Origin of the sequence: Marinomonas phycocola (assembly GCF_047525455.1) — a bacterium.
Classification (GTDB): domain Bacteria; phylum Pseudomonadota; class Gammaproteobacteria; order Pseudomonadales; family Marinomonadaceae; genus Marinomonas.
Genome location: NZ_JBLIXL010000019.1, coordinates 1 through 57,671, shown reverse-complemented (window position 1 = coordinate 57,671; position 57,671 = coordinate 1). Strand labels below are relative to the sequence as shown.

General features: G+C 40.8%; 54 protein-coding genes, 1 tRNA gene, 1 pseudogene and 1 CRISPR repeat array (1 of these 57 running past the window's edge). Of the genes and pseudogenes, 33 read left to right on the top strand and 23 right to left on the bottom strand.

What is annotated here, in order from left to right; genetic code table 11:
• From ACMUMJ_RS13090 to ACMUMJ_RS13075, 4 genes are all read right to left on the bottom strand, one after another.
• Positions 1-439: the 5' portion of an ABC transporter permease gene (locus ACMUMJ_RS13090; RefSeq protein WP_414679301.1), read on the bottom strand. Its footprint begins 251 nt before the window's first position; only the first 439 of its 690 coding nucleotides appear in the window; its start codon is at positions 437-439; the stop codon falls past the left edge of the window.
• A 103-nt stretch (positions 440-542) separates the two neighbouring features.
• The gene (locus ACMUMJ_RS13085) at positions 543-1,298 is read right to left on the bottom strand and encodes a transporter substrate-binding domain-containing protein (RefSeq protein ID WP_414679300.1); all 756 of its coding nucleotides are present in this window, start codon (positions 1,296-1,298) and stop codon (positions 543-545) included.
• A gap of 138 nt (positions 1,299-1,436) precedes the next feature.
• Positions 1,437-2,204, bottom strand: a complete 768-nt coding sequence (locus ACMUMJ_RS13080; RefSeq protein WP_414679299.1) for an ABC transporter ATP-binding protein — start codon at positions 2,202-2,204, stop codon at positions 1,437-1,439.
• 145 nt (positions 2,205-2,349) lie between these two features.
• Positions 2,350-3,402 carry a GlxA family transcriptional regulator gene (locus ACMUMJ_RS13075; protein ID WP_414679298.1) on the bottom strand — a complete coding sequence of 351 codons (1,053 nt, stop codon included), beginning with the start codon at positions 3,400-3,402 and terminating at the stop codon, positions 2,350-2,352.
• Between the two features lie 259 nt (positions 3,403-3,661).
• Here ACMUMJ_RS13075 and ACMUMJ_RS13070 point away from each other — a divergent pair, with 259 nt between their 5' ends.
• Entirely contained in the window at positions 3,662-8,467 is a 4,806-nt protein-coding gene (locus ACMUMJ_RS13070) for an NAD-glutamate dehydrogenase (protein ID WP_414679297.1), read from the top strand.
• A 54-nt stretch (positions 8,468-8,521) separates the two neighbouring features.
• Positions 8,522-9,736: an aspartate aminotransferase family protein gene (locus ACMUMJ_RS13065; RefSeq protein WP_414679296.1), complete on the top strand. Its 1,215-nt coding sequence runs from the start codon at positions 8,522-8,524 to the stop codon at positions 9,734-9,736.
• 128 nt (positions 9,737-9,864) lie between these two features.
• Here ACMUMJ_RS13065 and ACMUMJ_RS13060 read toward each other — a convergent pair whose 3' ends face one another.
• A complete protein-coding gene (locus ACMUMJ_RS13060) occupies positions 9,865-10,506 on the bottom strand; it encodes a YitT family protein (protein WP_414679295.1) in 642 nt (213 codons plus the stop codon).
• 301 nt (positions 10,507-10,807) lie between these two features.
• Here ACMUMJ_RS13060 and ACMUMJ_RS13055 point away from each other — a divergent pair, with 301 nt between their 5' ends.
• Both ACMUMJ_RS13055 and ACMUMJ_RS13050 read left to right on the top strand, forming a co-directional pair.
• Positions 10,808-11,095 (top strand): HlyU family transcriptional regulator, encoded by a 288-nt coding sequence (locus ACMUMJ_RS13055; RefSeq protein WP_414679294.1) that lies wholly within the window; start codon positions 10,808-10,810, stop codon positions 11,093-11,095.
• A gap of 27 nt (positions 11,096-11,122) precedes the next feature.
• Positions 11,123-12,136, top strand: coding sequence for an alpha/beta hydrolase (locus tag ACMUMJ_RS13050; RefSeq protein ID WP_414679293.1), 1,014 nt, complete (start codon positions 11,123-11,125; stop codon positions 12,134-12,136).
• 76 nt (positions 12,137-12,212) lie between these two features.
• On the opposite strand, the gene fghA is transcribed toward ACMUMJ_RS13050, so the two are convergent.
• Positions 12,213-13,058 carry an S-formylglutathione hydrolase gene (gene fghA, locus ACMUMJ_RS13045; protein WP_414679292.1) on the bottom strand — a complete coding sequence of 282 codons (846 nt, stop codon included), beginning with the start codon at positions 13,056-13,058 and terminating at the stop codon, positions 12,213-12,215.
• 87 nt (positions 13,059-13,145) lie between these two features.
• Positions 13,146-14,261 (bottom strand): S-(hydroxymethyl)glutathione dehydrogenase/class III alcohol dehydrogenase, encoded by a 1,116-nt coding sequence (locus ACMUMJ_RS13040; protein ID WP_414679291.1) that lies wholly within the window; start codon positions 14,259-14,261, stop codon positions 13,146-13,148.
• A gap of 195 nt (positions 14,262-14,456) precedes the next feature.
• On the opposite strand from ACMUMJ_RS13040, the gene ACMUMJ_RS13035 reads away from it, so the two are divergent.
• Together ACMUMJ_RS13035 and ACMUMJ_RS13030 are read left to right on the top strand one after the other, a co-directional pair.
• Positions 14,457-15,350, top strand: a complete 894-nt coding sequence (locus ACMUMJ_RS13035) for a LysR family transcriptional regulator (protein ID WP_414679290.1) — start codon at positions 14,457-14,459, stop codon at positions 15,348-15,350.
• A gap of 127 nt (positions 15,351-15,477) precedes the next feature.
• Positions 15,478-15,738, top strand: coding sequence for a DUF3820 family protein (locus tag ACMUMJ_RS13030; protein ID WP_414679289.1), 261 nt, complete (start codon positions 15,478-15,480; stop codon positions 15,736-15,738).
• A gap of 100 nt (positions 15,739-15,838) precedes the next feature.
• Here the strand turns inward: ACMUMJ_RS13030 and ACMUMJ_RS13025 are convergent, their stop codons facing one another.
• Both ACMUMJ_RS13025 and ACMUMJ_RS13020 read right to left on the bottom strand, forming a co-directional pair.
• On the bottom strand, positions 15,839-16,099 hold the full coding sequence (locus tag ACMUMJ_RS13025; RefSeq protein ID WP_414679288.1) for a GNAT family N-acetyltransferase: 261 nt from the start codon (positions 16,097-16,099) through the stop codon (positions 15,839-15,841).
• A 109-nt stretch (positions 16,100-16,208) separates the two neighbouring features.
• Positions 16,209-16,688, bottom strand: a complete 480-nt coding sequence (locus tag ACMUMJ_RS13020; protein WP_414679286.1) for an FKBP-type peptidyl-prolyl cis-trans isomerase — start codon at positions 16,686-16,688, stop codon at positions 16,209-16,211.
• A gap of 164 nt (positions 16,689-16,852) precedes the next feature.
• Between ACMUMJ_RS13020 and ACMUMJ_RS13015 the strand changes: the two genes are divergently transcribed.
• Complete coding sequence (locus tag ACMUMJ_RS13015; protein ID WP_414679285.1) at positions 16,853-17,437, top strand: hypothetical protein; 585 nt, start codon at positions 16,853-16,855, stop codon at positions 17,435-17,437.
• Between the two features lie 103 nt (positions 17,438-17,540).
• Here ACMUMJ_RS13015 and ACMUMJ_RS13010 read toward each other — a convergent pair whose 3' ends face one another.
• Positions 17,541-18,119: a DUF1439 domain-containing protein gene (locus ACMUMJ_RS13010; protein ID WP_414679284.1), complete on the bottom strand. Its 579-nt coding sequence runs from the start codon at positions 18,117-18,119 to the stop codon at positions 17,541-17,543.
• A gap of 33 nt (positions 18,120-18,152) precedes the next feature.
• Positions 18,153-18,266: a mechanosensitive ion channel domain-containing protein gene (locus tag ACMUMJ_RS13005; RefSeq protein ID WP_414679312.1), complete on the bottom strand. Its 114-nt coding sequence runs from the start codon at positions 18,264-18,266 to the stop codon at positions 18,153-18,155.
• 214 nt (positions 18,267-18,480) lie between these two features.
• On the opposite strand from ACMUMJ_RS13005, the gene ACMUMJ_RS13000 reads away from it, so the two are divergent.
• Positions 18,481-18,906 (top strand): YebG family protein, encoded by a 426-nt coding sequence (locus tag ACMUMJ_RS13000; protein ID WP_414679283.1) that lies wholly within the window; start codon positions 18,481-18,483, stop codon positions 18,904-18,906.
• Between the two features lie 86 nt (positions 18,907-18,992).
• Here ACMUMJ_RS13000 and ACMUMJ_RS12995 read toward each other — a convergent pair whose 3' ends face one another.
• Positions 18,993-19,679 carry a cytochrome b/b6 domain-containing protein gene (locus ACMUMJ_RS12995; protein WP_414679282.1) on the bottom strand — a complete coding sequence of 229 codons (687 nt, stop codon included), beginning with the start codon at positions 19,677-19,679 and terminating at the stop codon, positions 18,993-18,995.
• 256 nt (positions 19,680-19,935) lie between these two features.
• On the opposite strand from ACMUMJ_RS12995, the gene ACMUMJ_RS12990 reads away from it, so the two are divergent.
• The 5 genes from ACMUMJ_RS12990 (at position 19,936) to ACMUMJ_RS12970 (ending at position 24,849) form a co-directional block, all read left to right on the top strand.
• Positions 19,936-20,826, top strand: a complete 891-nt coding sequence (locus ACMUMJ_RS12990; RefSeq protein ID WP_414679281.1) for an EamA family transporter — start codon at positions 19,936-19,938, stop codon at positions 20,824-20,826.
• Positions 20,827-20,948: 122 nt separating this feature from the next.
• Positions 20,949-21,173 carry a YgaP family membrane protein gene (locus tag ACMUMJ_RS12985; RefSeq protein ID WP_414679280.1) on the top strand — a complete coding sequence of 75 codons (225 nt, stop codon included), beginning with the start codon at positions 20,949-20,951 and terminating at the stop codon, positions 21,171-21,173.
• 43 nt (positions 21,174-21,216) lie between these two features.
• On the top strand, positions 21,217-23,151 hold the full coding sequence (locus tag ACMUMJ_RS12980) for a putative bifunctional diguanylate cyclase/phosphodiesterase (protein WP_414679279.1): 1,935 nt from the start codon (positions 21,217-21,219) through the stop codon (positions 23,149-23,151).
• Between the two features lie 118 nt (positions 23,152-23,269).
• Positions 23,270-24,553, top strand: a complete 1,284-nt coding sequence (gene pepQ, locus ACMUMJ_RS12975; protein ID WP_414679278.1) for a Xaa-Pro dipeptidase — start codon at positions 23,270-23,272, stop codon at positions 24,551-24,553.
• 219 nt (positions 24,554-24,772) lie between these two features.
• Positions 24,773-24,849 (top strand) — tRNA-Arg (locus ACMUMJ_RS12970).
• Positions 24,850-24,952: 103 nt separating this feature from the next.
• On the opposite strand, the gene ACMUMJ_RS12965 is transcribed toward ACMUMJ_RS12970, so the two are convergent.
• The gene (locus tag ACMUMJ_RS12965) at positions 24,953-25,963 is read right to left on the bottom strand and encodes a phage integrase (protein WP_414679277.1); all 1,011 of its coding nucleotides are present in this window, start codon (positions 25,961-25,963) and stop codon (positions 24,953-24,955) included.
• Positions 25,960-26,733 (bottom strand): helix-turn-helix domain-containing protein, encoded by a 774-nt coding sequence (locus ACMUMJ_RS12960; protein WP_414679276.1) that lies wholly within the window; start codon positions 26,731-26,733, stop codon positions 25,960-25,962. Before ACMUMJ_RS12960 ends, ACMUMJ_RS12965 begins: the two co-directional genes overlap by 4 nt.
• 154 nt (positions 26,734-26,887) lie before the next feature.
• Between ACMUMJ_RS12960 and ACMUMJ_RS12955 the strand changes: the two genes are divergently transcribed.
• The 10 genes from ACMUMJ_RS12955 (at position 26,888) to ACMUMJ_RS12910 (ending at position 34,377) form a co-directional block, all read left to right on the top strand.
• Positions 26,888-27,103 carry a hypothetical protein gene (locus tag ACMUMJ_RS12955; protein ID WP_414679275.1) on the top strand — a complete coding sequence of 72 codons (216 nt, stop codon included), beginning with the start codon at positions 26,888-26,890 and terminating at the stop codon, positions 27,101-27,103.
• A 2-nt stretch (positions 27,104-27,105) separates the two neighbouring features.
• Positions 27,106-27,294 carry a helix-turn-helix domain-containing protein gene (locus ACMUMJ_RS12950; RefSeq protein ID WP_414679274.1) on the top strand — a complete coding sequence of 63 codons (189 nt, stop codon included), beginning with the start codon at positions 27,106-27,108 and terminating at the stop codon, positions 27,292-27,294.
• A 103-nt stretch (positions 27,295-27,397) separates the two neighbouring features.
• Entirely contained in the window at positions 27,398-29,323 is a 1,926-nt protein-coding gene (locus tag ACMUMJ_RS12945; protein WP_414679273.1) for a replication endonuclease, read from the top strand.
• 42 nt (positions 29,324-29,365) lie between these two features.
• Entirely contained in the window at positions 29,366-29,647 is a 282-nt protein-coding gene (locus ACMUMJ_RS12940) for a single-stranded DNA-binding protein (RefSeq protein WP_414679272.1), read from the top strand.
• Positions 29,648-29,649: 2 nt separating this feature from the next.
• Positions 29,650-29,748, top strand: coding sequence for a tail virion protein G7P-2 (locus tag ACMUMJ_RS12935; RefSeq protein ID WP_414679271.1), 99 nt, complete (start codon positions 29,650-29,652; stop codon positions 29,746-29,748).
• Between the two features lie 106 nt (positions 29,749-29,854).
• Entirely contained in the window at positions 29,855-30,082 is a 228-nt protein-coding gene (locus ACMUMJ_RS12930) for a major coat protein (protein WP_414679270.1), read from the top strand.
• An 84-nt stretch (positions 30,083-30,166) separates the two neighbouring features.
• A complete protein-coding gene (locus tag ACMUMJ_RS12925) occupies positions 30,167-31,696 on the top strand; it encodes a hypothetical protein (protein ID WP_414679269.1) in 1,530 nt (509 codons plus the stop codon).
• A 2-nt stretch (positions 31,697-31,698) separates the two neighbouring features.
• Positions 31,699-32,019 (top strand): DUF5455 family protein, encoded by a 321-nt coding sequence (locus tag ACMUMJ_RS12920; RefSeq protein WP_414679268.1) that lies wholly within the window; start codon positions 31,699-31,701, stop codon positions 32,017-32,019.
• Between the two features lie 62 nt (positions 32,020-32,081).
• Positions 32,082-33,149, top strand: coding sequence for a zonular occludens toxin domain-containing protein (locus ACMUMJ_RS12915; protein ID WP_414679267.1), 1,068 nt, complete (start codon positions 32,082-32,084; stop codon positions 33,147-33,149).
• Positions 33,127-34,377, top strand: coding sequence for a secretin GspD/PilQ domain-containing protein (locus tag ACMUMJ_RS12910; RefSeq protein ID WP_414679266.1), 1,251 nt, complete (start codon positions 33,127-33,129; stop codon positions 34,375-34,377). Before ACMUMJ_RS12915 ends, ACMUMJ_RS12910 begins: the two co-directional genes overlap by 23 nt.
• A 66-nt stretch (positions 34,378-34,443) precedes the next feature.
• Here ACMUMJ_RS12910 and ACMUMJ_RS12905 read toward each other — a convergent pair whose 3' ends face one another.
• Together ACMUMJ_RS12905 and ACMUMJ_RS12900 are read right to left on the bottom strand one after the other, a co-directional pair.
• A complete protein-coding gene (locus ACMUMJ_RS12905) occupies positions 34,444-35,442 on the bottom strand; it encodes a DUF1173 family protein (RefSeq protein ID WP_414679265.1) in 999 nt (332 codons plus the stop codon).
• A 660-nt stretch (positions 35,443-36,102) separates the two neighbouring features.
• A complete protein-coding gene (locus ACMUMJ_RS12900; RefSeq protein WP_414679264.1) occupies positions 36,103-37,857 on the bottom strand; it encodes an ABC transporter transmembrane domain-containing protein in 1,755 nt (584 codons plus the stop codon).
• Positions 37,858-37,912: 55 nt separating this feature from the next.
• On the opposite strand from ACMUMJ_RS12900, the gene ACMUMJ_RS12895 reads away from it, so the two are divergent.
• Positions 37,913-38,344 carry a hypothetical protein gene (locus tag ACMUMJ_RS12895; protein ID WP_414679263.1) on the top strand — a complete coding sequence of 144 codons (432 nt, stop codon included), beginning with the start codon at positions 37,913-37,915 and terminating at the stop codon, positions 38,342-38,344.
• Between the two features lie 29 nt (positions 38,345-38,373).
• Here ACMUMJ_RS12895 and ACMUMJ_RS12890 read toward each other — a convergent pair whose 3' ends face one another.
• A complete protein-coding gene (locus tag ACMUMJ_RS12890; protein WP_414679262.1) occupies positions 38,374-39,432 on the bottom strand; it encodes an alpha/beta hydrolase family protein in 1,059 nt (352 codons plus the stop codon).
• A gap of 141 nt (positions 39,433-39,573) precedes the next feature.
• On the opposite strand from ACMUMJ_RS12890, the gene ACMUMJ_RS12885 reads away from it, so the two are divergent.
• From ACMUMJ_RS12885 to ACMUMJ_RS12870, 4 genes are all read left to right on the top strand, one after another.
• Positions 39,574-41,034 carry an MFS transporter gene (locus ACMUMJ_RS12885; protein ID WP_414679261.1) on the top strand — a complete coding sequence of 487 codons (1,461 nt, stop codon included), beginning with the start codon at positions 39,574-39,576 and terminating at the stop codon, positions 41,032-41,034.
• Positions 41,035-41,130: 96 nt separating this feature from the next.
• Entirely contained in the window at positions 41,131-41,502 is a 372-nt protein-coding gene (locus tag ACMUMJ_RS12880) for a glutathione S-transferase N-terminal domain-containing protein (RefSeq protein WP_414679260.1), read from the top strand.
• 687 nt (positions 41,503-42,189) lie between these two features.
• Positions 42,190-42,636 carry a c-type cytochrome gene (locus tag ACMUMJ_RS12875; protein ID WP_414679259.1) on the top strand — a complete coding sequence of 149 codons (447 nt, stop codon included), beginning with the start codon at positions 42,190-42,192 and terminating at the stop codon, positions 42,634-42,636.
• Positions 42,637-42,934: 298 nt separating this feature from the next.
• Complete coding sequence (locus ACMUMJ_RS12870; RefSeq protein WP_414679258.1) at positions 42,935-43,291, top strand: hypothetical protein; 357 nt, start codon at positions 42,935-42,937, stop codon at positions 43,289-43,291.
• A 70-nt stretch (positions 43,292-43,361) separates the two neighbouring features.
• On the opposite strand, the gene uxaC is transcribed toward ACMUMJ_RS12870, so the two are convergent.
• From uxaC to ACMUMJ_RS12845, 5 genes are all read right to left on the bottom strand, one after another.
• Positions 43,362-44,768, bottom strand: coding sequence for a glucuronate isomerase (gene uxaC / locus ACMUMJ_RS12865; RefSeq protein ID WP_414679257.1), 1,407 nt, complete (start codon positions 44,766-44,768; stop codon positions 43,362-43,364).
• A gap of 95 nt (positions 44,769-44,863) precedes the next feature.
• Positions 44,864-46,378, bottom strand: a complete 1,515-nt coding sequence (locus ACMUMJ_RS12860; protein WP_414679256.1) for a mannitol dehydrogenase family protein — start codon at positions 46,376-46,378, stop codon at positions 44,864-44,866.
• 8 nt (positions 46,379-46,386) lie between these two features.
• Entirely contained in the window at positions 46,387-48,807 is a 2,421-nt protein-coding gene (locus ACMUMJ_RS12855; RefSeq protein WP_414679255.1) for a glycoside hydrolase family 31 protein, read from the bottom strand.
• Positions 48,808-48,811: 4 nt separating this feature from the next.
• Complete coding sequence (locus ACMUMJ_RS12850) at positions 48,812-50,113, bottom strand: TRAP transporter large permease (RefSeq protein ID WP_414679254.1); 1,302 nt, start codon at positions 50,111-50,113, stop codon at positions 48,812-48,814.
• Between the two features lie 33 nt (positions 50,114-50,146).
• A complete protein-coding gene (locus ACMUMJ_RS12845) occupies positions 50,147-50,656 on the bottom strand; it encodes a TRAP transporter small permease (protein ID WP_414679253.1) in 510 nt (169 codons plus the stop codon).
• Between the two features lie 377 nt (positions 50,657-51,033).
• On the opposite strand from ACMUMJ_RS12845, the gene ACMUMJ_RS12840 reads away from it, so the two are divergent.
• The 4 genes from ACMUMJ_RS12840 (at position 51,034) to lpdA (ending at position 56,091) form a co-directional block, all read left to right on the top strand.
• Positions 51,034-52,071: a TRAP transporter substrate-binding protein gene (locus ACMUMJ_RS12840; RefSeq protein ID WP_414679252.1), complete on the top strand. Its 1,038-nt coding sequence runs from the start codon at positions 51,034-51,036 to the stop codon at positions 52,069-52,071.
• 254 nt (positions 52,072-52,325) lie between these two features.
• Positions 52,326-53,138, top strand: coding sequence for an FCD domain-containing protein (locus tag ACMUMJ_RS12835; protein WP_414679251.1), 813 nt, complete (start codon positions 52,326-52,328; stop codon positions 53,136-53,138).
• A 67-nt stretch (positions 53,139-53,205) separates the two neighbouring features.
• Positions 53,206-54,402: a mannonate dehydratase gene (uxuA, locus tag ACMUMJ_RS12830; RefSeq protein WP_414679250.1), complete on the top strand. Its 1,197-nt coding sequence runs from the start codon at positions 53,206-53,208 to the stop codon at positions 54,400-54,402.
• Between the two features lie 267 nt (positions 54,403-54,669).
• Entirely contained in the window at positions 54,670-56,091 is a 1,422-nt protein-coding gene (lpdA, locus tag ACMUMJ_RS12825; RefSeq protein ID WP_414679249.1) for a dihydrolipoyl dehydrogenase, read from the top strand.
• A gap of 175 nt (positions 56,092-56,266) precedes the next feature.
• Here lpdA and ACMUMJ_RS12820 read toward each other — a convergent pair whose 3' ends face one another.
• Positions 56,267-56,503, bottom strand: a complete 237-nt coding sequence (locus ACMUMJ_RS12820; RefSeq protein WP_414679248.1) for a hypothetical protein — start codon at positions 56,501-56,503, stop codon at positions 56,267-56,269.
• Here ACMUMJ_RS12820 and ACMUMJ_RS12815 point away from each other — a divergent pair.
• A pseudogene (locus ACMUMJ_RS12815) lies at positions 56,492-56,971 on the top strand (LysR substrate-binding domain-containing protein); the annotation flags it as partial. The gene ACMUMJ_RS12820 and the pseudogene ACMUMJ_RS12815 sit on opposite strands and share 12 nt — an antisense overlap.
• Before the next feature lie 44 nt (positions 56,972-57,015).
• Positions 57,016-57,643: direct repeats of the CRISPR family, unit length 28 nt; unit sequence TTTCTAAGCGGCCTGCGTGGCCGTTGAT.
• Between the last annotated feature and the right edge of the window lie 28 nt (positions 57,644-57,671).

Here is a 57,671-nt window from a genome sequence, read left to right as displayed (position 1 = left end):
GTAATATGATTCGATAAAACTTGCGAACTTTCCCCATTCCCATTGCCGTTGCCGCTTCATGCTGACCTTTCGGTATAGATTGAAGAGCGCCGCGAAAAACTTCGGTCGCATAGGCCCCAAATGTCAGACCTAATGCCGTAACACCCGCTGCAAATGCGCCAATTTCAATGTATTCATCGTAACCAAAAGCCCCCGCAACAGACATCAATACAGAGGTAGCACCAAAGTAAATAATGAGGACGGTTAATAACTCTGGTATACCACGAATAATCGTTGTGTAAGTGTTTGCTATCCATTGCAAAACTTTTATAGATGACAGCTTCGCTGACGCACCTAGTAAGCCTAGGATCAATCCGACCACTAGAGATGCGAATGCTAATTCAACCGTAATAACAGCGCCTTGTAAGAGCTGATTACCGAATCCATGCAAATCAATCATAATAATTTCTCAGAATAGACTAGAACAGAAGAAAATAGACTGCCCTAAGAGAGCCGTCTATCTGTCTGTATCTAATACTAATGCAATAGTTTAAAACTATTGCCTAGTAAATAGAAAATGGGAAGTACTTAGCATTGATTTCAGCGTACGTGCCATCTGCTAAAATTTCTTCTAACGCTTTGTTAAATTTAGCTTTTAACTTGTCGCCTTTACGAACGGCAATACCGATTTCATCACTTTTCTGGAAAGCATCGCCTTTAAACTCAAACTTATCGCCGCTAACAGACGATTGCAACCAGTTGTATGTTGGTAGTTCATCCGATAAAACAATGTCTAAACGACCCGCAAGAAGATCTAAATACACATTATCTTGGTTATCGTAGAACTTAAGTTCGGCTTTATCAGTGAAGTTATCTTCTAAATACTGAGCACCCAAAGTAGCACGTTGAGCACCAATTACTTTACCGTCTAATTTATTAAGATCAAAAGACGTGCCTTTTTCACCTAAGAAACGTAACCCACCAGAGTAATATTTATTAGTGAAATCAACAACACGAAGACGTTCTTCTGTAATAGACATAGACGCAATGATTGCATCAAATTTACGTACTTTAAGACCTGGAATTAGACCATCCCAATCTTGAGTAACCACGTCACAATCCGCTTTCATTTTTTCACAAAGAGCCCAAGCGATATCAACGTCAAAACCTTGAGCAGTACCTGAATCATCAATAAAGTTAAATGGAGCCCAAGCACCTTCGGTTGCTATTTTTACTTTATCTGCTGCTTGCACAGATACCGATGTCATTGCTGCACCAGCAAAAATAAGTGACGTTACGGCTAATGTCTTCATTTTCATAATTTGATCCTTTATGAGTTTCTACTAATTATAATGAATATTTATTATTTATTTTTATGCAATTTTATAACACTGTTTTTACTAAAATAACGCATCATTTTCATTTTATAGACGATAAACCACAAAATCATTCTATGTTTAAAACGCGCTTGATAAAAAACCTTTACAACGCTCAGATTGAGGATTTTCAAACACTTGCTTTGGTGTGCCCTTCTCTTCCACTAAACCTTGATGAAGAAAAACCACTTCACTAGACACTTCTCGGGCAAAATTCATTTCATGAGTAACAATCAACATCGTTCTGCCTTCTTCTGCTAAGTTACGCATAACCCCCAATACCTCGCCGACTAACTCTGGATCTAATGCCGATGTTGGCTCATCAAATAAAATCACTTGAGGATCCATCGCCAAAGTACGAGCAATCGCCACACGTTGCTGTTGGCCACCTGATAATTGGCTCGGGTACATGTCTTTTTTCTCTGCAATACCCACTTTATGCAGTAGATGCTCAGCGTATTCTTTTACTTCTTTCCTAGGACGTTTTAATACATGGGCAGGGCCTTCCATGACATTGTCAAGAATTGTCATATGAGGCCATAAGTTAAAGCTTTGAAATACAAATCCAATTTGTTGACGCATAGCGGTTAACTGCTTCATGTTAGACGCAACTAAATCAGTTTCACCTGGAATTAAAGAAAGAGAGTCTCCATTAAAAATAATTTCACCTTTCGTAGGATTTTCTAATAAATTAATGCAACGCAAAAAAGTACTTTTACCCGAGCCACTAGAACCTAAAATCGAAATAACATCGCCGTCATAAGCCTTTAATGAAATGCCTTTTAATACCTCAACATCACCAAAGGTTTTGTGGATTTCGTTTAGCTCTAAAGCTGGGACTTTTGACATATTAGATCACCCTTTTATAATAAACACTTATTATTTTATTGATATGTAATTTGCCGCGTATTTCACCATCTAAAAGACATTTACGCAATATGAATACGCTTAGTTAAAAATGTATCAAAAATGATTGAGTATTTCGTCCCCTAAATTATTTTATCCAAAGTTGACGCCTTTTTCTGCCCATTTGATCAGGTTTAGTACCTTGTGGAGTAGACAGCCGCCTTTCATCTCGCGGTGTTACACCAAAAAAGCCTTTATAGGTTGTACTAAAATGGGGCGCAGAACTGAACCCACACTCCTGACCGACCTGAATAATGGCTTTGTCTGATTGAGTTAATAACTGTTTTGCATGATTTAGCCTGAGTTCTAAATAATACCGCGATGGCATAGAGTCCAAATTGCGTTTAAAGAGACGCTCTAAATGACGACGAGATAACCCTACATGATACGCAATGTCGTCAGGGCTGAGCGGTTCATTTATATTGGCCTCCATCAATTGTACGGCTTCTATCAATTTCGGCTGACCAATACCAATCCGTGCTTGTAAGGGAATTCGCTGAGGGTCTTCGTGGGTACGAATGCGCTCACAGACAAATTGCTCCGAAATACTGCTAGCGAGATTCATGCCATGCTGTTTGCCTATCATAAACAACATCATGTCCATCGCAGCGGTTCCACCACTGCACGTAAAGCGATCTTTATCGACTTCAAATAAATGATTCGAAACAATAGTTTCAGGAAATTCATCTCGTAAATTAGCAATACTCCACCAGTGAATCGTTGCTCGATACCCATCAAGCAGCCCTGACTTCGCTAATAAATAGCTACCAGTACATAACCCTCCCAATCCAATTCGACGGTTAGCCAGGCTTTTAAGCCAGTGTTCAAGAGCCGGGTTTTCATTCTGTGTTGCAGGAGATGCGCCACAAATAAAAACGGCATCAAGATCTCTAGGAGATTCAAGTGTTAGATAATCGGCAACCGTTTTTACGCCTGTATTTGAAAGAACTTCTTTACTTTCGTGACTAATTGTACAAAATCGATACAGCTCTTTACCACTTACCCAATTTGCTAAATGTAAGGTTTCTATTGCAGAGGAAAACCCTAGCATAGAATAATGAGGAAGCAGTAAAAAGCCGTATTTTAATGGCTTACCACTAGCCTGTGTAATTTCTCTTGATGAAAATTCGCGCTTATACAAGTTTTTATCCTAGAATTATTGCGTAAAAAAGGAGATTATTTCATATAAAATGGATAACAAAGGGGTTTTCCCTTTTGATCAAGTGCTATTACCCATAATATGTTCAAAGCGAAAGTAAATGTCGCATTCACTAAACTTATCATCTACCACAAGAGGTAATTTTTCATAATAATCACATAGTAGCTCTGAAATGCAGTATCCGCGATCTTATAACTAAAACAGGTTTTACAAGAACACCACTCATGAGGATGGGTATTAAATGACTAATAAAAAAATCGAGTTAATTGAACGCATCGAAGTTGAGCTTAAAGACAACTTTCCTCCAACAAACACTGAGAGCCTTGTTCAGCTTACCCGTCTTTACTTTCAGGATTCATTAACTGAAGACATGGTAAATGAGCCAATTGAAAACCTATATGGCACCATTCTTTGTCTATGGGATTTCATACAGAGTCGCGAAACTAACGCACCCAAAATCCGCGTTTATAATCCGAACTACGAAGAACATAGCTGGCAGTCTACCCATACTGTTATCGAAATCTTAACTGAAGACATGCCATTTCTTGTGTCATCATTCAATATGGCGTTAGTTCGCCTAGGTCTGACGATTCACTTAACCTCTCATCCAGCACTTCATGTTAAACGCGATGAATCTGGTGACTTGCAATCGTTAAGCAATGAAGGGGGCAGCGAGGCACTTATTCGTTTCGAAATTGATCGTATTTCCGATATGTCAATATTTGACCAGATCAAAGCTGAATTAATCAAAACTCTTGCAGATGTAAAGCAGACAGTAGAAGACTGGCCTGCAATGAATAACAAATTATTAAACATCATCAAAGAATCTGAACAAGCTAAGCACCTTAAAAATGATGAAGGACATAAAGAGAATTTAGATTTTCTTCGTTGGGTTGCCAATAACCACTTCACCTTTATTGGCTTTCGCGCTTATGACTTAATAACTGAAAGTAAAGAAACACATCTGAAGTTAGTTGATGGATCAGGCCTTGGAACCTTCCGAGACAAAGATTCAACAACCATAAAACGCGATATCATTTTAGATGATCGCTTATCTAAACTTGCTATTGATAATAGCAATGCCATCATTTTGACTAAATCTACTGCGATATCAAGCGTACATCGCCCTGTGCATTTGGACTATCTAGGCATCAAGCGCTTTGATAAATCTGGTAATGTTATCGGCGAATGGCGTTTCTTTGGCTTATATTCTTCAGCTGCGTACGTTGCTCGTCTGCAAGATATTCCTTTGCTTAGAAAAAAACTAGACCACATTGTTGAACATTGTGACGTTGATCCGAACAGCCACAAAGGCAAAAATCTTAAGCACATACTAAACAGCTACCCTCGTGACGAAATGTTACAGGCCCCTGTTGATGAATTACTGGCTACCATTCAAAATATCTTAGCCATTCAGGAACGTCGTCAATTACGCGTTTTCCTTCGAAAAGATTTGTATGGCCGTTTTATCAATGCTTTGGTTTACGTACCTCGTGATCGTTACAATACGGAATTACGCGTCAAAATGCAGCAAATCCTTATTGATGCATGCAATGGTACAAGCTCAGAGTTTAATGTTCAGTTCTCTCAACTTGTATTGGCTCGTGTTAACTTTACGATTCAGACATCGTTTAAAAATGGTTTAGACCATATTGATGCAGAAGATATCCAACGCAAAATGCAAGATGCGATGAGTTCATGGGATGATAAACTCCTGAATGCAATGCACGTATCGATGGGTGAAGAGAAAAGCAACGCGCTATACACTAAGTTTGCACCTTACTTACCTGCTGCATACCGTGAAGATTTCTCACCAAACGCAGCGGTTCTAGATATTGAGAGGTTAAACAACCTTTCTGTTAATGGCGACATCACGACTCACCTATATCATCAAGTTGGTCAAGAGAAAGGCAATTATTTCTTCAAAGTGTATGGATCTGGCACCACATTAGTACTGTCTGATGTACTACCGATTCTAGAATGCATGGGGCTACGTGTACTTGAAGCGCGCCCTTATGAACTAGACAGCCACTCTGATTCCAATACGTGGGTGGTTGAGTTTGCAATCTCTGTTGACCCAAGTGTCGATCTAGATAAAAAAGCTCAACGTGAAGCATTCCAAGACGCCTTCAATCAAATCTTTACCCGTCGCGTAGAGAACGACCGATTTAATGCTCTTGTTCTAGATGCATCATTAACATGGCGTCAAGTGACTATGCTACGTGCCGTCACGAAATACTTGACTCAGTTACAAGTTCCTTTTTCTTTGTCTTATATGCAACAAACGCTAGAAAAGAACGCCTCTATTGCTCGCTTGCTTGTACAGCTGTTTGAATTGCGTTTTGACCCTGCGCTATCAACAAAACGTGAAGAAAAAGTAGCTAAGATTTTATCTAAGATCGAAGAATCACTTGATCTTGTTGCCAATTTAGATGAAGACCGTATTTTGAAACATTACCTATCGGTTATTCAGGCAATGTTACGTACTAACTTCTATCAAGCCGATGCTGACGGCCGTATTAAAGATTATGTTTCATTCAAGCTTGATCCAAACCTAATCCCTGCGGTTCCTCTGCCACGTCCTAAATTCGAAATTTTCGTTTATGCACCATGGGTTGAAGGTGTTCACATGCGGGGCGGTAAAGTCGCTCGTGGTGGTTTACGCTGGTCTGACCGAATGGAAGATTTCCGTACCGAAGTCCTGGGCCTTGTAAAAGCTCAAATGGTGAAAAACGCCGTTATTGTACCTGCAGGTGCGAAAGGCGGATTCGTTGCCAAACAACTGAAAAAGAATGCTTCTCGTGATGAAGTCCAAACTGAAGTCGTTCGCTGTTACACGACCTTCATTAGTGGCTTATTGGACATCACTGACAACTTAATCAAGAACAAAGTGGTTCCACCAGCGTCTGTACAACGTTACGACGAAGATGATCCATATCTTGTTGTTGCTGCGGATAAAGGAACGGCTACCTTCTCTGATCTTGCAAACAGCATCTCTGAGAAATACGGTTTCTGGCTTGGTGATGCCTTTGCATCTGGTGGTTCAAACGGTTATGACCATAAAAAAATGGGCATCACTGCACGTGGCGCATGGGAATCGGTTAAACGTCAATTTAAAGAAATCGGTATTAACTGCCAAACCACAGACTTTACAGCGGTTGGTGTAGGTGATATGGCCGGAGATGTATTCGGTAACGGCATGCTACTTTCTAAGCACATTAGATTGGTTGCCGCTTTTAACCACATGCACATATTTATTGATCCGACACCTGATTCCGCAACGTCTTTTGAAGAACGTCAAAGAATGTTTAATCTTCCTCGTTCATCTTGGGAAGATTACAACAAAGATCTGATCTCTAAAGGCGGTGGTATCTTTAACCGATCAGCAAAATCCATTCCTTTAAATGCTGATATTCGTAAAGCGTTGGGCATTGAAGGTAATGTGAAGTCCTTAGCGCCAACTGATCTTATTTCAGCCATTCTTAAAGCTCCGGTTGATCTCCTATGGAACGGTGGTATCGGTACTTACGTTAAGTCTGAATCAGAAAGCCACACAGACGTCGGTGACAGTGGAAACAATACATTACGAGTCAATGGCAACGAATTACGCTGCAAAGTCGTTGGTGAAGGCGGTAACCTTGGGTTAACTCAAAAAGGCCGTATCGAATTTGCTCAATCTGGCGGCTTAATCAGTACCGACGCAATTGATAACTCAGCGGGTGTAGACAGCTCTGACCACGAAGTAAACATTAAGATTCTATTGAACCGTGTTGTTGAAAATGGCGACATGACAGAGAAGCAACGTAATAAACTTTTGGCCGATATGACGGATGAAGTTGGCGCACTTGTATTAAGCCATAACCTTGGTCAAAGTCATGCGTTATCCTTGGTGAACTCTCAGGCATCTGAGCGTTTAGCTGATCATTGGCGTTTAATTCTATCTCTGGTTAGAGATGGCCGTTTAAATCGTGAAATTGAGTTTTTACCAACGGATTCTCAAATCAAGAAACGCTTGAACAAAGGCAATGGCTTATCTCGCCCTGAGATTTCCGTTCTATTAGCCTATTCAAAAATTAAACTGTCCGAGCAATTAGTCGAGGATGGCATTGGTGAAGACGCCGATTTGATGAAGCAAATTGAAGCGTATTTCCCTACTCCGTTGACGAAAAAATTCAATAAAGATTTAGCCACTCACCCTCTGGCTCAAGAAATTGTTGCAGGCCATGTTACTAATAACATTGGTAACCGTATGGGGCCAACTTTCAGCACTTATGTGCAAGAAGAAACCAGTGCATCTGCATTGAATCTTGTACGTGCTTACTCAGCAGCCGAAGAAATTTTCGGTATCCCAGCACTATGGGATGCCATCAATGAGCTAGATTTCACTGTTGAGAATACAGTGCTGAACAAGGTGCTAATCAGTATTCAATCTCTACTAGAAAAATCGACGTTATGGCTATTGCGTAATACGCGTGAAATGCTGTCGATCCAGAAGTTGATTGAAACCTATAAACCTGGTGTTGAGGTCATTAGTCAAAACATTCAATCCATTTTGACTAAGCCTAGCCAAGAGCATTTAGCGACACTCGTAACGGAGTTAACCGATACGGGTATTCCAGGAGCACTTTCTGAGAACATTTCTGCGCTTCATTATTTGTTCTATGGTCTGGATATTATCCGTGTAGCAACAAGCACCGACAAAGACGTTATGAACGTCGCTCAGACTTACTTTGCTTTAGAAATGGATCTTGACCTTCATTGGCTACGTCATTCTGTTAGCGAGCTGAATGCGAACGATATGTGGCAACGCAAAGCCAAAGCAGGCTTAGGTGATGAAGTAGACAACAGTCTACGCACCTTAACTCAGGAAGTTATTCAATCCAGTGCCGACATCAACGATGTTGAGCAGAGATTGAATCAATGGAATAAGCTGAACGCAGACAGCATTCATCATTACCAAGCCACTTTCGGTGAGATTAAATCCGAAAGTGAATTAACGTTGGCTATGATTTCTGTCGCAATCCGTGAATTAAGAAATCTAATTTAACCTGCCTGGGCTACCTATGTCAGGTAGCCCTACTTTCCTCTAAGGAGACTAAAAGTGACTGAACAAGTAACGAGAGCAACTTTCGATGATGTAATGGTTCCAAATTACACACCATCTGCCATTATTCCAGTGCGTGGTGAAGGCTCTCGAATTTGGGATACCAATGATAATGAATACATTGATTTTGCTGGCGGTATCGCCGTAACGTCTGTGGGGCATTCGCATCCAAAGTTGGTTGAAGTAATGCGAGAGCAAGCTGGAAAATTTTGGCATGTTGCAAACGTTATGACCAATGAGCCTGCATTGCGCTTGGCTAAAAAGCTAACAGAGAAGACCTTTGCTGATAAAGTTTTCTTCTGTAATAGTGGTGGTGAAGCAAACGAAGCGGCTTTTAAACTTGTTCGTCGTCATTCTTACTTAAATTTCGGTCCAGAGAAACATGAAATCATTGCTTTCACAAAATCGTTTCATGGACGTACTCTTTTCACTGTTTCGGTTGGTGGCCAATCAAAATACAAAGAAGGCTTTGAACCAACACCTCAAGGCATTAGCCACTGCGACTACAATGATATAGAGCAGTTAAAAGCACTGATTTCTGATCGTACTTGCGCTGTAGTAATGGAACCAATCCAAGGAGAAGGCGGCATCATTCCGGCTGACGTTGAATTTGCAAAACAAGTACGTGAATTATGCGATCAATACAATGCCTTGTTGGTATACGATGAAGTCCAATCCGGCGTGGGTCGTACTGGTACACTGTATGCTTACGAACAACTAGGAGTGACACCAGATGTTCTAACTACCGCTAAAGGTTTTGGTAATGGCTTTCCTGTAGCCGCGATGCTAGCTACAGATGCAACCGCTAAAAGCTTAGGCTTTGGTACTCATGGCAGTACTTATGGCGGCAATCCAATGGCGTGTGTCATTGCTGAAGCCGTTATCGACATTGTTGATACACCAGAAGTATTAACTGGTGTCAAAGCAAAGCACGAACTTTTTGTGAATGGCCTTAAAGCAATCAATGAAAAATACTCTGTATTTAAAGACATTCGCGGTATGGGGTTATTAATCGGTGCTGAAGTGGTTGATGCTTACAAAGATAATGCGAAAGCCTTCCTTGCTGCAGCCGTTGAAGAAGGCCTATTAGTTTTGGTTGCAGGCCCTGATGTTGTGCGTTTAGCACCATCCCTGCTCATTCCAGATGCGGACATTGCTGAAGGTCTTGCCCGCTTCGAGAGAGCCATTGCGAAAGTAGTCGCTAACGCATAATTTAATACATTCTCTGTATTTCATGTAAAAACCAGCTCTGTGGCGTCACTCCATAAAATTGGATACGTCATAAGCTGTTTTTTATGTAAACAGATCATCTAACGAGCGCTAGCGGTCTAACGACACAATCAAGCCACCGTTTTTTCAGGTTCTACTTTTGACAGTGGCTCAGGTTCTTCTTTAGACTGAATCGTCTTCACAATTTCCAATGGCTTATGATAACGACCAATAATGGAACTTAGCATTAAGAAGGCTAAAAAAGAGAATGCTAAACTGGAACCATCTAAGACAGACACAGCCAGCACAAGAACCACAAGGTCGGCCGCCAACGTCGTCTTACCAGAATGAATATTAAATTTCCTCTCTAAACAAACCGCTAAGATATTTAACCCGCCTAATGACGCGTTGTGCCGAAATAAAATAATTAGACCAAAACCAACTAGCATACCGCCAAACGTTGATGACAATATCGGGTTCATTTCAATGGTAACGTATAACCTTAACAGTTCGGACAAGCCTGATAACAGACTGACAGAAAGAAAGGTTCTTAGTGTAAAACGCCAACCTAATGACTGCCATGCCAATATATAAAATGGGAGATTCAATAAAAAGAAGGTTTGACCAAAGGTGAAATCAAAGAACTGTAATGCTAGAAAACTCAGCCCCGCAGTCCCGCTAATAAGGTAGCCAGCTGAATTCAATATATGCAGACCAAGGGCTGCCAGTAAACAACCTTCTAAAATAGAAAGCCATATGTGTGTCGTATTCATATTCAAGATAGTTCCGATATTCCAAATCAATTTTTGATCGATTTAGTAATTAATAAAATACTTCTTGTGGAAGCGAGTTACAGTGTCAAAAAATACATTCCTGTAAAAAAGTCTGACAATTGATGTACTGCCAGCATGATTCATACCAATTTTATTTTTTTTATTCGGGCATTACTTGAAAATTGACCATGTCATTCTAACGGAATAAAACTTTTTTAAAAGAATTCCTTTGACTCTTTCTTTGATCAGGCAATACTGTGTATCCTGTTAGCAACCAATCTGATTATATAGGAAACATTAAATGGGCTTTTTATCTGGTATCAAATCCCTTTTCGAAGCCGGTTCAGCCGCACCAGCAAAAGAAGAAGAACCGATCGAATACAAAGGGTTTACTATCATTCCAGCACCGATTAATGAAGGTGGTCAACATCGAGTGGCAGCAAGCATTATCAAGGGCGAAGGGGAAGAGCAGCAAGTGCATAAGTTTATTCGCTCCGACTTAATAGCCAGCCGCGATGAATGCTTAAAAATCACCATTAACAAAACCAAAATGACCATAGACCAACTTGGCGACCGCATTTTTAATTAAGGCTATCAACGACCCTAAGGAATCGTTATGACAGTAGGTGTTCCTTCACATTGGCTGTCCGTTTCAGACAATGATGACTTCTTAGGGTCTTCATTCAGAAGTCGCGGCTTCCAAAACACACAAGCGAAACATGCTACTGTGTGTCATCTAATTAACCACAAACACAGTCATGAATTTTCCAAAGCCATCCTATACCTACATGGCTACACCGATTACTTTTTCCAATCTGAATTGGCAGAAGACATAATAAAAAATGATTATGCGTTCTATGCTTTGGACTTACAAGGTTACGGCCGTTCTATCCGCCCTTTTAGTACACCCAATGAATGCGACTCACTGGACCAATATTTTGATGATTTAAACATTGCTTTAACGACCATCAAAGAAGACGGCATTAATGAGGTGGTCATACTGGCACATTCCACAGGAGGCTTAATCGCCTCACGTTTTTTACAGTCATTACAACAGTCTCTACACAATAGCGCTCAATCTGAAACATTACCCGCTGTTACAGGGCTTATTTTAAACAGTCCTTTTATTTGTTTGCCCTTCACACCTCATAAACTCAAGAAAATGACAAGGCTCGTTAGCACCTTGGTACACTTATTTCCCTTTTATAAAAAAGTTTCTTATAAAGATAAGGTGTACGCCAAAACCTTGCACAAAAAATTTGGTGGCGAATGGCAGTATCGATTGGATTTCAAACCCTCTAATGGATTTGGTTTGTCGTTCGCGTGGCTCAAACAAGTCATTAAAAGTCAGAATACATTAGTACAGCAAAAACTGCATATTCCAACGCTCTTATGTTGCTCTGAAAAAAGCACTTATACTGCTCAAAACACTCACGAGGTGGCTCAAGGAGATGGTGCTCTGGATGTAGAAAGTATGCAGCAAACCGCACGTTCTATTTACACTCACCTTGAGATTCAAACGATTCCTCAAGGGTTTCACGACCTTTACTTATCCAAAGCAACCGCTCGACAACACTATCTATCAGCCATTAAACACTGGTTAACAGAACAAAAGCCCCCTTCAAACTAAAAAGGCCAAATTCTCAAACAGAATCTGGCCTTTGTTTCACATCTAAAATGAGTTGCTTACCTGATTAACTTAATCATCAGATCAAGTTCAATGCTTTTGCATGGTACTCTAGATGTTCACCAATAAAGGTCGAAACGAAGAAGAAACTGTGATCGTAACCCGCGTGCATTCTTAGAGTTAGTGAATGCCCTGACTTTTCACAGGCGGCTGAAAACAATGCTGGTTTTAACTGCTCTTCCAAGAAGTTATCCGCTTCACCTTGGTCAATAAATATTGGTAATGGGTTGTCCACGTTTTGAATTAAAAACGTTGCATCCCACTCTGACCATGCCGCACGATCGTCACCTAAATACCCAGTAAACGCCTTTTCACCCCAAGGGCAATTAGACGGATTTACAATGGGAGCAAAAGCCGAAACCGACTGATACATTTCAGGGTTCTTTAGGGCACAAATTAATGCACCATGCCCACCCATAGAATGACCTGAAATGGACTTTTTATCCGTCACAGGGAAGTGGTCTTCAATGATGGCAGGCAACTCGCTGACAACATAATCGTACATTTGATACGTTTGGGCGTAAGGTTCTACCGTTGCGTTGACATAAAAGCCCGCAGCAGACCCAAAATCATAGCTTTCATGCTCATTTGGGTAATCTGTACCTCTTGGGCTGGTATCAGGACAAACGATCGCCATACCCAACTCAGCGGCCATACGATGCGCACCGGCTTTTTGTGTGAAATTTTCATCATTACACGTCAAACCCGACAACCAATACAAAACAGGGACAGATTGAGTCTCCGCTTGTGGCGGTAAATAGATAGCAAAAACCATCTCACCTTTGACGGCTTGACTTGTATGACGATAACGCTTTACCCAGCCACCAAAAGATTTTGTGCTTGATAATAACTCAAGTTGAGGCATACAGAATTCCTTCTAATTTGTATCAATTTAGACCGTCAGCTATCAGGAGATAAGATAACCATGACAGCCTAAGCTCATCTTCTGACTTTACTTATCAAATAAGATCACGGTACGAATACTTTTACCTTCATGCATCAAATCAAACGCCTTGTTGATGTCTTCTAAACCCATTGTATGGGTAACAAATGGATCAATTTCAATTTTGCCATTCATGTAATCTTCTACATAACCTGGTAATTGGCTGCGCCCTTTAACACCACCAAATGCCGAACCTTTCCAGACTCGCCCAGTTACCAACTGGAATGGTCGAGTAGAAATTTCTTGGCCAGCACCCGCAACACCGATGATAATGGATTCACCCCAACCTTTATGACAGCATTCAAGTGCAGAGCGCATAAGATCTACGTTACCGATACATTCAAACGAGTAATCAACACCGCCATCAGTCATCTCAACAACCACTTGTTGGATCGGTGCGTCAAATTTTTTCGGATTGATGCAATCGGTCGCGCCAAATTGTTCCGCCATTTCAAATTTAGATTCGTTAATATCAATCGCAATAATACGACCAGCACCTGCCATCCGAGCGCCTTGGATAACCGACAAACCAATACCGCCCAATCCAAAAACGGCAACCGTTGCACCTTTTTCTACTTTTGCTGTATTTAGTACCGCACCAATACCCGTTGTGATGCCACAGCCTAATAGACAAACTTTTTCTAACGGTGCATCAACATGAATTTTCGCAAGAGACACTTCTGCCACGACACTGTATTCAGAGAACGTAGAAGTGCCCATATAATGGTAAATAGGTTCACCATTGATGCTGAAACGGCTTGTTCCATCTGGCATAAGGCCTTTACCTTGAGTTTCGCGAACGGCCTGACAAAGGTTCGTTTTACCTGATAGACAGAACTTACATTCTTTACATTCTGCCGTGTAAAGAGGAATAACATGATCGCCTGGCTTTAACGTAGTAACGCCTTCACCTACTGCTTCAACAACACCTGCACCTTCATGCCCTAGGATTGCAGGGAAAATACCTTCTGGATCTTCACCAGATAACGTAAATGCATCTGTATGACAAACACCCGTTGCGACCATGCGAACTAAAACTTCACCCGCTTGAGGGTCTTGTACGTCAACTTCTTCAATTTTAAGGGGTTGGCCCGGGCCCCAAGCAACAGCAGCTTTACATTTCATCGTATTCTCCAATGTGTTTTGCAATTAAAATTTAATGCGTGTTTCAATTAAATAAGTTATCTCAGTTTATACTCAAATAAAGATGAAGATAATGCTTCTTTTGGAAAATCATTGTTGCCATACAGCAATAATCTTTTCTATTATCTCTTATTTATAACCAATCTTACGCTTTTTACCGTAACCGAGGCACTTATTATGAAGAATTGGGAAGCAATGGAAGCGTTTATAGAAGTTGTACGTCAGGGCAGCTTTTCCGCTGCTGCCACTCAACTTAATGTTTCTCCATCCCATATAAGTCGTTTAATTACCCAACTGGAATCCAGCTTCGGCACCACCCTTTTATTTAGAACCACAAGGCGCATTCGATTAAGTGAAGCTGGTGAGGTTTACTACCAACATTGTCGGAGCCTTCCTGAAGCCCTAAACAACGCGGAAGAAATTGTATCCAGTTTAAATAAATCGCCTATTGGGCCATTTAGAATGACCTGTGCGACAACATTTGGAGAACGTTTTATCTCTCCAGCCATGAATGACTTTCTCCTTCATAACCCTAAGATAGAGCTCGACTTTCACCTAACTAATCGAGAAGTTAATTTAATTGAAGAAGGCTATGACCTTGCTATCAGAATGGGCTCTCTCAAAGATTCCAGTCACTTATCTCGAAGATTATGTGATCGAAAAGAATATTTATGCGCATCACGTAGCTATGTCGACCAATATGGTATGCCACACACTTTGTCAGAGCTCAATAAACACAAATGTTTAATTGGCTCAAAAAACTACTGGTTATTTCAGCAATTAGGTCAGAGAAAAGAAGTCAGAATAAGTGGTCAGTGGCGTAGTAATTCCGGGCCAGCCTTATTGGATGCCACGTTAAAAGGAATAGGCATTGCTCAGTTACCGGATTATTATGTTAATGAGGGCTTATCAAACGGGCAGCTTGTCGAGCTTCTACCTCACTATCAATATCCTTATAGTGGCGTATGGCTCGTCTATCCAAAGGTTAGACATTCTTCACCGAAGTTAAACGCAATTTGTGACTACCTTATCGCCTGCTTTCAGAAGAGTATGACCTTAACTCCTCTATAGACGACTTAAGAAAAACAACTATTCTGATGCAATACAGAGGTCGCGGCTATTACCTGCATTCTAGAAGTGTGTTTAAATACCGCCTCATTGCATGTATTTTTGAATAAAAAACCTTAAAGAGAACACCATGTTTCAACAAGAAGACCTCATCCAAATTGCACGTCAGCCGATGCCGTTTGGAAAATATCAAGGTACCTTACTCGTGGATTTACCAGAGCCTTATTTAATTTGGTTTCAACATAAAGGCTGGCCAGAAGGAAAGTTAGGGAATTGGTTGCAATTGGTATTGGAAGTTAAAGTAAATGGCTTAGAAAGCCTAGTTGAACCGTTAAAAGAGCCTGTTTTCAAGAAAGATAAAAAAATTAAAAAGCGTATTACGTTCGATTGAGCACTATCGATGCATAACGGCCCTCTCCTCTAAACAGGCTTTTAAATAGACCTCTAAATAAACCGCCTTTATCGGCACCTTTCGAATCAAGTCGCTGCATTTAGCGTTTCTTATGCAAAAACTTCTCCACATACCAACAACTTGCCGTGACGGTATAACCCTCTTCTTTCGCCCACGTTAGTCCAGCTCTAACCAACTTTTCAGCTACACCTTTTCCTCTCATGGATTTAGGAACAAAAGTGCTATAAAAATCAATAACATATTGATTATTTTCTGTGCTTTTTTCTGTTCTGTATTTCATTGTGGCAATGTCACTTCCTTGCCCGATTTGAAACAAAGACTGCTCAGGTAAATGCCTCATTATCAATCCTCAGAATTAAAAATGTGTGTAAGTAACCACTTTATCCACATACACTATAAACAAAAGGCCCCATTAAATAGAGCCTTTGTTACCACCATAAACTCAATGATTAATGATGATGTCCACCAACGCCATGGGCATGCCCATGAGACACTTCTTCTTCCGTTGCATCACGAATGTCTACAATTTGAATAGAGAAGCTCAAATCTTTACCGGACAGCGGGTGGTTTAAATCGACAGTTGCGTGCTTTAGGCCGGCTTTAACTACGGTAACTTGGCGTGCGCCTTTGTCTGTTTGAACCATAGCGACCATGCCTGCCTTCCAACGTTTTGCGCCTTGAAGATGTTTAATAGGAACTTGTTGCTGACGATCTTCAAAACGCTCACCATAAGCATCAGCAGCCTTCACGTTTACATCAAATTCATCACCTACTACTTTTCCTTCCATTGCTTTCTCAAGGCCTGGAATCACATTGCTATAACCATGCAGATATGCAGCAGGGTCTTTACCAGCAGACGTTTCAATCAATTCATCGCCACTGCGCAGTGTGTAATGAAATTGAACCACTTTATTTTTAGAAATAGACATCTAATACCTTCTTTAAATATGTCGAGTGTTATAGGGCAACATTATGAATTTATTTATAGGACATGTCTTTGTTATGTAATTCAAGCCTAACTTTTTTCACACTTTCATAAAAGTGTAACTGATTAGTCTTAACATCTTACTAACTTTTAAAGGAGGCTTGTTCCATGAAAAAAAATCTTATTACTATCGCGTGTACTCTATCTACTGTTGCATTACTAACCGCTTGTGGCGCAAATGTTAAAGAAGAGACCACTCAAGCAAAAGCACAAGTAAAAGAAGCTGTGCAACAAGCAGTGAAAAACACCATGTTATTTGAAGCGCATCATGAAGGCCGCATTTATATCTTTGATGATTTCGCAACGTATCAAGATTTCTTAGTACTGGGAGAGACTTCTTACCGCAAAGTACGCATTGGTGAAGGCCCAAGAGGTGAAACAATCGTTTTCGGTCTTACTAATGAAGACAAAAAGAAAGTGTCAGGCATTGCATCCGTCGATATGTATGATGGTAAGCTAAAAGGTGCGGACGAATTTTATGGTGAAATGTACACTGAAGAAGGCCGTATCTACGTTTTCTCTTCTCTAGAAGAAATGCAACAAGCACGTTTAGTGGGTGAAGTTGTACTACGTTACACTGACATTGGTGCTGGACCAAAAGGTGAAACCGTTGTTTACGCCCTAAACAGTTCTAACAAGAAAAAGAAACCTGTTAGTCTTATTGCTAAGTTTAAAGCCATTCACGCATTATAAGAGAGTCAGTTAATCAAACTGATGCCTTATAAAGGTATGCGGTTTTCGATTCATGATTGAAAACCGCATCGTTGTAATTTAGCCTACCAAGTTAACTCAGTTATTAAAACATCGACATAACTACTTCGTCTTCCTTGATAGTTATTTTCTTAATCATCAACGCAGCAGATTCTTCTAATGCAGAATGGTTCATGACATACACGGGATTTTCTGCAAAGTACCCTGTCAACGCCACTTCAAAATCATCATGCAGTGGACCAAGTACCGAGCGTAATAATTGATCATTAAAGTTTGATCCGTGAACCGAAATTTCTAAAACCTTTGGGTCAACAAGATAAATTTGACCGTCTTCAATCCTAACATTCGTTTGAATGTACGGTTGTAAATCCGTTTCAATAGCGATCTCTTGGCCAAACATGGACAAGGTGCCCGTCAAATCAGTCGATAAACGAATCTTCGCACTGCCGCCGTTTTCAGATGTTAGATCCACAACGCCGCCCGTCACAATCATATTCAATTTTACGGTCTGCTCGCCCATAGACACTAAAATACGTTGCGGTGGTTGCTCTTTAATTCGTTGCACAATTTCTGCATTTAATCTGTCTTCGCTTAAACGATAACCATTACAACCGCTCAAAAAGACACTCAATAACACCACTAAAGATAAAGTAAAATACTTCATATACGCCTCTGTAAATAACACATTATTTTAAGGTTAGTCTGTCACTTCTCCTTCAAACTCACCAATTCTGATCCAGTCTCCCTCTCTAAACGGTCGCGTACTGGCTTTAAAGAATGCACACGAAAAGCAAGCACAACAGTGATTCACAGCAATGTTAAAACCACTTAAAAAACTCTGTTTAAGGAAATAAAATCCCACTGACTAAAGTCAAAAGTCATACGTCTATTGTTCCTATTTTTAATCGCGTCACTTTAGCAATCCTTGATAGAATCAACAATTTAAAATACACATTTTTTATAAAAAACTAGACAAAAAACAAAGTTTAACTGTATATTTATACAGTATAATTAATTGGAGGTTGATGATGCCTGTCATTACAAAATATGTAGTTGAACGCAATGGGGTAGAAAAAATGACGTTTTCTTCGAAAGCAGAAGCCGATGCTTATGATAAACTGCTGGATATGTCTGACGAACTCTACCAAGTACTAGAAGAAAGCACATTAGTAAAAGACACCAAACAACGCGATGCTCTGGCTATGTATTTAGCACAGAACAAAGACTCTCTATTAGTCGCATTAGGGGCAAAACGAAAAGCACCGCCTGAAAAGTCCGCTAAAAACTCAACCGCTAAAAAAGAAAATAGTGCTTTATTAAATACCTCCGAACCGTTGAAAGACATTGTCATTGAGCCAGATGAAGCCGCGCTTGTTAACTCGGATGAAATGCTCGATTTAGACAACATTGACAATGACATGATGGACATCAACAGCGACGAAGCGGCCTAAGCTCGAGCGAGCTTAAAATGACTACCCGAAGCGTATTGTCATAATACTTTTTTGAAAATACGCTTCGAAATACTTTAACCACTCGTCTAACTGGGTAATGAAAATAACCAAATCAACCAAACTAAACTGACACCTAAACTCATAACAACCCCTACTCTAGGCGTTTTTACAAGCGGCACATCAGACGTAACCCCAATGGGCTTATGACCATGAATCATGGCTATAATTAACTTTTCTTTAAAACGAACCTCATGCAACAAAACCGCTGATATATGAAGAATGACTAACGCAATTAAAACATCCGGTAAAATTCGATGCAGTTGAGCAAGCAATTCCAACACGTCATCACTGGCATAATCATAGAATGGCCCGTACCAGAAAATGTCGTCTGTAAAAAACAATCCGCTAATAAGTTGCATCGATAACAACGTAATTAAAGCAAATACCATCACCCAGCCAAGTGGATTATGGCCTAATCGCTTGGTACGCTGATCATCATTTTTATGAGCTTTTAGGCTTTTAAAAACAACCATTGTGTACAAACGTATCTTTTTAAAAGAGCTCAGTCCTTGTTTAAATTGCCCATGATAAGAGCCCAAAAATCCATAAATAATACGAGCCACTAACACACCTGAAAACACATAACCCAAATCAATGTGTAGCTCTAAATAATCCTCTTCCGATTTTCCCGTTATTATCATTCCCAAAAACAACACAACCATTAGCCAATGAAAAACTCGAATAGGCCAATCCCATACCAAAACACGCTTCATGAAAACCTCATATTGTACGGCTTGTATTTTCAACATTACCTTCACAGGCAACCTATCAAGAATTGATGCAAAACGTTTTTTCAAACCTAATCACTCGTTCTGTCTAGGCCCTTTTATTAATCAATTCAGATTCCATAATGGAATCCAAAAGATGACTTTTATTCCTTTTACTTTTATATAGCAAAGCCTCATGCTTCGCCTATTCCTGTTGCCCAAGTTCATTCAACTCTCGTAATCTATCTTAAAAGGCCTCTTTATGTGGATCTTATCTACTTTTATCGCTGCATGGTTTCAATCCATGCGAACAGCTTACCAAAACTCCTTATCGAAAGAATCAGGTACATTGCATGCAACCTTAGCACGCTCTCTATTTGGCTTGCCTTTCGTGTTTATATACGGTGCTTTTTGTTGGATTGTATTAGGCCCGATTAACTCCTCGGTGCCTGCTGCATTCTATATAAGTGGAACAATTGGTGCGGTTGCCCAAGTTGCCGCCACGTATCTAATGCTGAATTTGTTTAAAACTCAAAGTTTTGCAAGTGGCACCTTATTTGCGAAAACAGAAGCGTTAATGACGGCATTATTAGGGCTTGTTATTTTTGCGTCGCCTTTGTCTATATGGGCATGGATTGGTATTTTCTTTGGTGTTGTCGGTATTATTATTTTGAGTGTTAAATCCCAAATTAGTGTTGGCAGTTTCTTTCAGAAAAGCGCAATCCTTGGTCTAGCAAGTGGGCTTTGCTTTGCAGTTACCTCTTTGGCTGTTGCCTTTGCTAGCCGTGAGTTAGAGGGTCATCTCGCCACTCGTGCAGCCATTACCTTAATTTTTGTATTAAGCGTGCAGTCTGTCTTGCTATGGAGCATTCAATCTTACTTAGAAAAAAACCTATTGAGCCCATTTAACAAAAATATCGCATTGAGTAATAAAGTCGGCTTTTTCAGTGCGATTGGGTCCGTCGGTTGGTTTACCGCATTCACATTAGCTAATCCAGCACTGGTGAAAACGTTAGGGCAAATTGAAGTAATTGGCACCTTATATTATTCAAAATATCGCTTTTCTGAATCCATAAGCCACAGAGAATGGATCGGCGGTGGGTTTATTTTAGCCAGCGTGATCATTGTCGCACTCGCCAGTTTTTATTCCTAAGGGCAATAAATTGGATATAAGTCATTCTGAAATAACATTTTGTCACGAAAGTAAACGTATAGACATTATGTTAGTACTCTATACTGTGAGGCAGTAACATATCCCATTAAAAAGGTTTATTCATGACACCTCCAGCTAGAAATCTCAGTTCAATTGACCGTATAGTGCGTGGGTTCATTGGTATTTCAATTTGTATTTTCACTCTTTTTTTTGATGACTACATCGATGATGCCATTATTCGATGGTTGCTTTTTAGCTTTGGTTTTCTTAACTTAATTTCTCTATTAACTGCGTGGTGTCCTGTTTACCGCTTAGCAAATCTGAGTACATATAAAGTAAAAGATTAAGCAAGTCTTTTACTTGTGCCTTTTGCTTTGAAAGGGAAGCCGCATGCAATCAATCACTGCCCTTGAAAAAGATCCGTATTTTAGACTGAAATTGATTTTGGTCTGTCTCAGCGTCGCTGTTCTTGTCTCTATCATTTATGTCACGGTTGTATATAAGATGGCCGCTGACATAGTCACAACCACAGAATTCAATGCGGCAATGACAGAAGCAAAGAACCTTCAATACGTTATTGACACCCATACTCTAGACGTCGCAAAAAGAAGAGTTAAAGCCATTCTCAAGCAGCATTATGCAGACAATGTATCAGAGAATGAAGTTGCCTATGGCTTTCTAATGCTAAATACCCCAACCCCCTTCTCATTTTCTAATTTACCAAGCCATACCATTCGTTCTATTACCAGTCAAACGTCAATCCATAATGAAACAACGAATCAAGGTGTAGTAGACGTTGATGGTCAAGAATACGTATGGATTCATTTAAAAAGCAAAAAAAATGCCGACATATTACTGATAAAAAGTGCTCAGTCTATCTCGTTGGCTGTGGACTATATAACCCAACGTTTGATTATCACATCTATTATCACTTTTTGGATCGCCGTTTGGTTGGCTTTATTTTTAGCTACGCGGATTAACAATGAAGTACAAGCAAAAAATGATGCGCTTGCTCATATAGCAACTCACGATACCTTAACTAAACTTCCAAACCGTCTGCATTTGTTTTCTATCTGCAAGATTGAAATTCAGGATCTTATTGCTAAGCAAAGTATCCACAGTGAACAAAAAAGTGGCGCTCTACTGCTAATTGATTTAAATAATTTTAAAGAGATTAACGACGCTTATGGACATAACATTGGTGATGAAGTACTGATTGGTTTTTCTCAACGAATTCAAAAAGTGCTGTCTGATAAGGAAGTTTTAGTCCGCATGGGAGGAGATGAGTTTGTTATATGGGGAAGAGAACTTGATGAATCGACTGCGTTGGCACTATCAAATCAAATTCAAGTAGCTTGTCATAACACGCTGATAATTAATGATTTAAGTATTGAAATAAACCCAAGCATCGGAATTTCTCTCCTATTCCAACACGCTACTGATTTAGACAATCTAATGACAAATGCTGACCTTGCCATGTATCAATCAAAATCGAACCATTTAGGCCCTGTTATTTATGATGGGACCTTGGGTGCGTCTTATTTATACGCGGCAAAGCTACGAGGTGATTTATCAGAGGCCATTATAAAAGATCAAATATTTTTACTTTATCAACCTAAAATCGAACTAAAAACAGGTAGGCTGATTGGTGTCGAAGCATTGGCTCGGTGGAACCACCCTATAGAAGGTATGATTTCTCCAATACACTTCATTCCATTGATTGAAAAAAGCGTCCACATTCATAAATTCACACGTTATGTCATTGAAAAATCCATAAAGCAAGTCAAACAATGGCAAAATAATGGCATCGAAACGACTATTGCAGTCAACATCTCTCCATACAATTTATTAGACGATGACTTTGTAGAAGACATTGGTCTGTTATTGGAGACACATCAAGTCCCTGTATCCTCTTTAGAAGTGGAACTCACAGAAACCGCTATGATGTGCGACATTTCATCGACTAAATCCAGTTTACAAAAATTGCGTAAATTAGGTCTGAGCGTTGCCATTGATGACTTTGGTACAGGGCTGAGTTCACTGTCTTACATCAGCCAACTGGACACTAATGTCATCAAAATTGATCGATCCTTCGTTATGGACATGAATACAAATCATCATAACCTTGCCATCGTGGAAGCCATTGTGGGTTTAAGTAATCGATTAAACTGGGATGTTGTTGCGGAAGGGATTGAAACAAAAGAACAGTTGCAAACATTATCAGCATTAGGTTGCCAATACGGTCAAGGTTACTATTTTGAACGCCCTCTTCCAGAGGAAAATGTTACGTCATTGCTTTTAGAAAACAAACACTACTCTATTTAAATTCCCCATAAATAGCGTACAAACAACAGAATTGCATGCACTCTTTCTATTATCTACTTGAGCAATGTACATTAGTTACCTATAGTTCTGCGTACTTTTATGCATGTCAGGTACCTTAATGGATTCTTTATATTTCGCTCATTTAACATCGTTAATGGCGCTCTACCAAAACACTTTGGAGCGTTTCCAGCTCGATAACATCATTATTAGCAGTGGTAAAAAAAGTTATTACTTTCAAGATGATTACACACATCCATTTAAACCCTATTCCCATGCACAACATTGGCTACCTTTTGACTTAGACTCTGATATCTTCATCGTTATCTCCGACAAAGAAAAACCGACTTTAATTTGGCCAGTTAAGGAAGACTTTTGGCACGCACCGAATACAGTGCCTCAAGGAAGCTGGTCTAACCGATGGGATATAAAGCCCGTAACATCACAGAAAGATTGGCTCAGTCAAATTGCTGGGAAAACCGCATGGTTAGGCGCAGAAATAAACGACTTATCTGATTCGTTCGACAAACAAGAATCTGTATTGCATTGGTTAAATTACCATCGTGCTTATAAAACGGATTACGAAATTGATTTATTAAAACAAGCAAATAGTCGAGCATTAAAAGGGCATTCTACAGCAGAAGCCGCATTTTTAACCGGAAAAAGTGAGTTTGATATTTATTTAGAGTATTTACAAGCCACACAACAAACCTCTTATCAAGAACCTTATTCAGGCATTGTTGCGTTAAACCAGAACGCAGCGGTATTGCATTATGAACACAAACAAACTCAAGTACCCAAGACATCAAAAACACTATTGATTGACGCAGGTGTAAAGCAGAACGGTTACGGCAGTGATATTACTCGTACCTTTACAACAGACACTGGATTGTTTCACGATTTGTTAATGAAAATGGATCAGATACAACAGTCGCTTGCGAAAAGTGCTGTTTCGGGAGCAGACTACAAAGACCTACACTTAAATGGCCTTACACAAATCGCCACGCTGCTGCATGACGCTCGCATTTGTTCTCTGTCCGCTGAAGAACAAATCAGTAAAGGCATTACTCAGACCTTTTTCCCTCATGGATTAGGCCACCTTTTAGGGCTGCAAGTGCATGACTTGGGTGGACATCAAGTATCTCCTCAAGGAGAAAGGTTACCTCCACCAGATTTCGCCCCTTTTTTACGACTCACACGAGAACTTGAGAAAGGCATGGTGGTTACTATAGAGCCTGGTTTGTATTTCATTCCGATGTTATTAGAAAAAATGGACGCCAACATATCAAATCATGGCTGTGATATGGCGTTGATCAATACTTTACTTCCTTTTGGTGGTATTCGTATCGAAGACAATATTTTGGTGCAAAGTGGCACAAGTATTAATTTAACGCGAGATCAGTAAAACACACCCAGCCTAGCATAGGTATTTATGAGTGGGCTCTTATGCAAACCAGAAGGTTTATGTGGAAAATGCGTCTTAAAAAAACTGAAAGCTAACCTCAACTTATTCATAAGTGTCGCACTTATTATATGAATCCCTGGAGCAGCTCTCTTGAGGAGGATCACCATCTTATGTATACTTCGCCCATAAATTTGTAACATTAAAACAATACAAATCCATGCACCCGTAGCTCAGCTGGATAGAGCGCACCCCTCCGGAGGGTGAGGCCGGAGGTTCGAATCCTCTCGGGTGTACCATTTTAAATTTTTTTATCTTATTGATTTTTATACATTTTATTTTATATTTCTTTTCTTGAAAATACTTTTATTCCTACATATTGACTACATAAATAATTCTTAATTAATAAGAATGCATATTAGAGTTTTTTATTATGGACATAGGGTTAAGTTTTTTTGCATCTTGTAAGTGCTCAGGTGCTAAATGAGCATATCGCATTGTCATTATGATAGTTGAGTGGCCAAGAATCTTTTGAAGTGTCAATATATTGCCACTATTCATCATGAAATGACTTGAAAAACTGTGTCTCAGCACGTGCGATGATTGTCCTTGAGGTAGTTTTATATTCGTTGTTTTTAGATATTTTCTAAAAGATTTAATACAGTCAAAAAATCTTCCATGTTTTTTCATGTGTTCTTCAAGTTGTTTGAATAGAGTGTCACTGATTGGTATAGAGCGATTTTTTCCACTTTTTGTATCAGTGAAATCTACTTGACCATTCCTAATATTCTTTGCGGTGAGTCCTTCCGCTTCACCCCATCTTGCCCCAGTTGATAAACATACTCGTGTTATAAGAGAAACGTGTTCGTTGCCTGTTTTATCTATGGTTAATAACAGTTCTTCAATTTGTGCTGATGTAAGCCAACTCAATTCTTTTTCGCTGATTTTGATCGGGCGCACACCCTTTAAAGGGTTGCTGTAGTCAATTGTTTGGATGCGTTCCAACTCATTAAAAACGGCATTGAGGTAGCCTAGTTCATTGTTACACGTTTTTGGAGTTACACCTGATTCAATCCTACTGGATCGCTCAAGCATGTAGTTAGAAGGGCTGATCTTTTTGGCAATAGGAGAGCCTAATCTACGATCTAAATTCCTAAGCGTTCTGACTCGCTGACTGGCACCTTTTAGATAACGTCCATGAGACTCAAACCATATATCAATTAGCTTACTCAGCTTTCGATTGACCTCTTTAGATGGGTTCCAATCTTTATCATCAAATGACTTATTAAGAACATATTTTTCAAATCGTTGCGCTTCAACACGAGTATTAAATTTCTTTCTTACACGCTTTCCATTTCGACCGTTTGGATAAACATCAACGAGCCAATTTTTATCAACTTTTTTTATAGTCATAAGATTCTAAAAGGGGACTCATTTTTATGGAATTCTTCATCAAAATGACTGATATATAATTGCCCATTAACCGACATAAAAGAGTCAGTATATTTACTACCTTCTTTTAGTTTCTCAAAATTACTTAAGAGTGATTCATCATTAATTTCTTGTAGAGATTCAAATAAGATAAAACTATTTTGTGATGCAAGCTTAAAGTCTTGAGATGATAGGCCTTTATACTGTGCCGATGTGATAATTTTTTTATCCACTGAATATAGTTTATTTCTAAGGCTTGTTAAGTAACTTATCCCATCGTCATTCTCATCAAACCTTAAAAAACCTTCTGTTAACCAGATAAAACCATTTTTTAGTATCTGAGAGCTTAAATTTTCAACTGTAAACTCTTCAAGCTTTATAAGTGCAGCTAATTGAGAAGGTTCTTCCAAGTTTTGTATGAAAATAAGCTCGCAATCTTTCAATAACTTTGAATTTATTAAGCCATTATGAATAAATCTAGGGTCACATACATCCACAATATTTATTTGCTTTTTTTGTATGATATTTGGACATGTTTGTTCTGACCTAAACTCGACTGAACCAGTAATTAGCCAAAGGGCATACTCTGGCCATTTGGCTACTATTTTTTCAACAAGGCTGCTACGTGGTGTATTTCCTTCATTCTCTATTGCTTCGATAGTTCTAATAGGCACGTCTATTTCTGAACAGAACTTTTTTCTACTTAAGCCTAGTGTATTTCTAAGCTCTATAAATCTTTTGGATATAGACATAATATACCTCTAAAAATCAAGATACACATTAAAATGTGGTTTAAATATCATATAAATAAATATAGCATCAAACAATACACATTTCTATGTAATATTTTTCTTGTATTGATAAGATTGTTTGGATTATAGTTATCAAAAATATTAGGAGAGCATGATGAATATTCAGGTAGATAGTCATAAAAGAGAGCTTTTCGACAGAGTGTCAAAGGCGTTAAAAAAAGCTGGAAGGCAAGGTGATATAGATGTTGCGATGTATACATCTATTGTTATGGATCTGTGTCAGGTCTTAGTCGATAGTTTTGATGGCGAGCAAGATTTAGATTCCACTCTAGAAAAAGTTATTAGCTCTATGCTTATAAGTGGTAAATAGACATGAATAATATTGTAGCGTTAACGTCTCCAATTGTCTCCCAAGAGCAGTTTTCTGAGTTAGTAGGTTTATCTCCTGATATCGTTAGAGCATGGATTAACAGAGGGTTGATTCCAACCGTTAAAATAGGGAAGAGAAGGCTAATAAATGTCGCCAAATTGACACAAGAAATGATGGAACTTGAACATTAAAAAAGGCCATACCAGCTGTAACTGAGTATGACCTCCGTGGAAAGAAGTGCTGTAACACTGATTTCCGCTATTTGTCCCAAATCGCTAAAAAAGGAACACGTGAATGTTATCTCATTCTGCGAGTCATTTGCAATTTGTCGCGCCTAAAGCGACCTTATACAAGCTTAAAACCCCTATGTTCGGTGATAAATCATTCACTGGGTATGATGGCGCTAATAAGGCTTCGTCTACGATTGACTCCTTTGGCACCAAAGAATGCATAACATTTCGTGACAAGATCATTTCAAAACACTTGGCGCTAGCTTCTGCGCTTCGTGCTGAGTATGAATATATAGCGAAACAAGAAGGTTATGTTAAAGCCAATAGACGCTTTCTAGACCTTGATAAAAAGCTCACAATCAATGGCTTCAGCCTATGTGCGTCTCCAGAATCTCTTCAAGATCTGTCCAAGGCTCTCTCTAATAAATGCCGACAAGCAAAAGTTTATAATCCGGCCAATCATGCCTTTGTGGTTGATTATTGTTACAAGCTGGCTATCCAATACAATCTTGAGTTTGCTTTTGACGACCTTGAACTAGAGCCAATCATTAATCGCTTTCTAGATTATCGCATTTGGAAGCGCAAACTTCTCTCATTGCAAAAAATCACCCTTCAAAACGTTTGTAGAGAGCTTCGTCAGGTTCATTATTTACGCTCACCTTATTCATCAGATTTATCCCTTAAAAGGCATAAGCAGCGTAAAGCCAACAACAAAGCCTATTTAGAAAGCCAAATAGCAGTAAATCAAGATGGATACGAAAGGACGCTTTTAGATCTTTCTGATCGATCAACATCTAACCCTAAACATCGACGTACAGAGCTAATTGTTACCACTAAAGGACAAGAGCTTTTAGCTAAATCATTGGGAATGATGGGGGTTTTCATTACTCCTACTTTGCATTCAGCGATGCACCGTATGACCAAAATTACTGATAAAAAAGGGAAGGTCATTAAAGTCATTCCTAATCCTAAGTGGGATGGATCGACCCCAAAAGACGGCCATAACTATTTGCTTAAGAAATTTTGGCAACCTGCCTCAGCCAAGCTTAAACGAAACAACATCCAATATTTTGGCCTTCGAGTACCTGAACCACATCACGATGGAACGCCTCACTGGCACCTACTTCTTTTTATATTCCCTGATGACTATGAAAGTTTAAAAGAGATTCTAACCGAGTACGCCCTTCGTACCGATCCTGATGAAAAAGGAGCAAGCGAGCGCCGAATTACTTTTGAGCGAATCAAAGAAGGCATCAACCCTGAAACTGGTCTTGAGTATTCAGCGGTTGGCTATGTCATCAAATATATATGCAAAAACGTCGATGGTTACATGATCGACAACCAAATTCACATGACCGACATACATAAAGATTGGCATCAAACAAACCCATATGAAAGTGCCGAAAAAATAGAAACATGGGCAAGAGATAACGGCATCAGACAGTTTCAAAGACTAGGAGTGACTAGCGTGCAGCTATATAGAGAGTTCAGACGATTAGGAGAGCAAGAAGGCCATTTGGAAACGATTAGACAAACTGCTGCCGATGGTGATTGGGCTGCATTTGTTATAGCTACGGGTGGTCCATTTGTTCCAAGAAAAGAACAGGTGGTTTCCATTGCTTATGGTAAAGGCAACAAGCTAAACAAAGACACCGGTGAAATTATTCCAGTTCTTAAAACAAGATACGGTGACGATGCAAAAGATAGAGTCATTGGTGTGCTGTACGCAGGTATGACCGTTCTTAGCCGAATCAATTTTTGGGAAATAAAAGATACTGAAGAAATCAAATTAGCTCGTCAGAAAATTATGACAGGTGTTGTCGATCTTATATCTGAGATCTGTAAACAAAACACTTATGACATAAACCACACACAAATTTCAAAACCGCATTCTGATGAAAACTTGTTTTCGAAGAGTGGGGTTCTGCCCGCGCGGCAAAGAGCGCCATTGCGACAGACGAAGTCTGGAGCCTTGGACTTGTTTCAATAACTCTACGCAGTACACATAAACGAAAATAACGGAGAAATAACTATGTTGAAAATATCTATCATTGAAGGTCATCACGCTGCACAAACACGCAATACAAAAAATGGTGCTCGTTACTTCCAAGTTGCCTATGCGGACATGGGCGGCGCTTTCCCTCAAGAAATTGAGATCCCTATTCGTAACCCTGCTGAGGCCAAGCCTATTGGCGAATACAGCCTAGCTTTGTCGACCTTTCAGGTTGGCCGTTATAAGAACTTAGAGCTTAACCCTTTCCAGCTTAATCTCGTGCCGTTTAACAAAACTGCACCAATGCAAAAGGCTGGTTAGTCATGTCTACAGAAGAATTCGAAAGCTTATGGCTTTTGATTTTTTGCGCCTCGCTCATTGTCGCATTTGGGCTTGGTGCAATTAAAGGGGGACAACGATGACAGATACTGAATTTGTTATTTCGTCCCTAATTACCGCCTACGTCCTAGGTTGGGCGTTTGGTTCAACAATCTTGTATTTCAAAAAATTAGTTGAGGTATCGACATCATGAAAATGAATAATTTAAAAACGAAAGTAGCAGCAACCTCTGTCATTGTTGCCGCATCGGTTACAACTGCTCAAGCAGCATTACCTGCTGATGCACAGGCTGCTGTTGATTCAGTTAACACCTTTGCAACAGATATGATCGCTTGGGCTTGGCCTGTTGTCGCAACAATTACTGTTGCGGGTATTGGTATCAAGTTATTTAAGAAGTTCTCTAACAAAGCAACTTAATGATCCCTTGATAACAATTTTTTAAGTCTAGGGAGGGCTTTAGCCTTCCCTTTTTTTATCAATTTTTATTCTTAGGCCAATATAATGTTAACTTCTCATTTTTCAGAAATGCCTAGGCTTCTCACATTTTTTTTATCCTTATTTCTGGCCTTTTCAGTAAATGCTGTAGAGCCAGCTCAAGCTGGGTACTACTGGGAAGGGTTTAATTTACATGGATCTTCACCATCAGGTGTTGCTGTCTCAATTCAAAATAGAGTTGGTTTTACAACTTATTGTGCTTCATATGACTTGAAGCCCTTTGGTGATCCGATTGCCTATTCTATGACTTGCTATAGAAGTTCGGGGTCTTCCTATAATTCATATAACATCGTCAAATCTTTTTGTTCATCTAGCTCAGATGCGGAGTCTTGCCAAGTTGGCTACCAGCCTCCTGTCGAAATGTGCTCTGATGGCTTTCCGCCTAATGTTTATGGTTATGAAGATAATTGCGATAGGCCGACACCAAAAAAATGTGATAGCGGTGAATATGTAGAAGAGAGAGCTTATTGCTCTGTATCTAATGGAATTTGTTCTGACTATGACTCTTGTTATCAATATGCAATAACTAACGCAAACTGCTCTTCATCTTCGTCACGTTTTTCTTTCAATTACCGAGATCCAAATAACTGGGATTATTCTTGTGGTGACATTGATCCCGCCTCTCCAGATCATCCCAATAACGGTGGGAATGCTGATGGCAACGAATATAATGACCCGCAAAGTCCAGAACCACCTATCAGTTCTGGTAATTCAGATCCATCTGTTTTAGCAGCTGCCATAGGCTTAGAGCTTAGATCCGATTTTGGTAATGTTGAACGTGCCATTAGAGACGGTATCAGTTCGGCAGACTCGAATGTCAATAGAACTATTGATGCTATTAATTCAGCACAATCCAACCTTAACTCAACACTATCTGATATTAAGTCTTCTATTCAGGAAGGTCACGCTGCCGATAACGGTTCCTCTTCAATCATTGATTCAGTCAATAGTGCTTCATCGAGTATCTCGGGTTCTATCAACCAATCATCATCTGATATTTCAAATAATATTGCTAATAGCTCTAGTGACATTGTCGATTCAGTCAATGGCTTAAATAATTCAGTCTCATCCGGCAACGGCATTATTTCAAGCCAGTTAGCAGGCATCTCTTCAAAACTGGATAACTTAAAGACGTGCGACCCTAATCTTGATCCACAAAGCTGTGAAGGCGAACACGGTATTACAAGCGGGTTTATTACTAATGTCATGGATACACTAGTGGGTGTCTTTAATGACGAAAATGAAGCCGCCCTTGACTCAGTAAAAAGTGAAATAACCACAATCGAAAGTGCATCCCCTCTAAAGAGTAGCGTTATTGAGGGCATATTCGACCCAATTTTACACATACTTCCTCAACCCCAAGAGTGTATTCCGCTTATTTTTGGGAATCAGTCTCAACCCTATAGCTTCACTTTATCCTGTGATTTCTCTGATAAGTTCAAGGCTGTTTTTGGATTTTTGCTTGCGTTCTATACGATCCAACAGCTCATAGGAATCATCATATCCAGTGCACAGCCAAGACAAGAAGGATCTTAACTATGCCTACTTTATTACTCTCTTTGATTTCTTCTGTAGGGGGGCTTTTACGACTACCAGCCTTAGCGACATTCTTTGCAACTATGCTAGGTAATTTCATCGCCTTCTTTGCTAAATGGTTTACAGCACGAACAGCTACTCAGCTTGGTGTTATAGCAACTATTGCTACCCTCACGATAGGAATGGTTGCTCTATTGAAAACACTTATAGCAAGTATTGCCTTGGTCGCTCCACCAATGTTTATTCAAGCAATGAGTTTAATTGTTCCAAATAACGCCCCTATTTGTTTAGCTGTGCTTGTCTCTGCTCACACCATCAAATGAGTGTGGTTGTGGCAAGTCCGCTTTATCGAATATTACGCATCTAGTCGTTGAGGAGAAGACTCATGGCTGTTTACTTTGTGACAGGAAAGCTAGGGGCAGGAAAAAGTTTAGTCTCTGTTGGTCGTATTAGGGATAAGTTAAACAAAGGTCTTCCTGTAGCGACCAATTTAGATATTAATTTAAAAAACATACTTGGCAGAAATAAAAAGAATACTCGCCTTTATAGAGTGCCTGACAAGCCTGAACTTTTCGATTTAGAAGCACTTGGCGTTGGTAACAAAAGCTATGATGAAAGCTTAAACGGACTTTTGGTTTTAGATGAATGCGGTACTTGGTTTAACTCGAGAACATGGGCTGATAAAGGTCGTCAAGCCGTCATAAATTGGCTTCTTCATGCTCGTAAAAAAGGTTGGGACATTATCTTTATCATCCAAGACCTAAGCCTTGTCGATAAGCAAGCGCGTTTAGCTTTAGCTGAGCACGTTGTTTACTGTCGACGTACCGATAGAGCAACACTCCCTTTTATAGGTTCTATTTTTAAGGTCCTAACAGGAGGTAAACTTCCTTTACCTAAAGTACACCTAGGGATTGTCCGTTATGGCGATTCGCCTACCGCATTAAAAGTAGACACGTGGGTAACCGTCGGCATTTCTCTTTATTCGAGCTATGACACCAAGCAAATGTTTACCGACCATTATGACAATGGTGTCTATTCCGTACTCCCGCCTTATTACACTCACGGCCGCTACTCGGTGCCAAAGACATTAAGGAACATTATGCGTATTACTAAAATTTACTTTAGGAAATGGTCACGCCTTACTTTTTTGGCGCTTGGTATGATTTCCTGTTTTGTCCTATTAGAAATCACCTCAGATAAAGAAGAAAAACTAATAACTGAAACCGTTGTAGTGGAGCCAATTATGCCACTGAAAGAACAATTCACAGGATGGTCTATTTCGGGCTTTTCTAACTTCCCTGGTCAACTGTCGAATTATCAATTTATCGATACTGACGGCAAAACACAGACAGCGGAGTTACTCAGAAAAAAAGGGTTTACCGTAAAATCTCGTGGTGCCTGTGAAGCACTAATCACAAAGGGAGACGACTATGTTTCGGTTTATTGTAATTAGTGTATTACTGCTATGTTCAACTGTCCAAGCTTACCCGGTTGACCCTTTTGTTATTAAGCAATCACCTCTTGCAGACTTTGCTACATGGGTGTCTGAACAGACACAAAGAAACATCATTTTAGGCAAAGCAGTTGAAGGTAATATATCAATCAACGTAAGCAAGATAGATGATCAAGATCTTATCCCTTTGTTTAAAAAAGTCATGGCCGCAAATGGTTACAGCGTTCAAGAAAAGAGTAATGACTTGATCGTATCCATTGATACAAACTCGCAAATTGACTTACCTGCTCTTGATGCCAAGATATATGCTTTAAAGCATATTAGAAACACAAAAGCCCTGACATTGTTCAATATGATTTTGTCTTCTGCAAATGCTAAAAACTCAACAGGGAAGGAAGAAAAAGAAACTATAAATGTTGTTGTTTCAAGACATTCCGTAGATCCACTTATAGCTTCCAACTCACTATTGGTGATTGCAACTAAAGCTCAGCTTGCGGCTTTGGATGGCCTTGTATCTCAAATTGATTTAGACATTAAGCAAGTCATGATACAGGCCATTATCCTTGAAATGGACGTATCTGATAGGGAAGACTTAGGGGTAAATCTCGGATCATCGTTATCCAAAAATGGCTTTTCGGTACAAGCGACAACGAATACGTCACAATCAAGTAGTTTGGGGGCATTAACACTAGGCGGATACGCACCTTTAGGATCAGTTGGAAGCATTACAGGCTTAATTTCAGCACTCGTATCAGACGAAAAAACGAAGATTCTTTCTACTCCTAATATTCTGGTAATGGATAGAGAACTAGGCTATATATCAGTAGGTCAAAACGTGCCATTTTTAGTATCCACTCAAACCTCGGACGGTGGTGTTCAAACGCAATCTATCGAGCGTAAAGATGTAGGTGTAAGTCTGTCTGTTACACCTCATGTGCTAGGATCAGGTGAAATTGTTTTAAGAATTTCTCAGGAGTCCTCAAGTGTAACGAGTAATGCTCAAGCAAGAGACATTGTTACTAACAAACGATCTATTTCAACCGTAGCACGAGTTATAGACGGGGAGACTATAGCATTAGGTGGCTTGATCTCGAACGAGACACGAAAGTCTGTTACGGGAGTGCCAGTTCTCATGGATATTCCATACTTAGGTAGGCTATTTAAGTCAGAAAGTGAAAACAACTCCCAGAAGGAATTGATAGTGTTTATTAAGACAATGGTTCTTTGAATCCATAACAGTCTTACTTGCCACGCAGTGGTCTTGTAAGACTGTTATGGATTTATGGCTTTTAGATTAAAGAGGCACATGCTCATTTGTAACAGGTATGAATGCTATTTCTGATACTTTTCCATAAGTCACTCCTGCTGCATTTTGTTTATTCTCGATTATTGCAATAACCCATACTTTTCCACTCTTAGTATTAACATATTCCCACTCTTTCCCTGAGAAATTTAGGCTACGTTGGCACTTTTTAAAAAGATCACTATCTAAGTAGTAAGGTATGGTTTCAGGTGGCTTGCAGTTTGGACCGTTATAAAGGAAAAGGTAATATTTTGAAAAGCCATTTATATCGTCTTTTCTTGGTTCGATGTGTTTTAGCTTATTAAGCATGCCGATCAACATCAATTTTTTTTCAGGCGTATTACTCTTCGCTTTCTCTTGGATTAGTGTTTTTTGCGAATTAGGTTGGAGTGCATCAGGGATAATGAGGATATCTTTTAATATCGTACCGCTATAAGAAATTTTTGAGGCAATAGCGTTTAGTTTGTCTTTAATGAGATTGTAGCGAACCTTCTCATTTTCTTTTTGTGTTCCTAAGCCTGCTTCATTCCAAATAAAGTGAAACGAATCTTTTAAAGATAATCTATGTCTAGCTGTTCCTGTTCTTTGTGATCCTCCTTCTTCACCTTTTGCTGCTCTGGCCTTAGTGTGTAAGGTAAGCGATGAGGCAGCACTTATATTTATAATCCCATCTTCAATACTGATTGCATCTTGATAGTCTATTTTTTTACTTGATACTGTCTCTCCATAGCTTGGGCAATCAGTGTGGTGTTGCATTCCTGTATCAGCTAATCGCTTTACGTATAAATTTCCGTTTGGATGACTATAAATTTGCATTTTAGGGTGAGTAGGCATGCATAGGCAGTAAGGGCGGTTTTGCTTATTCTTAGGTTTATGGTGCTTCTTTAATGTAGCGATAACCCACTTTTCTTTACTATCCAACAATTCTTTTTTTACTTGGTTACCTTTACCATTTTTAGCTAAAGGAAAAAAAATGTCTGAACACAACATAGTAATCACCAAAAGATCAATTAGTTATCTTTAAGTGATGGGGTCGATGCTAGGGATTTCAAGTAAATTTAAGTGCCTACATCATGACTACGAAATAGAGCAGTTATGAGCTTTAATGAGCTGTTAAAGTGCTTACAGTCCTTTGAATACGCTGGTTATAGCTCATTATTACTCATTAATAACGATTATAAAAAGGTTCGAATCCTCTCGGGTGTACCATTTCCTTTCTTCATACTCTTCTTAAAAACATCGTTAATTATTTTATTCACTTTTCTAACGCAACTGCATTTAAAGCATTATAAATAATAAATACAGATAGGTTTGTCGTGAATGGTTTCAACCGATAAGGGCATGTCTAAAGTTGGCTCAATGTTGCATCGTTCATAATAATGTTAGGTGTGTCTTGACATAAAACCTTTCCGCCTTTCATGACGATGTAGGCTCTTTGCCTTTTTCCACCCGATCATTCATTTATATAATGAGTTTTAAAATACTCTAATTTCATGAATGAAAATGAGGGTCATCCTAGACTCTCTAAATTTAAGCGTGGTGTATTTAGACAAACCATTCTTACACAGAAAAGAACATGATAACAATTTACACTTATATTTCATTGTGTTAAATAATTTATATTTACTCTATTGAGTTAGAGAATAACGATTAATCCTCAAACTGCCTTTCTGCTAATTTTTGATATAAAGGGGACGTTTGCATCAAGTCCATGTGCGTCCCGATATCAACGATTTCTCCATGGTCCATCACAATCAATCGATCTGCATTTTTAACGGTTGATAACCTATGAGCGATAATTAACGTCGTACGGTTTTCCATAGCTTTGTCTAATGCCTGCTGGACTTTAAACTCACTCTCACCATCCAAGGCACTGGTGGCTTCATCCAACAATAAGATGTTCGCATCATTTAATATGGCTCTTGCAATAATAATACGCTGTTTTTGACCACCGCTTAAACGCACGCCATTTTCACCTAGGTAGCTATCAAATCCTTGCGGTAGCTTCTCAATAAATTCCAAAGCATAAGCAGCTTTTGCGGCGGCTTTCACTTGCTCATCGGTTGCATCGGGTTTTCCATAACGAATGTTGTGCCAAACATCACTGCTGAACAAAATCGGCTGTTGTGGAACCAAAGCGATTTGATGGCGTGCATCATCAAGGCTAAGGGCTTTTATATCCGTGCCATTCAAACGTATTTGCCCTTGCTGAGGATCGTAAAAACGCAAAAGCAATTCAAATAAAGTGGATTTACCAGCGCCGCTTGGGCCAACAATGGCAACAGACTCACCCGTCTTAATTTGCACACTAACGTGAGACAATGCAGGCGTATCAGGGCGTGAAGGGTATTGGAAGTTCACGTCGTCTAATTCAAGGTGAATCGCGTGCTCCGTTATTAAAGGTTGTGGGGCTTTCGGAGACTGAATTAAGCTTTCTTCATCCATCAATTCAATCAGTCGTTCTGTTGCTCCTGCGGCCCGTTGCACTTCGCCCAATACTTCCGAAACCGACGCAACACCACTGGCCACCAACAAAGCATAAAAGACAAAAGCGGCCAACTCACCACCAGTCATATTGCCATGCATCACATCATAGCCGCCCACCCAAAGCATGGTGCCAATGGCCGTAAAACTCAGCAAAATAACAATGGCGATCAAACTAGAGCGTTGCAAAATACGTTGTTTGGCAACAGTGAATGCCTTTTCTACCTCTCTGGAAAACGCCGCCTCCTCAAACGACTCATGACGGTAGCTTTGCACGGTTTTAATTTGCTGAATAATCTCCCCTGCGTACGTTCCTACATCGGCAATGGAGTCTTGGCTCTTACGTGACAGAGTACGTACTCGACGACCAAACACCATAATGGGGATTAATACTAAAGGCACCACAGCCAATACAATCAAAGTGAGCTTAATGTTGGTAATAAACAGCATCACCAAGCCCCCTACCATCATAACAAAACTGCGTAATGCAAAGCTTAAGCTGGAACCAATAATGGATTGCAGTAAAGTAGTGTCCGTGGTTAATCGAGACATAATCTCGCCCGAGCGGTTCTCTTCAAAATAACTCGGATGTAAAGTGATAATTTTACTGAAAATGGCTTGTCGTAAATCCGCCGTCACTCGCTCACCTAACCAAGTCACGGTATAAAAGCGTGCAAAGGTTCCCCCCGCAATAAAGATCACCGCAACAAACATCCAAATCAGAGTTTGATTCAATTGGTCTAATGATTCACCAATAAACCCTTGATCAATCAACACCTGAATGCTTTTTCCCATTGTCAGTGTCGTCCCTGCGGTCAGGGCCAAGGCGGCTAACGCCCCTACGAGTACCCACTTGTAAGGCAATAAAAAGGGCCATAACTGCAGGAGCGTTTTAAAACCACTTTTTGATGATATCGCCATGACCTATCGATCCCTTTTCAAGCTAGTAATGTACAAATGAGGAATGTACAGGTTAATGATGCGTTCAATGAACATGTTGTACTATGATGGGGGAATTAATTTATGCTTCAACAGTTTTCCAGCGTCAAATAAAGTAAAAAACGAGGAAGTACTTCGCCTTATTCATTTGACCAAGCAGCGAAATCAAACAATAGAGCCAAGTAAGTCAATTCCGCTATTTAATAAAGAGGACAGTCCAATGAAAACCATGACCTGTAAACAACTGGGCGGCGCATGTGACGAACGCTTCCAAGCCCACACATTTGAAGAAATGGCTGAGTTAAGCAAACAACACGCGATGATCATGTTCCAACAACAAGATGTAGAGCACTATAAAGCCATGATGACCATGCAGGAATTAATGAAAGACCCAACAGCAATGAAAAACTGGTTTGCCACCAAACGAGACGAGTTTGACGCATTACCCGAAGATAACCCGTCAAACTAAGTCTTAAATTCAAGAGACAAAAAATATCGTTAGAAAGGCGTAGATAAAAAAGTACGGATGTCTTCCAGCATCACATTATGCAATGCCATACGGCTCCGTACGCCGCCATATTGACAAATAATGCCATCACCGGGGTATTCATCTTCTAGTATTTCAATCGCACCGGGTTTACAAACCTGCATAAAACTAAAGTGTGTCGCATCTTGATAAACAATAAATCGATGCATTGACTCCGGTATGTATTCGGCTAAAAAACCAGACTCTTCTTGATAAGGTAAATCACCAATGTCCACCCCGGCTGCCAAGATTAAAGTTGGCGTATTTACACGGCTTAAACTCGATCGGCTGAAGCCACGAGCCAACCCTAAATCCAACGAAATGACTTTTTGGATACGTTTATCTTTGAATTGAATGTGAATTGGCTCCGCGCTTTGCTTTGTATCCAACCCCAACTCAGGCATCAAGCCACACACTCTCGGATTGGGGTGGGCCAAACATTCTTGATGCAATTGTTTTCGATCCAACTCGGCTCCAGCCAATTGCATCACAGTCCACCCACCTAGAGAATGACCAATTCCAGAGACATTACTTTGATCGATCGATTGTGACCATTGCTCTTCTGTCATTAACCACGTTAATAATCGCTGAATGTCTTTAGGGCGTTCCCACCATTGAGAAGCGAGCTCAGCTTGATGGTTAAATGTGGTGGTGCCCGCATGATCCACTGCCGCCACTAAGTACCCATCGCGTGCTAATTCCGTCGCCAGCCAATTTAGGTTTCTCCAACTGCCTCGATATCCATGGGACAATAAAACCACGGGCAATTTACCCTCCACAATAGAGGCGCCTTTAATTACATCCGTACCGACAAAAGCCACGTTATCCGCTATTTTATCAATTGGAGAATGCTCATTCGTTGGGTACCACAAAGTCACGTTCAATGGTCTATAGCTATGGCGCTCCACTTCCTCTTGATAAAACCCGACATGCTCAATTGCAATCTGACTTGCCATCACTACCGTGCTGCAACACACACTTAAAGAGACAATAACCCCCATCCAAATAGAGTTCAGTAAATGCCTATTCATAAATCACCTCATTATCATCATACATTCAGAATGTCCCTATTTTTTATGTATTGAGGCAATATTGAGACCTAGAACAAGATATAGGACGTTCTAAATAGCGATTAAGAACGAAAAAAGATCTTTTATCAAAATAGGAAGAGTTTGCATCATCGTCTCGCTATACTGTGGTCCGTATTACTTTTTCAGTACGTCTTTATTAGGGACATCAAAATGACACCGGAAGAACAACAAACGTATTACGATCAAAATGCCCGTGCCAGATGGCTTGTTATGATCAGTGTTTGTCTGGCTTTATTTATTGTTACTCTAATGGTTTCTGCCTCGAACATCGCCATTCCCTCTATCGCACGAGACTTGCACGCCGATGCCGTTTCCGTCAGTTGGATTCCCTCTGCGCTCTTGTGGGGTTCCATTATTATTTTGTTGCCGTCTGGAAGATTGGCGGATAATAAAGGCCGGAAAAAACTCTACTTAATCGGCTGCTCTGGATTTGCTCTGGTATCGTCAAGCGTCGTACTTGTACAAAATATTGAAGCGTTATTAATATTACGTGTTTTCCAAGGTTTGTGTACGGCGCTCATATTTGCAACAGGGCTGGCTATTATTAGCTCTGTATTCGCTAATTCAAACCGTGGCACCGCAATCGGAATCACTTCATCTATGGTGTACTTAGGTTTGAGCTGTGGCCCTGTCATTGGCGGCTGGATTACCGAACACATTCATTGGAAAGGCGTTTTTTGGATGCCTGTTCCTTTCATGATATTGGCATTAGTTCTTATCGTTATGAATGTAAAAGGGGATTGGAAAAACAAAAAAGCCGAACCCATTGATTGGCTTGGAAGCGTACTTTTTGCATTCAGTGCCAGCGCCTTTTTCATTGGCGTATCAGAATTGCCCGATCCTATGCACATTCTGTATGTTGTCATTGGGGTTGTCTTATTCTTTGTTTTTGTTAAACACCAACAACAAACCAAATCACCACTGATCCACATACAAGCATTAACAGAAAATAAGCCGTTGATCAGTTCTGTTTATGCCAGTTTGTTAATGTATTCCGCCAATTTCCCAATCGTCTTTTTATTAAGCCTTTACCTCCAGTACATTCATAATGTATCACCCAGTGAAGCGGGCAGCATGATCCTTATTCAAACCCTAATTATGATGATTTTATCCCCTCTTTCTGGGCGTTTATCCGATAATTATGGTGCCAAAATGATTACCACAGTGGGCAGCTTTATTTTTTCAGTGGGGTTTATGGTATTGATTTGGGTAGATATGAATACGTCAATGGGATTTATTATGTTTGGGCTAGCACTACTCGGCATCGGCTTCGGGCTTTTTTCTACACCCAACAACAGCTCGGCACTGGGCTCTGTGTCAGAGAGTAAATTGGGCATGGTCTCTTCCATCATGAATCTTTCTCGCACCATGGGGAACATGTTCAGCACAGCATTTGTCATTATGCTAACGTCCTTTATTTTAGGTGAAGCAACTATTCAACCAGAAAACTACCCTTCTTTGCTTCTGGTTGTGCAAATCAGCTTTTGTGTGTCGCTTGCTCTGGGCTTATACGCGTCTTATATTTCATTTTATAAGCGTTAAGACCGTTGAATACACGTTAGATAAAATAAACCCTTTACCGTTAGAATGACCGAGTTTAAAATCGTCCACCTATTCACCAATAACCGAGTGATATACATGAAACTACTAATTAAACTTATACGTAATGTATTAGGCACCATCATTGCGGCCATTGATATTGCTACGCGTGGATCAAAATTGAAACGCACGCCAGAAGCACAGCAAAAAGTGAACGATGAATTACAGAGTTTGGCACTTTATCAATTTTTTGCCTGCCCTTTCTGCATAAAAACGCGTCGCGCTATGCACAAACTGAATCTACCAATCCAAAAGAGAGACACAACACAAGGCTCTCCTTTTCGTGAAGAGTTATTAGCGGGGGGCGGCAAAGTAACGGTCCCTTGTCTGCGTATTGAAAAAGATGGAAAAGTAGAATGGATGTATGAATCTTCAGACATCATCCGTTACCTTGAAACACGTTTTGGCTAGCGTTTTCTTGATTAGAGTACAAATTCTAAACATCTTAAATTCAAGTATTACAAAGCGATGGATAGGCTTCATTGATATTGGAGCCAATGGTATTTGCTGGTGTATGTAAAAGAATATAGCGAAAATCACGTGCCACCAGCACAGCACCATTCACAGCATGACACAATTGTTTTCATGAACCTGAGTCGCTTCGTTTATCACGATCTCGTCATTCACACTCACCTCTCCAAGATGCCCCTCTAAACAACATCCGATTTTGTCAGTTCGGTACTGTTACACACACATTTATCAAGGCGCATAGTAGGCTGCATCCATCACGGCAATTGGCTCATCTAATAACAAAATATCCGCATCTTTTCGCATAAAAGCAAGCGTCAAATTGAAAGGCAAGTTTGCCCTCCTGTAGAAAATATCGTTTTAAAACCAAACCTTGAATCTAGATGAATTGAATAAAATCACAAGTCTTTTTTGTATAAAGAAGGCTTAAAAACATCAATCACTTAAGATTAAACTTACCGAATTCAGTTTGAACTTCCTTTTATCAACAGACTTATATGCTCATTAATTGACTTAACTCGCTATTTCGACAGGAAATTGCGACTCTCTAGGTTTCCCAAGAATGCATTTCTCGTTATACTGACGCGGTTAAATTTTCATTAGATAGATATTTGATCGAGGTAATTCATTGTGAGTTTGCTAACCCAAATTATTAGCCGAAAAATTTTAGCGCTGTTCGCTGTTGCGTCTTTTTCTGCCCTACTTAGCTCGACTGTTAATGCCTACGGTCAAAGCTCTGAAGAAATCGCTGCTCGTATTGCTCCTATTGGTAATGTCTGTATTGCAGGCGAAGAATGTGAAGTGGCATCGGCGGCTGTTGCGTCTTCAAACGGCCCACTTTCAGGTGAAGATGTGTACGGTAAATTCTGCACAGCATGTCATTCTGTCGGTGTTGCTGGTGCACCTAAATTTGGTAACGCGGGTGATTGGGCTCCTCGTGTCGCAAAAGGCATGGACACGATATTAGCAACCGCAATCAAAGGCATCAATGCAATGCCTCCTCGTGGAACCTGTACTTCTTGTTCTGACGAAGAAATTGAAAGTGCTATCGCCTACATGGTTGAAAACAGCCAGTAAACGAAACGCTTCTATCGGTTTTATAAAAAAGGCGCTTATTGCGCCTTTTTTAATGCATTGTGAATGCTTTTTTAGACACCATCTGCTAGGCTGTTTGTGCGTATTTTATTCAAAGATCTTTGCACGAAGGTATGAGCGACGATAAGACGAGGCAAAACAGACGAAAAAGCGGAATGTATACGTTATAAATGCGCATTTTGAACCTGTTTTTAACAAAGTATTAACAAGCGTAGTAGTCGTGCACAGGTCTGATTCTACAAATACGTCACTCACTGAATGTAAACATAAGGACATAAAAATGAGTCACACATTACAATCCATAGCAGAGCAATACCTTGATGAAATACTAGAAGCAGAATCAAAGCTAAACTATTCGCTCTTTATTAAACGCTTCGAACAGAAGGATGTAACCAACTTTGGTGAATCGAAATTCAAAAAAGACATGTACGCCATTCGAGAAGATCTAGGTGAATACCAAGACCGTGAATACCTTGGAGCACTAAAAGGGATTAATAACATTGATTACCCAGATAGGCACCCAAACTGCGTAAGACATGTTTGGAAAGGCATTTTCGAGAAAAATGAAACCGTCATTATTGTTGGTATTCATGAAAAAGACGGCGTTCATTATGTTAATGAATGCATGTACCACTAATAAATGAATAGGTTAAAACGTCAAAAACGCCCGTTGAATGCCATCGAGCGTTTTTGATCATCTTACTTTTCTATTTTTCATTCGGTAACATAAAGTAGGCTTTGGCGTTGTTAAAGCAAATGTCTTCTATCATTTTACTTAATAGGCCCATATCATTGGGCGCTTCACCATCTTCAACCCATTGGCCAATCATATTGCACAATATTCGACGGAAGTATTCATGACGAGTATAAGAAAGTAAACTGCGTGAATCCGTTAACATCCCCACAAATTGGCTTAATAAGCCGAGTTGAGAAAGCTGTTGAATTTGACGCTCCATGCCATCCTTTTGATCATTAAACCACCAACCAGAACCAAATTGAATTTTGCCAGCCAGACCACCACCTTGGAAGTTACCCACCATGGTCGCTATCATTTCATTGTCTCTTGGGTTTAGACAATACAATATGGTTTTTGGCAACTCATCGGTTTTGTCCATCTCATTCAATAAAGCCCCCAGTTCAAAAGCATACGGTCGATCTGCCATCGAATCAAAACCAGAATCACGCCCAATCTTGGACAACATACGAGAGCGGTTATTACGCTGAGCGCCGATGTGCATTTGCATCGCCCAACCCAATTTGGCGTAGCATTTTCCTAAATAAACGTGCACAGCGGTTGCGAATTGAGCCGTTTCTTTCTCACTCGGGGCGCCATTAGACAAACGGCGAGTCAAGATACCGTTCAATACATCAGTAGAAGGAATCTCAGCGTAACGAACGATTTCCATACCGTGATCCGCCGCACGGCAACCATGCTCTGAAAAGTGCTGAATACGCTGATCCAGCGCCAATAAGAAAGTGTCATAACTGTTGATATCAATGCCAGATGCTTCTGACAACTTCTCCATATAACTAGGAAACCCATCCGCCTCAATGTTAATGACCCTATCCGGTCGCCAGCTAGGGACCACATCCACATGAAAGCTTTCATCATCTGCAAGAATCTTATGGTACAGCAAAGAATCCGTTGGATCATCCGTACTGCCCACCATCACCACATTCATTTGTTGCATAATGCCGCGAGCAGAAAACTCAGAACGCGCTAATAACCCATTGGCATCATGCCAAATAGATTCTGCATTCTCTGGATTTAATAATCGGTCCGTGATTGAAAAAGGGCGACGCAATTCTAAATGCGTCCAGTGATATAAGGGATTGCCGATTGTTTTAGGAACCGTTTTAGCCCACGCCATGTATTTATCATAATCACAGGCTTCCCCAGTAATCAAATGTTCGACAACGCCAGCGGTGCGCATTGCTCGCCATTTATAATGATCTCCTTCTAGCCATATTTGGCCTAAATTTTCGAACTGTCGATTGTTCGCAATTTCTTCTACATTCAAGTGACAATGATAGTCGTATATCGGCATGGACTTAGCGAAGTCATGGTATAAACGCTTCGCCGTTTCATTTTTCAGAAGAAAATCATCACACATAAAATTTCTCATAAAAGCCAATTTCCCTTACTCTATCGATGCTTGAATTCAAGAGACAATGTTTTATCTAGACTGTGTTTTATCTAACTCGTGCTTTATTTAGACAGTGTCGCCACAGCCGCACGCACACCTTGAGCATCAATTAATTGATACGCATTCGTCAGCTTATTCCGCAACGCGTCATCAGATATTAAGTCTTGACCAAATATGGCCTCTAAACCTAATAAAGCGTGGACACGTGATGCGCTGGTTTTATGCTCCTTGTGTATTTTGGCAAATACCTCCGTCATCGGATCTTTTACCTCAATGGCATTACCTACTTTATCAACGCCACTCACATAGTGCATCCAACCCGCTATACCCATCACCAACCCATCATAAGGCAAACTATTTTTCATTGTGTAGCGTAACGAATTAAGAAAACGCTGGGGCAATTTCTGACTGCCATCCATCGCGATTTGCTCAGTTTTATGCTTCAACTCCGTATTACTAAAACGTTGAATCAATTGAACAGCATACGCTTCGACATCAACGCCATCGGGCAGTGACAAAGTCGGCGCTTGTTCTTTCAGCATCATGTTCAGAACCGCTTGCTTATAATGATTATCCTGCATGGTATCTGAAATGTATTGATATCCCCCGAGATAACCAAGGTAAGCCAAGAAGGAATGGCTACCATTGAGCAAACGCAATTTCATTTCCTCAAAAGTCTCCACATCTTGGGTAAAAATGGCCCCCACTCGATTCCAATCCGGGCGACTTTGAATGAAGTTATCCTCAATAACCCACTGACGAAAAGGCTCACAAATAACGGCACAAGGGTCGCTAACCGTCAAATGGTGTGCCACCTCAGCAACGTTTTCTTCTGTCATCGCTGGAACGATGCGGTCCACCATAGTAGAAGGAAAAGTAACATTTTTCTCAATCCACTCCGACAATGTGCCTTCTAGTAAAGAACTGTCTAGTAATGAATTATTTGATAATGAGCCATCCAATTGTTTTACAAAGCCCAGTATCGCCGCTTTAGCAACAAGTCCATTGCCTTGCATGTTGTCACAGGAAAGTACCGAGAACCCAGTAAGACCTCGGCTCTTACGTAATATGAGTGCTTGTACCACATAACCTATGGCCGACTTAGGTGTCTCTGGATGCATTAAATCATGCTGAATCAACGCATTTTGGGTATCCAATTGCCCACTCGCGGGATCACAGCAGTAGCCTTTTTCGGTTACGGTTAGCGATACAATCGCCACCTGAGGCTCTGCCATTTTTTCAATAATGCCCTGAGGAGTATCAAGTTCTGGGTGCATTGCCCCAGTCACCACACCAACAACCGTCGTCATCACACTGTCCGTTGCTTTTTCAATCACAGAATAGAGGTAATCCTGAGTTTTTAATTGCTCAATCGGTGCTTTGCCCGTAAACAAATTTACTTCACAAATGCCCCAATCACTCTGGTGGCGTTCGGCTAATTCATTTGTATAGAAGGCTTGGTGGGCACGATGAAACGCCCCAAAACCCAAGTGGACTATTTTAGTTTTTAACCCAGCACGATTGTACGTCGGAACAGTTACATTACTCGGCAAAGACGCCGTTGCTATGCTTGTCATCAGTGTCTTTACCCCTGTGTTTGAATCGATTCTGACAATGGCCATGTTTGACCATTTTTATACGGTTTTTTATTAATAAACACAGGACGTAATTCCTCTTCAGGTAAACGAATGTGCAACGCATCATAAGCCGTTTGGTACTCACCTGAATGCTGAATGGTCATATCAATTCGCTCTAAGTCGCACACGAACTCAATGGACAACGCGCTGTACTGTCCTGTTTGATAACGAGTCGTTTCACCATCATCATCAAAAATAGTGATACTGCGTTGACCGACGGTATGAAACGGATAAATACACAGGTTTCTTACGCTGTCTTGAGCCGCATCGGCATACCCTATGCGCTCGCTGGTGGGTAAAACACTGCCCGCTCGGATTAATAAAGGAAGCCGAGCTAATGGCGCAGCCAAGATAATGGTTTGACCACCTTGATGCCATTCGTTTGTGGCAAAGTCATACCAGCCTGACGCATTATCTGGTAAGTAGACCGATCGCTCTCTTTGGCCTTCGTCCACCACGGAGGCAACGAGAATGTCCTCTCCTAATAAAAAATCGTCGCATTCTTTAAAGGTTTCCGCATCGTGTTCATGATCCAAAAAGGTGGGGCGTAACATAGGCTCGTCCTGCGCATGGGCCTTCCATAATAGGTTATACAGATAAGGATACAGACGATAACGTAACACCATTGCGTCTCGTATCATCGGTGTGACGTCAGGAAACATCCAAGGTTCATTCACCGAACCATCATCATTCCATGAGTGAATAGTAAAACGAGGGTGCATAACCCCATTTTGCACCCAACGAACAAACAATTCTGGATCAGGTCTTTCACCTGAAAACCCACCCACATCATGACCGATGTTATATAAGCCAGAAAGGCTCATACCCAATCCCATGCGAATGTTATAGCGCAAGCTTCCCCAATTGGTGCGGTTGTCTCCTGTCCATGTTTGCACATAACGGTTCATCCCCGGACAGCCTGAACGAGAAATAAGAAATGGGCGCAAAGAAGGAGCAAATTCTGTTTGTGCTTCATAAGAGGCGCGCATCATCAATAATGGCTGCAATGGTCGAATTAACCCAATCGGAATCTCATCACCAAATCCATCACAGCGGGCGTGTTTATCCCAAATTTCGTATTCGTTGTTGTCATTCCAAGTGGAATCAATGCCCTTTTCCAACAACTGCTCTGTCACATTACTCTTCCACCAAGACACGGTATGCGGATTGGTAAAATCAAGATGCGAGCCTTCTGCATCCCAAAAAACCGAATTTTCTGGCTGTTCAGATTCAGAGTCTTTAATAAACAATGCTTGCTGTTTTACTTCTTCAAATCGCGGGTGATCGTGTAACAAACAAGGCTTAATATTGGCCGCCAACTTCAAGCCTGCTTGATGAAATTTTCCAGACATACCAATTGGATCTGGCACCTTGTCGGTATTCCAATTAAAAACATACCGTTTATTGCCTATCGATGTGTAACCAGAAGACAATTGAAACGAGTCACAAGGCAAAACATGTGCAGCACATTGATCAACAAAGGATTCAAGCAATTCTTGAGCATTCGGCGCATCGGTGTATTGCATGGTTGAGCCACTGTAGCCCAAACTCCATTTTGGCCCAAACGCCGTTCCACCCGTTAAACGAACAAATTGCTTGGAAACATCCGCCACCTTCTCACCATAAAAGAGGTAATAGTCTAAATCCCCGTCTTCCGCTCGATAACTGCGATACGGCACATGGTAGTTATCCAACTCATTACCAAGATCAAACCAGCAGTTGGCCAAATTATCGTAAAACACTCCCACACTGGCGGCACGACCTGCTTCTTCACGTCGAGAGATGTAAAACGGAATGTGTTTATAAAGCGGATCGGTTTCTTTTGCGTTATACCCCATGGCATCCAGGTTGCGCATTTCAAAGCGTCTTCCAGTACGGTTTAAATCCCCTGTCTTTTCACCCAGACCATAATAGGTCTCTTGTGGTAGGCGGTTAATATAATGCGCATGTGCGTGATCTTTAACACCCACAGAATACGCCCCCGTTTTTCGATCTTTGCACAAAGGTAACCAAACATCGGCTTCTGCACGAGTGCCTTTATATTCCCACTCTAACCACAAAGGTTGATGAATCGTTAGGGCCAACGTATCGGTTTCGATACGTAAACGGTTATCAGACTCGATCAATCGATACGTCGGTAAAGTAAAACCCGCTTTACTTAATCGGTCTCGACCTTCCCAAGACACATCCTGTTTATCCTGTGCAATGGACCAAGTTCGATTCAGCCTTAGCTCGCTTTTATTCTCGATCAAAACACGCATCATATTGTGCTCTAAAACAAACACATTCAAACGGTGTAAGCCATCACACTCTAGAATAAGATGATTACCTTTATCTTCAACAAAGCGCCAATTTTTAATGCTTTTCATTGTATTAATAACCCAAGAAGAATTGAGGAAGCGCAAGGCTTAAAGAAGGCACAAAGACCACCAACATCAAAATAAAGAATAAGACCGCATAGAATGGCAGTAATGGTTTAATCACTTGATCGATTTTCACTTTGCTTACCGAACAACCGATAAACAATGCACTGCCAACAGGAGGTGTACAAATACCGATGCACAAGTTAAATGTCATCATAACGCCAAAATGAACGGGATCCATTCCAAGGTCTGTGGCAATAGGCAAGAAGATTGGAGTAAAGATCAACAAAGCAGGGGTCATGTCCATAAAAACACCCACCACCAACAACACAAGGTTAATAATCAACAGGACAATAATCGGGTTTTCAGAAATGGCTAACAGCGCATCACTGATCAAATAAGGGATGTCTGCATTGGCCATCGCCCATGACATTCCGATCGACGCACCGATTAACAAAAGTACCATGGATGTCGTCACAACTGACTCTAAAATAATGCTTGGCAATTGCTTTAGTGAAACGTCTTTATAAACAACAAACGCCAAGATAAAGGTATACACAACGGCAATCGCAGACGCTTCCGTCGCGGTAAACACGCCACCAATGATGCCACCCATGATCACTACAATCAGCCCCAAGCTGGGCAACGCATCCAATGTTTTCTTAATGGCTTCAGAACGAGACGCTCTAGGCGAAATGGGGTAGTTACGTTTTTTAGCTATGATGCCAGCCACCAGCATTAACCCAAGCCCCATTAACAGCCCCGGAATGTAACCCGCTAAAAATAACGCACTGATCGAAGTGCCACCAGAGATAAGCGAATACACAATAAACGTATTACTGGGTGGAATCAGTAGACCAGTAGGACAAGATGAAATGTTTACTGAGGTTGAATAGGCAGGGTCATAACCTTCCTTTTTTTGCAACGGAGCCATCGTCCCACCTACCGCAGCCGCTGATGCAACGGCCGAACCAGAAATAGAACCAAACATCATGTTAGCCAAAATATTAACATGGGCTAAAGACCCTGGTAAACGTCCACCTAAAACCTTGGCAAATTCAACCAACCTGATTGCGATTCCGCCCTGGTTCATAATATTTCCAGCCAAAATAAAGAACGGAATGGCCAACAATACGAAACTGTCTAGTCCAGACACCATTTTTTGGGAAATCACTGCAATGGCAGAATCGATGGGTAAAGACAAGCCAATGGTTAACAATGACGAAATGCCGATAGCAAAAGAAATGGGCACACCCAATCCGAGTAAAACAAAGAAACTTCCAAATAAAACAATTATAACCAGCCATTCCATTAGGGTTCTCCTCTTGAAGTAATTAAAGGTGTGTTACAGTTTTTTTTCCTGCTGAATAGCACTGGTTAAAGCCGCCAAATTATCAATAAAGTTATCAATAAGATAAATCAGCATACAAACACCACTTAGTGGAATAGCGGCATATATATAGCCCATGGGGATGCCTAGAACAGGCGACAATTGGCCTGTCGATAAGGTTTTTAACATGAGATTGGCACCACCATAGATCATGATGACGGAAGCAAAGAAGACACTAATTAACGTAATAAAAATAGCAAGTTGACTGTGAAGCACAGGTTTATGCTCTAACTTGGAAGACAGTAAATCAATGGCGAGATGGCGCTTTTGGCCCAAGGTATACGCCGCACCAATTAATCCGACCCAGATAAAAAGAAACCGCGCCATTTCACCTGTTGATGTGCTTGGAACACTTAATACATAGCGAGAAAAGACCTGCCACACAACACAGATCACCAGCATGCTGCTTAAAAAAACACACAGCCCCGACAACACACGATCGATTAACGCGATTATGTTTTTCATACGTTCTCCTAATGAAAAATCGATATTCCTTCTCTGTCGCTATTATTTTTTTGACGTCGTCAGAGGGATCAATCTGTATCGATTTGATTATAAAGACAGAATCTAGTCAACCAATTATTTAAAAAATCTTTAAATTGGATAGTCCAAAATGAGTTAATGTATCAATTATTAACAACCAATATAAAAATTTGTTTGACCAAATATAATATCTGTGCAACTTTATGTCTGTACTACTGACAAAAAAAGCGACATCGGAGCATTCTTATTTCGCTGATGTCGTAATGAACACAGAGTTCTAAAAGCGCGTGTTCTAAAAAAATCGTTCAAAAATAATAATACGCTGCCCAACAGCAAAACGAAAAATGGAGAGTTCCTATATGTTCCTTAAAGACACATTCTCAACAGAAAATGGTTTTAAAAAATCGTCTTTTAAAAGCCCCTTTTCAACCACTAAAAAAGTTGTCCTAGCGACCACCATCTTGTTTACCGCTAGCACAGCGATGGCAAGCACCGTTTTTAAACTGAGCCATAACCAAGATAAAAAGCATCCTGTCCACCAATCCATGCAATATATGGCCGATGAAATTAAAAAGATGTCTGATGGCGAATTAGTGGTTCGCATTTATCCGAATGGGCAACTAGGTACTCAGCGTGAATCCATGGAGCTGCTGCAAAATGGCGCACTGCAAATGGCGAAATCCAATGCCAGTGAATTAGAGTCCTTTGAACCGTCTTATGGCGCGTTTAACATTCCATACATTTTTATTAGTCGAGATCATTACTACCGCACACTAACAGGTGATGTAGGGGAAAAAATCCTAGCATCCTCAGAAGCGAAAGGTTTTGTTGGCCTAACCTATTACGACGGTGGTTCGCGCAGCTTCTATGCAAACAAGGCCATTAATAGCCCTGCCGACCTAAAAGGTATGAAAATCCGTGTTCAACCAAGCCCAACCGCTATTAGTATGATCACATTAATGGGTGGTTCCGCTACACCATTACCTTACGGTGAACTATACACAGCCTTGCAGCAAGGTGTTGTTGACGGTGCAGAAAACAGCCCATCTGCATTGACGTCTTCCCGTCACGGTGAAGTCTCAAAAGTCTATAGCCAAGATGAACATACGATGATTCCTGACGTATTGGTGATGAGTTCACAGTCTTGGAACAAACTGTCTTCTGAAGAACAAAACATCTTTCGGACAGCAGCGAAAAACTCCATGCTTTTCCATAAAAAACTGTGGACAAAAGCCACCAATGAAAGCATTGAAAAAGCCAAATCTTCTATGGGTGTAAAATTTGTTACTGTTGAAAAACAACCGTTTGTTGATGCAGTAAAACCGATGCATGACGAAGCGTTGAAAAACCCAGCTATTGCCGATTACGTAAAATCAATCAAAGCGCTAGCCAACTAAACTCGATGTAGCTCAATTAAAAGTGGCGTAGAAGAACAGCAAGATAAAAAAGAATACTTGGAAGGTAATGGGAGCAGGCATACGCTCTTGTATTCGCAAGGATCATAGCAAGTTACGTGAGTTTGTCCTACCAACTCGCTTAACTTGCACTTTCAAAGCAGATAACTGGTTGACCAAAAGCCAAAATACGTTTTGTCATGGTATGATTCGGCCTCAAACAAGGCGATATTAAATTACCTAAAAAGGAAACAGCAATGAGTTTGTCAGCGAATGCTCCTAAACGTCTTTATCAAAAGATAGGTCTGCTGCTCCGTGACCGCATCTACCAAGGCAAATTCCGTATTGGTGAGCGCTTGCCCCCAGAAAGAGAAATTGCGGAACAAATGCAAGTCAGCCGAGTGGTGATCCGTGAAGCGTTAATCATGCTGGAACTGCAAGGTTTGGTTGAAGTACGAAAAGGTTCTGGGATTTATGTTATTCATAATTCAAAAGAGACCCCTGCGGCAAACAGCGTCTTTTCATTAGCCAACAACAGCAATGTCAGTGCTTCTTCTCTATTTAATGAGCAAGACGACGTTGGGCCTTTTGAAATGCTGCAAGCAAGGCAGATATTAGAAAGTCATGTTATTGAATTAAGCGCAAAACAAATAACCAAAAAAGACATTTTTCGTCTACGAGAAGCGTTGGAAATGGAACGGCAGCATCTTGCTGGAAAAAGCTCGGATTACGATGGCGATGAGCTTTTCCACACGATTATTGCCGAAGCCTCTCAAAACAGCGTGTTAGCCGATATGGTGAAAGAACTCTGGGTACGTCGCCAGAAAAGCTCAATGTGGAGACAACTGCACTGTCACACATCAAACCAAGATTATCGTCAACGGTGGCTAAGTGATCATGAAAAAATCTTAGCCGCGTTGCAAAGAAAAAACCCTGTCGCAGCAAAACAAGAAATGTGGCAACACCTAGAAAATGTAAAACAAGTATTATTGCAGTTCTCTGATGTTGATGACCCTGAATTTGATGGCTTTTTGTTTAATGCCATTCCAAACGGTCAAGAAAATCCATAAACACCATGCTCTTGTTTCCTTGCTGCGCCAATAGAATAACGACTTATTGACATTTAAAGGAAAAGCGATGGAACAGACATGGCGTTGGTACGGCCCAAACGACTTAGTTTCTCTTAACGACATCAAACAAGCAGGTGCGACTGGCATTGTCAGTGCGTTGCATCATATTCCAAATGGGCAAGTATGGAATAAAGAGGAAATCCTTACGCGTAAAGCCATTATTGAAGAGAAATCTCTCACTTGGTCAGTGGTTGAAAGCGTGCCAGTGCATGAAGAAATTAAAACTCGCACAGGCAATTTCAAACAATGGATTGAAAATTACAAACAAACCCTACAGAACCTTGCAGAATGTGGTATCTACACCGTTTGCTATAATTTTATGCCCGTACTGGATTGGACACGCACCGATTTAGAATACGAACTGCCCGACGGTTCCAAAGCATTACGTTTTGACCAAGTGGAATTCGCCGCCTTTGAGCTATACATATTAAAACGTCCTGGTGCCGAAACAAGTTACACAAAAGCAGAACAAGAAGAAGCCCTCCACTATTTTAATAATATGTCTGATGCAGCGATAAAAAAACTTACCGCAAACATCATTGCAGGTTTACCCGGTGCAGAAGAAGGTTACCAACTTTCTGAATTTCAAAACCAATTGGATCGCTACAAAGACATTGATCGAGATACTCTTCGTGATCATTTGGCTTTATTTTTACAAGCCCTGATACCGACTTGCGAACAATACGGCATTAAATTAGCCGTTCACCCAGACGATCCACCACGTCCAATTTTGGGGTTACCAAGAGTAGTCTCTACCATTGAAGACATTGACTGGCTCACTGAAAAAGTCCCCAGTAAGATGAATGGTATTACCATGTGTACGGGCTCTTACGGTGTACGCAGTGACAATGATTTGGTCAGTATGATTAAGCAACACGGTAATCGCATTTACTTCTCGCATTTGCGCTCTACTCAAAGAGAAGACAATCCTCTTAGCTTCCATGAAGCGGGCCATCTAGAGGGCGATGTAGACATGTACAATGTCATACTGGCCATTCTGGAAGAGGAAAACCGCCGTCAACAAGATGGGGATAAAAGCCTCATTCCAATGCGGCCTGATCATGGTCATCAAATCCTAGATGATTTAAACAAAGCCACGAACCCCGGTTACTCCGCCATTGGCCGCTTAAAAGGCTTGGCTGAAATTCGAGGTTTAGAAATAGGCATTCGTAAAGCGCTCTTTCCTAAAAAACAGGGCCAGTAGCGTCATTCAACATGTTCCTCCTCACGTTTTAAGTGAGCCTCTTACCACAACACAGTATGCTTTTGATGCGTTAGTATCAGAGTGTGCTGTGTTGTTTTTCCGCCAATTTTCAAACAATATCCACACAATTATCACGGCCTTAAAGTATAGACAGCCCCTCACAAATGCCAACCAGAACCCGCTTTATGGCCTTCCATTCCCGAAAGAGCGTGCTATCATGCTGTCATCAAAGATACGGTAAGTAAGCTAACAACAAGGGGAAAATTGATGACAAAAGTTGAAACAGACGTTTTAGTATTGGGTTCAGGCCCTGGCGGTTATTCTGCGGCATTTCGTTCTGCCGATTTAGGTATGGACGTCACCATGGTTGAACGTCATGACAGCCTTGGTGGTGTTTGTCTAAATGTTGGTTGCATACCTTCCAAAGCATTGCTTCATGTTGCAGAAGTCCTTACAGAGGCAGAACATTCAGACGACATCGGTGTTACTTTTAGCCAACCAAAAGTGGATCTAGATAAGGTTCGTGCATTTAAAGACAAAACCGTTGCCAAGCTAACCCAAGGCGTTGCAGGCATGGCAAAAGGTCGTAAAGTCAACACAGTACACGGCAACGGTACATTTGTTGGACCCAATGAATTAAGTGTCATTAAAGACGGTGAAGAAACTCGTATTCACTTCAAAAACGCAATCATTGCAGCGGGGTCACGCCCTGTTTCTTTGCCTTTTATTCCAGAAGATCCTCGGATCTGGAACTCAACGGACGCACTTGAACTGAAAGCCATTCCATCACGCTTACTTATTCTAGGTGGCGGTATCATCGGTCTAGAAATGGCCACTATCTATCAAAAACTGGGCAGCGAAATCTGCATTGTCGAGTTTGCGGATCAATTGATTCCAGCAGCCGATAAAGATCTGGTAAAAGTGTACCAGAATTACAATAAAGGCCGTTTCGACGTTCGTCTAAGTACAAAAGTAACGGGTATAGAAGCGAAAGAAGATGCCCTTTATGTCACAGCAGAAGACGCTAAAGGCAATACTTGGACGGAAAAATTCGATGCCGCATTGGTTGCCGTAGGCAGAAAACCAAACGGTGACTCGATCAACGCTGAAGCAGCAGGCTTACACGTTGATGCCCGTGGCTTCATCCCAGTTGATGATCAACAACGTACCAATGTGCCACACATTTTTGGCATTGGTGACATCGTTGGTAACCCAATGTTGGCACACAAAGCGACGCACGAAGCACACGTAGCCGCTGAAGTCATTGCAGGGCACAAAGCCTACTTCGCACCGTTAACCATTCCTTCCATTGCCTACACAAACCCAGAAGTAGCGTGGACAGGCCTAACTGAAAAAGAAGCAAAAGAAAAAGGCTTGAACTTCTCTTCTGCTGTTTTCCCTTGGGCAGCCAGTGGCCGTGCTCTAGGTGCAAATCGCAGTGAAGGTAAAACGAAGTTAATCTATAACACAGACAACGGCGCACTTCTTGGTGGTGGCATTGTCGGTAAAAACGCAGGTGAACTGCTGGGCGAACTGAGCTTAGGCATTGAATTCGGCGCAGAAATGGAAGACCTAGCATTGACCATTCACGCTCACCCAACACTAAACGAAACCGTAGGTTTAGCCGCAGAATTGGCAAACGGTACAATCACAGATTTACCGAACCCAAAAGCCATTAAGAAAAAATAAGCACTCAGCAACCAAGCGTTAAACGCTAAAACACTGAGTGATAAAAAAGCGATCTAGTGATGACAAGGTTTATGTATGTCATTCTAGGTCGCTTTTTTTGTTGTTTATGTCAGGCTCCATGACTTAGATAAACCCGTTTAACTGCTTTGTTTAATTAGATATTTTTAGCGTTTAATTAGACATCCTTAACAAGCCGTGAGAAACCGCCGTCGGTAACCAAAACATCAAACGAGCCTTGTATTTTGTTGTAAAAAAGACAGCTGATCCAGAAACGCATTACTTTCGATAGACGATTCACGCCCACCGTATTCGCCCTATTCGACGCCAACTGCAAATGCAGCATTTCTTCAATGAAGGCGCTGTACACCTTATTAACCACCCACTCATTCGTCGTTAAAATATCACCCGCCACGCACCCAATCCCAGTGACTGCCGCGTTGGAAAGCTCAGTATCGGCGCAATAGAATCCTCCGCAACAAGTCGTTTACCAAGTATTTTGTCTGCCTTTCATCGCCTGCACCCACAAGTCGAAATAGAGTTCTCTACCGCGACATGGAAGACATTAGAAAACGCTGTCGCCAAACATGAACTGGACAGTGCCATTATTGCCGTTAAGAGCATCAATCCCGATTTAGAATGCGTAGAAATTTACCAAGAAGAATTAGTATTAATCGCGTCGTCATCATTTGGGGAAATTACCTCCCCTGAACACGTAGTCGGTAAAAACGTTTATATGTGGCCAGATGGATGCCCCTATCGAAAAGCACTTGAAACATGGATTGAAAATGCTGGCGTTTCTGCACCGATAATCAGTATTGCGAGCTACGGCACTATTTTAGGCTGTGTCAGCTCTGGTGCAGGAGTGTCACTTGTGCCACGCGGAGTAGTTGATAAGCGTTGCTGTTCGTTCTGGTCGGGACGTTGCTTCTAAGCGGCCTGCGTGGCCGTTGATCATTTTTAGGGACTGCGGCTAGCTCCCTTTTTTTTCTAAGCGGCCTGCGTGGCCGTTGATATCTAGCTTATAATCAGGCTCTTCGTGCCACGTTTCTAAGCGGCCTGCGTGGCCGTTGATGCTCAAAGATTGGTGTTTCAACATCATATCGCTTTCTAAGCGGCCTGCGTGGCCGTTGATTTTTTCCCGCTTACAATAGATAAGCTTATTCATTTCTAAGCGGCCTGCGTGGCCGTTGATTACTAAACGGTAAAATAACGCTATTCGGTACTTTTCTAAGCGGCCTGCGTGGCCGTTGATAGCACGAAGAAAGTTTTTTTTATGATCTGACATTTCTAAGCGGCCTGCGTGGCCGTTGATGCTCGACTCTACGTAATCGATCCGTGGGTGAATTTCTAAGCGGCCTGCGTGGCCGTTGATTTTGAGCTCGATGCATAAGAGTAAATACAACTTTTCTAAGCGGCCTGCGTGGCCGTTGATCTTGCTCAATGCGCTCATAACTTGAGCTTTTGTTTCTAAGCGGCCTGCGTGGCCGTTGATTCTCTGTATTTGTCATACGTACAGCCGTGATATTTCTAAGCGGCCTGCGTGGCCGTTGATACCTAGCCTTGTACTGGCCTGTGTTTTT

Coding starts and splice junctions, on each gene's coding strand:
- ACMUMJ_RS13085 (WP_414679300.1), bottom strand. CDS start 1,298: ATGAAAATGAAGACATTAGCCGTAACGTCACTTATTTTTGCTGGTGCA.
- ACMUMJ_RS13080 (WP_414679299.1), bottom strand. CDS start 2,204: ATGTCAAAAGTCCCAGCTTTAGAGCTAAACGAAATCCACAAAACCTTT.
- ACMUMJ_RS13070 (WP_414679297.1), top strand. CDS start 3,662: ATGACTAATAAAAAAATCGAGTTAATTGAACGCATCGAAGTTGAGCTT.
- ACMUMJ_RS13060 (WP_414679295.1), bottom strand. CDS start 10,506: ATGAATACGACACACATATGGCTTTCTATTTTAGAAGGTTGTTTACTG.
- ACMUMJ_RS13055 (WP_414679294.1), top strand. CDS start 10,808: ATGGGCTTTTTATCTGGTATCAAATCCCTTTTCGAAGCCGGTTCAGCC.
- ACMUMJ_RS13050 (WP_414679293.1), top strand. CDS start 11,123: ATGACAGTAGGTGTTCCTTCACATTGGCTGTCCGTTTCAGACAATGAT.
- fghA (WP_414679292.1), bottom strand. CDS start 13,058: ATGCCTCAACTTGAGTTATTATCAAGCACAAAATCTTTTGGTGGCTGG.
- ACMUMJ_RS13040 (WP_414679291.1), bottom strand. CDS start 14,261: ATGAAATGTAAAGCTGCTGTTGCTTGGGGCCCGGGCCAACCCCTTAAA.
- ACMUMJ_RS13035 (WP_414679290.1), top strand. CDS start 14,457: ATGAAGAATTGGGAAGCAATGGAAGCGTTTATAGAAGTTGTACGTCAG.
- ACMUMJ_RS13030 (WP_414679289.1), top strand. CDS start 15,478: ATGTTTCAACAAGAAGACCTCATCCAAATTGCACGTCAGCCGATGCCG.
- ACMUMJ_RS13025 (WP_414679288.1), bottom strand. CDS start 16,099: ATGAGGCATTTACCTGAGCAGTCTTTGTTTCAAATCGGGCAAGGAAGT.
- ACMUMJ_RS13020 (WP_414679286.1), bottom strand. CDS start 16,688: ATGTCTATTTCTAAAAATAAAGTGGTTCAATTTCATTACACACTGCGC.
- ACMUMJ_RS13015 (WP_414679285.1), top strand. CDS start 16,853: ATGAAAAAAAATCTTATTACTATCGCGTGTACTCTATCTACTGTTGCA.
- ACMUMJ_RS13010 (WP_414679284.1), bottom strand. CDS start 18,119: ATGAAGTATTTTACTTTATCTTTAGTGGTGTTATTGAGTGTCTTTTTG.
- ACMUMJ_RS13000 (WP_414679283.1), top strand. CDS start 18,481: ATGATGCCTGTCATTACAAAATATGTAGTTGAACGCAATGGGGTAGAA.
- ACMUMJ_RS12995 (WP_414679282.1), bottom strand. CDS start 19,679: ATGAAGCGTGTTTTGGTATGGGATTGGCCTATTCGAGTTTTTCATTGG.
- ACMUMJ_RS12990 (WP_414679281.1), top strand. CDS start 19,936: ATGTGGATCTTATCTACTTTTATCGCTGCATGGTTTCAATCCATGCGA.
- ACMUMJ_RS12985 (WP_414679280.1), top strand. CDS start 20,949: ATGACACCTCCAGCTAGAAATCTCAGTTCAATTGACCGTATAGTGCGT.
- ACMUMJ_RS12980 (WP_414679279.1), top strand. CDS start 21,217: ATGCAATCAATCACTGCCCTTGAAAAAGATCCGTATTTTAGACTGAAA.
- pepQ (WP_414679278.1), top strand. CDS start 23,270: ATGGATTCTTTATATTTCGCTCATTTAACATCGTTAATGGCGCTCTAC.
- ACMUMJ_RS12965 (WP_414679277.1), bottom strand. CDS start 25,963: ATGACTATAAAAAAAGTTGATAAAAATTGGCTCGTTGATGTTTATCCA.
- ACMUMJ_RS12960 (WP_414679276.1), bottom strand. CDS start 26,733: ATGTCTATATCCAAAAGATTTATAGAGCTTAGAAATACACTAGGCTTA.
- ACMUMJ_RS12955 (WP_414679275.1), top strand. CDS start 26,888: ATGAATATTCAGGTAGATAGTCATAAAAGAGAGCTTTTCGACAGAGTG.
- ACMUMJ_RS12950 (WP_414679274.1), top strand. CDS start 27,106: ATGAATAATATTGTAGCGTTAACGTCTCCAATTGTCTCCCAAGAGCAG.
- ACMUMJ_RS12945 (WP_414679273.1), top strand. CDS start 27,398: ATGTTATCTCATTCTGCGAGTCATTTGCAATTTGTCGCGCCTAAAGCG.
- ACMUMJ_RS12940 (WP_414679272.1), top strand. CDS start 29,366: ATGTTGAAAATATCTATCATTGAAGGTCATCACGCTGCACAAACACGC.
- ACMUMJ_RS12935 (WP_414679271.1), top strand. CDS start 29,650: ATGTCTACAGAAGAATTCGAAAGCTTATGGCTTTTGATTTTTTGCGCC.
- ACMUMJ_RS12930 (WP_414679270.1), top strand. CDS start 29,855: ATGAAAATGAATAATTTAAAAACGAAAGTAGCAGCAACCTCTGTCATT.
- ACMUMJ_RS12925 (WP_414679269.1), top strand. CDS start 30,167: ATGTTAACTTCTCATTTTTCAGAAATGCCTAGGCTTCTCACATTTTTT.
- ACMUMJ_RS12920 (WP_414679268.1), top strand. CDS start 31,699: ATGCCTACTTTATTACTCTCTTTGATTTCTTCTGTAGGGGGGCTTTTA.
- ACMUMJ_RS12915 (WP_414679267.1), top strand. CDS start 32,082: ATGGCTGTTTACTTTGTGACAGGAAAGCTAGGGGCAGGAAAAAGTTTA.
- ACMUMJ_RS12910 (WP_414679266.1), top strand. CDS start 33,127: ATGTTTCGGTTTATTGTAATTAGTGTATTACTGCTATGTTCAACTGTC.
- ACMUMJ_RS12905 (WP_414679265.1), bottom strand. CDS start 35,442: ATGTTGTGTTCAGACATTTTTTTTCCTTTAGCTAAAAATGGTAAAGGT.
- ACMUMJ_RS12900 (WP_414679264.1), bottom strand. CDS start 37,857: ATGGCGATATCATCAAAAAGTGGTTTTAAAACGCTCCTGCAGTTATGG.
- ACMUMJ_RS12895 (WP_414679263.1), top strand. CDS start 37,913: ATGATGCGTTCAATGAACATGTTGTACTATGATGGGGGAATTAATTTA.
- ACMUMJ_RS12890 (WP_414679262.1), bottom strand. CDS start 39,432: ATGAATAGGCATTTACTGAACTCTATTTGGATGGGGGTTATTGTCTCT.
- ACMUMJ_RS12880 (WP_414679260.1), top strand. CDS start 41,131: ATGAAACTACTAATTAAACTTATACGTAATGTATTAGGCACCATCATT.
- ACMUMJ_RS12870 (WP_414679258.1), top strand. CDS start 42,935: ATGAGTCACACATTACAATCCATAGCAGAGCAATACCTTGATGAAATA.
- uxaC (WP_414679257.1), bottom strand. CDS start 44,768: ATGTGTGATGATTTTCTTCTGAAAAATGAAACGGCGAAGCGTTTATAC.
- ACMUMJ_RS12860 (WP_414679256.1), bottom strand. CDS start 46,378: ATGACAAGCATAGCAACGGCGTCTTTGCCGAGTAATGTAACTGTTCCG.
- ACMUMJ_RS12855 (WP_414679255.1), bottom strand. CDS start 48,807: ATGAAAAGCATTAAAAATTGGCGCTTTGTTGAAGATAAAGGTAATCAT.
- ACMUMJ_RS12850 (WP_414679254.1), bottom strand. CDS start 50,113: ATGGAATGGCTGGTTATAATTGTTTTATTTGGAAGTTTCTTTGTTTTA.
- ACMUMJ_RS12845 (WP_414679253.1), bottom strand. CDS start 50,656: ATGAAAAACATAATCGCGTTAATCGATCGTGTGTTGTCGGGGCTGTGT.
- ACMUMJ_RS12840 (WP_414679252.1), top strand. CDS start 51,034: ATGTTCCTTAAAGACACATTCTCAACAGAAAATGGTTTTAAAAAATCG.
- ACMUMJ_RS12835 (WP_414679251.1), top strand. CDS start 52,326: ATGAGTTTGTCAGCGAATGCTCCTAAACGTCTTTATCAAAAGATAGGT.
- uxuA (WP_414679250.1), top strand. CDS start 53,206: ATGGAACAGACATGGCGTTGGTACGGCCCAAACGACTTAGTTTCTCTT.
- lpdA (WP_414679249.1), top strand. CDS start 54,670: ATGACAAAAGTTGAAACAGACGTTTTAGTATTGGGTTCAGGCCCTGGC.